Raw genomic sequence first — 56,519 nt, 5'->3', positions numbered from 1 at the left:
TTCTCCGCACTCCGCTTCTGCGGCGTACGTCTGCAAAAGCAGCCGGCCGCCCGCATCAAGCAGCGCTTGCAAGCGACCGCCGAGACCCTCGATCTCGTGCCTTATCTCGACCGCTATCCGCGTCAACTTTCCGGCGGCCAGCGCCAGCGCGTCGCCATGGGCCGGCAATCGTCCGCTCGCCGCAGGACTTCCTGTTCGATAAGCCGCTGTCCAACCTCCACGCCAAGCTGCGTGTACAAATGCGTAAAGAAATCAGGGAGCTGCATCAGCGACTCAATACGACGACCATCTATGTAACCCACGACCAGGTGGAAGCCATGACCATGGCCGACAAGATCGCGGTTATGCAGGGCGGCCATATCGAGCAGATCGGCATAGGTCCAAAAGCACATATTTATTCTATTAAACCTTGCTCCTGGGGATAATAAAACATCTTGAATAAGAAAAACTCCCGTTTCGATTGGCTTAAAACCGCGCGCATCCGAAAGTTGTATTAATTCTTTTGTGATTAACTATATGTATTTCAAATAACGTAATGACCAATATGCCATGAATTGCGCCATTATGCTGTGAGCTGCACAATGGAAATACTAAATATCAAACAAAGCCTGCTGGACTTCATGTCCGTTCGATCGGATAATCCAGACCTGCTGAAGGCTCAGTACCACGCCTTCACCCGGCAGATGCCGATGATGTATTTCATCCTGATCTCGAGCACTTGGGCGCTTTCCATTACCCATATGCAGTCAGCACCGATTTGGCTCACTTTTGGCATTCCCGCACTTTTCACGCTCGGCTGTACGCTGAGGATCGGATTCTGGTGGAGAACGCGGAATGCTGAGCCCGGGCCAGACGTGGCTTACGCCGCGCTCGCACGCACCAACCGTCTGGCAGTCGGCATTCCCATTGCATTTACTGTTTGGTCGTTTTTGCTGGTGCCTTACGGCGATGCATATGCGCAATCTCACGTTGCCTTCTATATGGCGATCACCGTTATCTCCTGCATTTTCTGTCTGATGTATGTGCGTTCGGCAGCATTCATAGTGACTGTGATTGTCAATGGAGCGTTCATTGTATTTTTCATCGCATCCAGGCAGCCGACCTTTATTGCCATAGCGGTCAATGTGGCGCTGGTCTGCGCTGGCATGATGTCGATTCTCCTGACCAATTACCGCAATTTCGAGCGTATGGTTATCGCGCAACAACGCACGGAAGCGCTTGGCAATGAAAACCTTTTGCTTGCGAATATCGACAGTCTGACGGACCTACCCAACCGCCGCGCGTTTTTTGCGCATCTGGAAACTGAATTCCAAAAGGCCAAAGCCGAGAACACCAGACTGGCCTTGGGAGTCATTGATCTTGACGGCTTCAAGCCGGTCAACGACCTTTACGGACATTCGGCGGGAGATAAACTGCTAATTGACGTCAGCAGCCGCCTGACGGCCAGTTTGAAAGCTAGTCGAGCATTTCGATTGGGCGGTGACGAGTTTGCAATTGTCGCGCCGCTCGCGCCTGACGATACTCTGCTTGTAACAAACGCCAATGCCATTTCCGAAGGGCTAAGGGCACCCTATCATCTGCCGGAAGGAACGATGCACATATCCGCGTCGATGGGAATAGCTGTCTTTCCAAACCTCGCTTCTACGCTGGAGGAGCTGTTCGACAGGGCGGATTACGCGCTTTACCATGCCAAGAGAACACGCCGCGGGGGCGCCGTCCTATTTGACGTCGAGCATGAAAAGCAAATTAATATTGAAGCACGCATTGAGCACCTACTCAAGCAAGCCAGGTTGGAAGACGAACTTTCCGTCGTGTTTCAGCCGATCGTGAATATAGATCACGGGCAAACGGTTGGCTTTGAAGCCTTGGCGCGCTGGCACAGCCCAGTCCTCGGACACGTGGCGCCCACGCAATTCTTCTCTATTGCCGAGCGGGCCGGCATCGTCGGTTCGCTGACACGTCCTCTACTTAAAAAGGCACTTGCTTTCGCATCGAAGTGGGAAAAATCCTTGCGCCTGTCATTCAATCTATCGGCCCACGATCTCAACTCCTGCGAAGGAGTGCTTTCATTGATCGCAATTATCGAGGGCAGCAGCTTTGACCCACGGCGCCTTGATCTTGAAATTACGGAAACGGCGTTTGCACATGATTTCGAGCAAATCAAATTGTCGGTGGAAATGCTACGACGCCTCGGTTGCGGCATTTCACTGGACGACTTCGGCACCGGCTACTCTAGCCTGACACGGTTGCATGCTCTTCCTCTCACTAAGATCAAGATCGATCGCAGCTTCGTTACAGACTTACACAAGAGACCCGCCAGCTATAAAATAGTGAAGTCTCTGCTCACTCTCAGCCGAGACATGGGTCTCGAATGCGTGGTTGAAGGTGTAGAAACACCGGAAGAGCTTGCCGCGCTTAAAGGATTGGGAGGTACGCTGGTTCAGGGCTACCTCTATTCACGACCACTCAGCGATAAAGATGCTGCCGAATGGTGTTTCAGCGCGCCACGGCAAGGCGGAACCTTAGCTGGGGTCGGGACCTATTAATCCGTTGCGTTGACTTCAAGGAGATGATTCAAGGCTGCAGGAGGATGCTGCCTTGTCTCATTTGTTGACGCTGGAACAGTTGTGCCGGATTGAGCCTTATTTTCCCTTGTCGCACGGGGTGCCGCGAGTAGACGATCGACGGGTTTTGAGCGGCATGCTGTTCGTAATCCGCAATGGCCTTCGATCGCGAGATGCCCCTGCAGACCGTGGTCCGCACAAAACCATCTACAACCGCCTAAGGCGGGGAACCAGCCTACAGTTCTGCAGCCTTCCGGCAAGCGCTTGTCGAGCGCGGCATCATGCCCTGTATTCCGCCTTCCGCGAAGCACAGCATCCAGCACAGCTATGACCGTAACCTTTATAGGCACCGGCACAGGATCGAGAACATGTTTGCACGCCTCAAGGACTGGCGTGGCATCTATACCCGCTACGACCGATGTGCCCACACCTTCTTATCCGCCATTGCCTTCGCTGCAGCATTCATATTCTGGATCAATGAGTCTTGACCCTAGCTGAGCCGCGGGCATTCTCGACACGTTTTCAAAGCCAAATGCGGGTTGACTTACAAAGAAGTGTAAGTTTTCCGTTCCGCCATCGCAAAGATCCCTCCGTACTTGGATCAGTAGAGCGCCCTCATTCACAAAGATTGATACCGGCGCGACACGGTGGCATGGTCGGAGGGTAGGCAAGCTCGTCCGCGACGCGGAATGGAGCAAGACACCAGGGAGAGCAAAAGCAATGGACGTCGATAAGGTTATTGCATTGGTTTCTGCAGCCGGGATCGAACTGACGGACAGACGCCGAACCAATTCAGATGATGGCTGGTCTCTCAACTTTGCCAATGGCGCCGAACTCACCGTCGGTGACGACGGCAAGATCAACGCCTCGGGCAAAGGTTCAGACGCGATCCTTAATCTACTCGACCTGAAGGCAAGCGGCACCTAGGGATCAAGGTCCCAGCGGCCACGGACTGCGCGTCCCCTCACTTTGGCGGATCGTAGCCGTCGGTGAGCGTACGCAGGAACGCGACCACATCATCGATCTCGGCTGGAGAGAGCGCTGGGGCCTCTCCCTGCTTACGATCGAAGGGCGGATCCATATTGATGTTTGCCTTGGCTGCCAGCGGCAAATCGTCATACTTGTCCACGCTCCCATCGGGCGCCCGAGGATACCACCGCTCCGGATGCGTCTCTCGCTCGACATAAAAGCGTACGGCATCCTGTAAGGAATGAATGCTGCCATTATGGAAGAAGGTCTTACGCAGAGCAACATTGCGCAGCGTCGGCGTGCGGAAGAGCCCGCAATAGTCCTCGCGCCCGATGAAGTCGGTCCGCAAAGGACCGCATAGACCGAGATCGTAAAATGTCGGATCCTTGTTGGCGGGAATGTCTGGGTTGCGAGGCACACCAATGGCGATCAGACCATAGTCCGTGAATTGCGGCGGCGTGCCGTCGTTCCCACGCTGGCTTACATGGCAGGACGCACAATTGCCTTTATCCGACGCATTGAACAATTCGAGTCCCCTTGCCTCCTGAAGCGTGAGTACGGCCTTGCCGGCCAACACGGCATCATACTTGCTCGAATAGGGATAGAAGGTCCGATAGTCCTGCTGGAAAACTTCCAAAGCCTTTAGCACGGTGCGAAAGACATTAGCTGGATCTCGAGCGGCATTTGGTCCGACGATATCTGCGATCGCCTTACCGTGGCCCGCCTCAAGCACATGTCGTCCAATGTCGGCCTCTGATTTGTTGCCCATCTCGAACTCGGAAAACAGCGGGATTCTAGCTTGCTCGCCGCCGCGGTCGACCCGACCGTCCCAGGTCAGGCCACCGGTCGGACCGTTGTCGACGCTTTCATCGGCCTCATCCTCGGATTCGAAGAAATGCTCGGTGAAGGGTGGGACGACCTGTAGATATTTGAGCGAGGGGACCGCCCGCAAGCCTGGATGATTCAGGTCACCGCCACCGAGTTGGACCGATCGATCATTGACGGGCCCAAAGCCGTGCTCGGGATCATGGCAGGAGGAACAGGCCATCTTGCCGGAGGCCGACAGCGATGGATCGAAGAAGAGGGCTTTACCAAGTGCCGCCAGAGCTGATGTCTGTTGTCGCACCTCCGCGCGCGACATTGCTTCGCCCACGGCAGTCGACGTGATCATCAACAGCATTGCGACGAAAGCGCTAATCCCGAGCCATTGTCCTGTAGGCGGCTTCAAATGCATCGCCATGGCGCTGCCCCTTACTACAATGGCACATGTCATACGGCTATTTCATACGGTCATTATCGTTAGCGGGGTTTGGGAGCAGTTTCAATTAGCGCTTGCCTTGGATACCCGCCAGCATATGTTGCCTTATCGAAGTCGAGGCGCATCCACTAACCCCCGGGAGGACGATCCAAAATGAAGTCGATCACTGCTACCGCCATCTGCGCGTTAAGCCTTTCCGTGGCTGCGGTTGGCTCGGCCGTCGCCGGAAGTTCCGAAGCAAATGCCGGGTCGAGCGCGAAGATCGCCGTTGACCTCAAACTCATCGACACGGTCGTGGTGATCTATGCGGAAAACCGCAGTTTCGACAATCTCTATGGCAATTTCCCGGGCGCAAACGGAGTCTCGAAGGCGCCGACGGCCGCCCTCATCCAGCGCGACCGCGACGGCAAGCCATTGAAAGAATTGCCGCCGATCTGGGATGGTCTGACCGCCAAGGGCGTAACGCCGCCCGTAACGCAGGCTGAGACCGAGCATCTTCCCAATCGGCCATTCCATGTCGATGACCCCAAGGGCTTCAAGCTCGGGCTTGATACGATTACGCACGATCTCTGGCACCGCTACTATCAAAATCAAATGCAGATCGACGGTGGCCGCAACGACATGTTTGTCGCTTATGCGGATTCAGGTGCGCTGCCAATGGGTCTATGGGATGGCTCAAAAACGCCGATGTGGAAGGTGGCTCAGAAATACGTGCTGGTCGACAACTTCTTCATGGGCGCGTTCGGTGGCTCGTTCTTCAACCATCAATGGCTGATCTGCGCCTGTGCACCGTATTATCCGAACGCCGACACCAGTGCCGCCAAACCTTCCATCGCAGTCGTCGAGGCAGATGGCGTGACACTGAAGTCCGCACCCAACTCGCCGAAGTCTGCAATCGACGGCATTCCGAAATTTGTCAGCGATGGCAATCTCACGCCCGATTTCTATGCCGTCAACACAATGCAACCACCTTACCAGCCCAGTGGTAATGGTCCCGCGGCTGATGGCGACAAAGCCTTTGCTGATCCAAACAAGCCAACGACGTTGCCGCCGCAGACCGAGCCCACCATCGGCGACTTGCTTAGCCTTAAGCACGTGACCTGGGCTTGGTACGGAGGCGCATGGCAGGATGTTCTCGATAACGGAAATAAGCAGCCGACACCGAATTTCCAGTACCATCATCAACCGTTCAACTATTATGCGAGCTTCGCCCCCGGCACGGCCGCCAGGACCGAACACCTGAGAGATGGCGGCCTGGCGGGTGCCGAGTTCATCAAGGCGATCGACGCCGGCACGCTGCCTCAGGTCTCTTTCTACAAACCGCAGGGCAACCTCAATGAGCATTCCGGCTATGCCAACATTGAAGCCGGCGACGCCCATATTGCCGATGTAATCGCGCACCTGGAGAAGAGCCCGCAATGGCCCCATATGCTCGTCGTTGTCACCTATGACGAAAACGGCGGCCTTTGGGATCATGTCGCACCGCCCAAGGGTGATCGTTGGGGCCCCGGTTCCCGCATTCCCGCAATCATAGTCTCGCCCTATGCGCGCCATGGCTATGTCGATCACACACCGATGGACACGACCTCGATCCTGCGTTTCATTACGCGCCGCTTCGAGCTGCCGACGCTGCACGGCATTACCGTTCGAGACACAGCGGTCGCTGCTCATAGACAAAAGGCGCTCGGCGATCTGACCAGCGCACTCGTGCTTAAGGACAAGTGAGGCCGGATACCGGCATGAGCGCATCGCTGTGAAGGGGCCTGGGCGGTCGAACAATCGCTCCGCCTGGTCTTGGCGAACGGCCTGCATTTGCTTGAGAGAGCCACAGCTGCACGGCGGGGATGAAAGATGAAAGCGATAGCACTCGGCATCAGATTTGCACTCGAACTTTGCATACTCGCTTCGCTCGTCGCCTTGGCTGCACATCTTGCCGTGCCCATCCCGGCCCAAGTGCTTTTGGGAGTTGCGTTTTGTGCAGCAACTGCCGCCGTTTGGGGTACATTCCTTTCCCCGAAACGGAGATACGAAATTGGCGCAGCTGGAAGGGTCGTTCTCGAAGCCGGCATTTTCGTTGGAGCGGCCCTAATTTTGAATTACCTCGACTGGTCAGCGCTGGCGATCGCGCTGATCGTCGTCGCCGCAGCCGATCGGATTGCCCTTACGCTCATTCCATGAGCGGCGCTGAACAGGGACTGTCCGACCTGAGAGATAGGTGACGTTTCGTACCGGAGACATTGGTAACACTTTTCGCCTTTTGGCGGGAGGTGTTGACGGACCGGTCTCGACGGCCGGTGCGTTACGCCAACCAGTTGCCCGAGCCGGTGGAGGCAATGATCGTGCAACTCAGACAAGAGAAGCCGCATTGGGGTGCCAGGAAGATCAGAGAGCTGCTGGTGAGGCGTCTGGCCGGCGGTGTGTGCGGTGCATACGGTGCTCCCCTCGATGGCCAGTTTTGCCGCAGGTAGCAGTCGGACTTTGTTCACGAACATGTGGGGTGACTCCCGGAACGACAAGGCACCGATCTGTCGTACGTATCTGGCTCAGGCGCTCGGCGAACATGATCGTGTCGTCTCTAAGAGGATCGCATTCCGCCACGCAAAGCCATGTCGGGGGCAAAGTGCCAACATCTCCAAGTGCCGGGGAGATGCTGGGCTGGCTTCTTTCCACATTCGCCGGGACATACTGGTTGAAAAGCGTGATCATCCGTTCTCGCGACAGACCAAATCTGCCATCTCCCAGGCCTCGGTAACTCTCCGCACCGGCGTGCTCTGTATGGAGTTCGCCGAAGCCGCATAGTCTCTAATCCGGTTTCCCGTTGAATTGGGACAGGGCGAGAAAATCATCATACGGGCAGCCCACCGTGATCGCCCCTGCGCAACCCGAACTCTTCTATTGGGCGAAAGCGTCCAGCAAGCGAACCCAGCTGCGAATGCCTTTGTGAAAGCTCGTCAGGTCGTACTTCTCGTTGGGCGAGTGAATACGGTCGTCATTTCGGGCGAAACCGATAAAGAGGCTGTCCATGCACAGAATGCGTTTGAACTCACTTCCAACGGGAATAGAGCCGCCATCTCCGATGATGGCGGCAGCCTTGCCCCACTCGCGTGTGAGCGCAGCGAGAGCCTTGTTGAGGTACGGGCCTTCAGAAGGAACGGACAGCGCCGGGCTGCCGCCATAATCAGTGAAGGTCACCGAGCAATCAGCAGGGATGCGCGCACGCACATGAGCTCTGAAGGATTCTCTGATCTTTCGAGGGTCCATGTTGGAAACCAGGCGGAAAGAAATCTTTGCACTGGCCCTGGCGGGTATCACTGTTTTGAACCCTTCGCCGATGTATCCACCGGAGATGCCATTGATCTCGCAGGTGGGACGGCTCCAAAGCTTCTCTAGTACCGACCGGTCTCGTTCGCCGAATGGCAGGGAGAGGCCAACATCTGAAAGAAACGCATTTTCATCGAAGCCGAGGCCGTGCCATTGCTCTTGGATCGTAGTCGGTAGTTCGGCAACGTCATCGTAGAAGCCTTCGATCGCGACGCGACCATTTGCATCGTGCAGCGATGCAATGATCGCCGCCAAAAGTTGGTTGGGATTGCGCACGGCACCGCCATACGTACCCGAATGCAAATCCCTGTTGGCGCAGAAGATGGTCATCTCCTCGCCCACGAACCCGCGCAGCATTGTGGTGACACAAGGTGTCTGGCGGTCCCACATGTCGGTATCGCACACGAGTGCGATGTCTGCCCTCAGCTCTTGCGCATTCGCTTCGATGAAAGCGGGCAAGCTCTTGCCGCCGCTCTCTTCCTCGCCTTCGAGGAGAATGGAAACCTTGATCGGCAGCTTGCCAATGATATGACGCCAGGCACGGCATGCTTCGATGAAAGTCATGAGCTGCCCTTTATCATCGGAAGCGCCTCGGCCAGTGATGACCTTGGTGCCATCGGCGACTGTCTTGACTTGCGGCACAAACGGGTCGGTGCTCCAAAGCTCCAGGGGAGCAACGGGTTGGACGTCGTAATGGCCGTAAAACAACACGTGTGGATCCGGCCCATCGCGATCGTGGGCAAGGACGATTGGGTGGCCGGGCGTCGGATATGTGGCAACTTCGAAGCCACACGCGATGAGATCGTCGGCAAGCCACCGTGCGGCTGCCTTGCAGTCCTCAGCAAAGGCAGGATCAGTCGAGATTGATTTAATGCGCAGCAATTCCTGTAAACGTTTCACGCTTTGGTCAAGTCCGGCATCAACATGGGCGAGAACAGTATCGACGGTGGCAGTATTGGGCATAGTCCAGCTATCTCTTTTCCTAATTCTCGCCTAATTCGGCTTATGTATCGCGACACCAAGCATGACGAGAGCAACACCCGCGAGATCGATAAGTTCGGGTATTTGACGCAAGACGACCATGCCGATGATTGTCGCTATTGCCGGCAGGAGCGCCAAGAGCAGCGCAAAGCTGGAGCGAGGCAGGCGCGACATTGCAAATTGATCACAGACGTAAGGGATCACCGAGGAGCATATCCCGACCCCGATCCCCGCAAGAACCAAAAGCGGCGCACCGAAGGCATTGAGCGCATCCAGAAATCCGATTGGGGTCACGAACATAAAGGCTGCCGCCATCGCCGCGCCAAGACGCTCTACGCCCTTTGATGCTCCCCCCTGTGAAATCCTGTGTCCAAGCACGATATAGAGAACGAAGAGAGCGCCGTTCACAAATGCCCAGACGAGGCCAAGCGGATCGGAAGACCATTCTCTGCCTGCGCCCATGCCAATGAGCCGCGGCACGTCAATCAACAGAGCGACGCCGAAGACGGTCAGTGCGAAGGCGAGCCAGTTTCTGCCGGTTCGCAGCCCCCAAAGCGCAATTCCAATCGTCCCGACGAATTCTATTGCCGCAACAAGCGCAATCGGCAGGCGGTCAAGTGCCAGATAGAATGCGGAGTTCATGACCGCCAGACACGCACCCAATGATAGAAGGAGCAGCCTCTCCCTTGCTGAGGCAAGCGCAAAGGTCCGCCAAGGCTTGGTGAACGGCGTAAAAATCAGTGCGGCCGACGCAATCCGGAACCAGGCAACGCCGAGGACGCCGACAGCGGGAAACAGCAACACAGCAAATGATGGGCCAAGATAGTGAAAGACGGCCGAGACGCCAAACCACGCGTGCGGCGGAACCCGCTCGGCGATGTGGGTTGACCCTTGTGATGTGTCGGCGGGCGAGACTTGATTGTTCATGTCAGCATGATACTAAAGCAATTCAGCCTTCGGAATAACGACCGAACGTCGAGATGAGTGATAATGCCTCATGATCAAAGGTGAAAAAGACAATGCGCTTTCAAAATAGAAAGGAAGCGTTGGAGGCCGGATTTGATGAGATAGACGCGCGCCTGCTGACCGCTCTGTATAAAAATGCTCGCCTGTCGAACGCGGAACTGGCACGCCAGGTCGGGCTTTCGGCGCCCAGCGTTTCAGAGCGGGTCAGGCGGTTAGAAGATCGGGGAGTGATCACCGGCTATGGCGCTCGTGTGGATCATAGCAAGCTGGGGCTCGCGCTTACCATCATGATCCGAGCGCGGCCCCTGCCAGGCGAGATGAAGAACATGATTGAAGCAATCCGCGACACGCCTGAAATCGTGAGGTGTGACCGCATATCGGGGGACGACTGTTTTGTTGCCATCGCACATGTTCGGGATGTGCAGCAGATGGAAGCTGTGATCGACCGAATAGTTCCATACGGATCAACCAACTCGGCAATCGTCCAGTCCGCGCCCTTCGAAGCCAGATTGGGGGCGTTCGCGGAAGCGGGCAAAATCGCGCGCTAAACTGTATTTTCAAACCTGCCGAACGATGGAAACGGTCGTGCACACAACGATGCGCGGAGCCGGCAGCCCAGACACGCCATCAATGCTGGCCGGGGGATAGATCGAGCCTTTTATTCAAACCCGCATCTAATCTCCTGCAAACCCGGAAGCAAACCTCGCGGAAATTTCGATCGCGTGCTGCATCCTGCGTCTGGTAAAGAACGATCTTTCTGAAAATGCCTCTAGATCCCGTTCCGCGAGCCAGGCTCAGCATCGATCGACGTAGCGATTCCCATAGCGATCGCGGTAATAGCAGCGGCCAGGTTGCCCCGCGACATTCCCGATCAAGGCGCCGGATACGCCTCCCACGGCAGCACCAACAGCGGCGCCGCGAACATTGCCCGTTGCAACGCCTCCGACAACTGCACCCGTAGCGGCGCCAATGCCGGCTCCCCGTTCCGTCGGCGTGCAAGCTGTCTAGCACAATCCTGCACAGGCGATCATGATAAACTTGTTCATGCGAGTCTCCTTTCCAACGGCAGGTCCGGTCGATGATGACGACGGCTGCGTTTTCTTGATCCAGGGCCGCCGTTGCGTCGATAGAATGGCTGTTGCGGCGGCTCTTGTTCCGGTTATGAGCGTACGCCTTGTCGGCCCATGGGCCGCGGGTTGTACAGCCGACACCCTTTTGCAGTGGCGATTCAGTAAGAAGCTGGCGATCCCAAAAGCTGCCAATGGAGTTGCTAACTCGGAATTCGTGGCGGAGTTCCCACCGTCAGCGAAATCTTATTGCTTCTCTTCACTGATCGCTGCTTACAGAGCCGAACCACTCCAACAGCAGGGCTTAGTGCAGCCTGCGAATTGAAAGCCTGCCATTGGTTGTGGCAAGGGCTGGTCCGTTTACGTCAGCGACCGTTGCCTATTCGGCCAATGAAGCGCCGCTCCCAACCACACGGACATGATCGGCGATTTCATTTTGCCTCTCCAGAGGCTGACAGACAATCCAGTGAAACCGCTTAATCGAATGGGTTGTCAATATATACCCGATCGACAAGCTTCAAGCTGCGGTCCGGTTGCAGGATATAGGTCTCGCGTACCCGTTCGCCCCACTGATCCGTGAAGGTGTGGGGAACGATGCTGCCGACAGGTGACTTTTGTAAGCGTTGGTTCGGCTGTCCGCCGTAAGTGATGCTTCCGGGAATGGGCTTCAGCCCCTCTTGGCTTGTCTGGCAGGCCGCAAGCATGCCCGCCAAAATTCCCGCTACGACTATTCTTTTCACCGCCTGCTCCAATCCTGCTTCGATACATCAACCCAAATGTCGGTATGAAGGTTCCGCCAAGTGGATCATAGATCAGCGACGAACATCAAGCTTGAATGTTCGCCCTGTCACCGGAGGCTCCTCCGATGACAGGGCAGGACCGCCGACAGGTGATATTATTGTCGGCGACCGGGGGCGGTCGTCCACTATCCGAATAGACCTGCGTTGAACACGGACTTTAGTCTGATTATCAGAGGCACTTTTATCCAAGATGGGCCGGAATTCGATCGGTATCCGACCGTCGCAACGGTCGGATACCGATCAACGGTCCAGCCTCTGACCACCTTCGCCCGTTTCAGGAGACAAAACCCCACAGCCATTATTCTTCCAGCCGCGCAGATAGGATCGCATGGGTGATTTACTTGCCCTGCGGCTTAAAGTTGACCAGCAGTGATTTAAGCTCGATTTCGCGCACGCGGCGCGCCGCTTCGTCGGGACTGACCCAATCAATCCGGCGCTGTCCTTTCTCCTTGAACTGCGCCCCCGTTTCCTTCACCTCAATTTGGAACATGTCGACGACGCATGGCGCGACTTTTCCGTCAGGAAGCTCTTTGAGATAGGTGTACCGGCCCACCGGCACCTTCCTCACCTTGCCGCGAACACCCGCCTCCTCCCACGCCTCGGTCGCTGCCGCCTTATGAGGCTCCTTACCTTTCATTGGCCAGCCTTTTGGTACAATCCAACGGCCACTCTCGCGTGACGTAATCACCAATATCTCGATTTCGCCTTCATTACCCGTGTAGCGGAAACAAAGTGCGCCATACTGGTTGCGGAACGCGTTTGAAAACAGCTTCTCTGGCGTTCGCGCGAGCTGTTGCAGCAAGTGCTTGGCTTTGGGTAACGCAGGCTTTCCGCCTTGCTTTTTCGACTTCATGCCGTTCAGCTTGTCAGATTTCCACACCTGCCTCAATTGCATGGCGACATTTTTGAACGCGGATGAGCCGGCAGGCGACGCAATTGCCTCCTGGCTGATATTTTGATAATAATTGCATTCTGCAACTAAATGGTCGCCATTGCGCTCTGTGCCTTGCGCAGCTCTGCTGAATTCACCGACTGTTTGGATGATCGTCTAGCGACAAAGGATGTGAGATGACCGCAGCCCTGTTTCTTGCCACCGTGTTTTTTTGGGGCTCGGGCGCCATTGTGACATCCCTTCAGGCAAGCGCTTCCGCACCCGAGCTATCGGTCGCCATTCGCATGCTTCTTGTTGGATCAGGTATGCTCGCATTTTCGATCGCAACCGGCAAACCCATCACAATTGCGCGCGGCGACCGTTCGTGGGTAGTGATGCAGGGCATATTGTTTTTCGGGCTTGCTTTCATTGCCTTCTACAAGGCGACGCAGGGTATACCGAGCGGGATCGCGGCTCTGGTGCTGTCGAGTTCCTCGCTTTTCGCAGCAATTGCCAGCCGGTTTATGCTGGATCTACGGATAAGCCGCCGTGCCGCAATCGGCATAATTTTTGGCCTTATGGGACTTGGCATCGTGGCCGCCCCACAAATCTTTGCCTTGCGTCTCAACCCGCAAACCATGACGGGTTTCATCTGGGCCGCCATCGCCGCGATAGCGACCGGTGCCGGGACGGCGATCGCTGCGCGCAACCAACGACGCGGCGTGCCTATCCCGGTCCTCATGGGTTGGGGTGCATTGTGCGGATGCGGCTTTGGGTTCGCCTGGGCCGTGGTTGTCGGAACCTCCCTGACAATACCTGTAACGATCGGTTATCTGACACAGCTTGCCTATCTTGCGATTGTCGCCTCCTGCGTCACCTTTCTCATGTATTTCACGCTCATTGAGAAGGTCGGCCCTGCACGTGCCGCTTACGCGCTAACTGTCGTTCCCATCGTTGCTATGACAATTTCCGTCATATTCGAAGGCATGCAGGTCGATTCCCGTCTTGCCCTCGGTGGCGCAACGATCATTCTTGGCAATATCCTGATCCTTAATGCCTGAAATCACACAGGAATTGGCTTAGATGAAACTGCCTCAGATCAGACCGATCGCACAAATTTTGCTCATGTCTAAATTACTTGCAAATAGCAATTGATTTCCTAGCAAATCTATGTTGTAGTTCTAATGATAAGAGGAAAATCGCATCGCGATTGCCCGTAAAACTAGAATCTAGGGAGATTTCCGAACCGCAACAAATCTGGAAGGCATATGTTCATGTATATGTCCTCGACACCGATTGAATCTGAGGTCGTCTTTTCAGGCCGCCGCTCGGCGACCTACCGCGATGCACTCCATCTCTTTCCCGATGCCTGGGTTGACGATATTGCCGCCATGCGCCGCTTCCTGCAGCCGGTTGACGGCCGACGCGTCCTGGAGATCGGCGCCGGCAACGGTCATTTCAGCCGGGCGATCGCCGAAGATGTAGGCCCTGGCGGTCTATTGGTTGCGACCGATCCGTCCACCGAACAGCTTGAGGATCTTGAGGTAGAAAGTGGCGGTCGGATCAGAGTTTTCGGTCAGGCAGCGCACATGCTCGACCTGCCGATCCGAGACTTTGACATGGCCTGGTCGCGCGGCGCCGTGCACCATATTTCCGACAAGACTGCGGCCTGGAAGGCTATTGCGGGCCATGTGCGCCCCGGCGGCAAGCTGGTGATCGCCGATATCTTCGCCGGAACGCGCCTAGCTGCCTACTTCGACGATTTCATCGCACTAAGCTGCTGCACCGGTCACGAGGTCTCCTTCCTATCGCGGGAGTTTGCAACGAGCCTGTGCGCCCTGACCGGATGGGACAGGCCTCAATTTACCGATGTCACCACCCGTTGGCGCTTCGACACCAAGGCAGATCTCGGACATTTCCTGCGATTGCTGTTCTCGGCAACCGAGATCTTTACCGACGACGACTGCCTTGTTGCAGCAGAACGTCATCTTGACATCGTTTCCGACGGCAACGGCATCGCCCTGCTTTGGCCAATGACAGTGATGGAAACGACAAGGCTGCCGACCGCAAATTAATCATGGATGAGCGATCACAGGCGCTAGACGCGGGACCGGACAAATCCGCCCGCAACGTGACCTGATGTGCACAATTCCTTCGGAGATCGTCTATGACATCGACCGCCGCAAACCGCGGAGCCACGGCCCCTCCCGCCGGAGCCCCTTTAGATACCAGTTCATTGGTTCCGGGCGCCAGGAAACTCAGCTCGGAGACCACAGTCCATAAGGTCGGCTATAATGGTAGGCCCGGCGCATTTGCGGATGTTGCCTGCAGGATGGCATTCCCATCCGCCGTCCGCATCGCCTTGTCGAGCCTGGAAACCACGATCGCCAGCACCGTCCGCGGTGAAGTCGACCGGATCCTCCTGCCATGTGAAAACAGCCTGGTTGGGCGCGTGCCGGATGTGCACAGAATCGTGCCCGACAGTGGTTTGCATATCGTCGGTGAGCATTTTCAACGCGTCGAACATTGCCTCATGGCACCGCCCGGCGCATCGCTTGCAAGCATCTGGCGCGTGCGTTCGCACCCCGTCGCATTGAGCCAGGTCAGCCGGCTTATTGCCGCGCTCGACCTGGAGGCCATCGCTGCGCCGACGACATCGCACGCCGCCGAACTGGTGGCCTCTTGCGGCGATCCGAGCGAAGCCGCGATTGCTTCGGATCTGGCAGCGGACATCTACGGGCTGGATATCCTCAAACGCAATGTCGAAGACGATCCGCATAACACGACGCGGTTCTATGTGCTGTCTGCCGAACCTCAGATGGTCGAGCAAAAAACACAGCTTCTGACGACGATCGTTTTCCGCACCCAGAACCGGCCAGGCTGCCTCTACCATGCCATTGCCGGATTTGCCGAAAACGGCATCAACATGACCAAGATCGAAAGCTACCTTGTCGGAGGACAGTTCGTACCATCTCGCTTCCTCTGCGAGTTCGAGGGCGATCCAGCCACACCGGAGGTGGCCGATGCGCTCGATATTCTCGCCCGCCACGCTCGCGAGCTGGTCGTGCTCGGTACGTTCCCGATGACGAGCCGCCATCTGCGCAACCGCAGTGAAGAAAATCACTCGTCATGGGAGATCAAGCCTCCAGCCGCCTTTCGACGGTCCGAAGGCCAACAGGGGGCTGTGCGATGACGACCGCGGCAAACCGTGCCGGACACCATGGCGATCTCCACGATGCGGCAATCGCGAAACTGAAGCTACAGTTTGCAATCGCGCTACAAGGGACATCGACACCTGAGCAAGGGATAGGCCGCGGAAAGATGGCCACGCTCGTCGCAGCACATGGTCCGGCCATTCGCGTGATGGCCGCGATCAAGCATGCTGTCGACCCTCACAACATCATGAAGCCGGGCAAGATTTTCAATCTCGCCGAGATGCCGCCGTTCAATTGAGCAAGATCCATAAACCAGGGAGGGAATAGAATATTTATGTCCAATCAGCATGGCCCGGCATCGATCGCCGATTTCAGAATCGCCGCGCAACGCGCATTGCCTAAAATGGTCTTTGATTTTTTCGACGGCGGCGCCGGCTCGGAACTCACACTGCGCGAAAACAGGGCGGCTCTGGATCGGATCCGTCTCGTCGGTTCTGCACCGGTCGATGTCGGTCACCGCTCGGCCGCCATCTCGCTCTTCGGCAAGCCGCTCGCAATGCCGATCATTATCGGACCGACCGGGCTGGCGGGCGCGGCATGGCCCGCGGGCGACCAGGCATTGGCCCGGGCTGCGGCACGAGCTGGAATTCCCTTCGTCATGAGTTCTGCGGGCAGCGCGACCATGGAAGCCGTGGCGGCGGCCGGCGAAGGCAGAAAGTGGTTTCAGCTCTACCTGTTCCGGGACCGCGAGGTGAGCCTCAGACTATTGCAGCACGCCCAGGCCTTGGGCTTTGAAGCAATCGAGATCACCGTCGACAACGCCATGCCCGGCAGGCGGTTGCGCGATGCCCGCAATGGCTTTTCACTGCCATTCCGCTGGACGCCAAGAAAGCTCCTGAGCCTCGCCACCCATCCCGGATGGGCATGGCGGATGGCGCGTGCCGGTGCGCCTCGGCTAGAGGTCATGGCGGCCGAGTTCGATCTCCGGTCTGCCGCTACCATCGCCGAAGTGATGGAACAGCAGCTCGATCCTACCGTCTCGTGGGACGATATCGCCTTCATACGCGACCGCTGGAAAGGCCCCTTGATCCTTAAGGGGCTACTCGATCCAGCGCAGGGGGGCAGGGCAGCCGAACTTGGGCTGGACGGTATCGTCGTCAGCAATCATGGCGGCCGGCAGCTCGATGGAGCCATCGCAAGTATCGATATACTGCCGGAATTCGTGGCCGCCGTGGCCGGTCGGCTGGCCATTCTCGTCGATAGCGGATTTCGCAGCGGTACCGACGTCATGAAGGCGCTTGCTCTCGGCGCGACGGCTGTGCAACTCGGCCGCGCAACGCTCTATGCGCTGGCGAGCGGCGGCGAGGAGGCGGTCTTCCGGGCTTTGAGCATCATCGCTGCAGAACTCGATGTCGCCCAGGCGATGACGGGTTCCCCGACCATCGCCGATATCAGCCCCGCAAAGCTCCGGCTGCCGCCGCCCCTGATCCCGGCAGAGAGGGTGACGAAATCCGGTGAGCCCACCTTACCTCGTCCACAAACCTTCGCAGCCGCTTGAACGAATTTTCCGAAAACCCTTCCGAGGAGATCATTCCCATGCGCCGTAGAACTGCTTTGTTTCACGCCCTCGCCCTTTCAGCATTGCTGATGCCATTACCCACAGCGACCGCATTTGCGGCCGACAAGACGGTTGCACTGACCTATATCGTCGAACACCCGGCCATCGATGCAGCCCGCAAAGGGATCATCGATGCGCTGGCGGATGCCGGCTTCGTTGACGGCAAAACCATCACGCTCGATGTCGCCAGCGCTCAAGGGAGCATGCCGACGCAGACGCAAATCGCCAAGACATTCGCCGGCAAATCGCCCGACCTGATCGTCGCCATCTCCACCCCATCCGCCCAGGCCTGCCAGGCCGCGGCCAAAGGAGCGATCCCGATCGTGTTTTCTGCGGTAACAGATCCCGTTGCGGCAAAATTGGTCAAAAGCTTCACGCAGCCCGACGGCACGCTGACCGGAACCAGCGACAAGCAGCCTTTGAACCTCACCTTTGAACTGATCCACAATCTGACGCCAACGGCAACGAAGGTCGGCGTCCTCTACAATGCCGGCGAAGCCAACTCCGTCGCGCAGGTGGCGGACATGAAGGCGGCAGCGGCAAAATTCGGCATCAGTATCGTCGAGGCGACGGCCGCGCAGTCGGCCGCAGTCCCGGATGCTGCCCGCAGCCTGGTCGGCAAGGCCGACGTCATCCTCCTGCCGACCGACAGTACAGTGGTTTCAGCCGTGGAAAGCGTGGTCAAAGTCGGCGTCGATGCAAAGATCCCGGTCTATGCCAGCGACACCAACTCCGTCGAGCGCGGCGCAATGGCCGCACTTGGCTTCAATTACTATAAGCTCGGGCGGCTGACGGGCGAGATCGCCGCCAAGGTTCTGAACGGCGCGAAGCCCGCCGACATCCCGGTCGGAACTCTTGATAGCGAGGATCTCTACCTCAATCTCGTTTCGGCCAAGAAGATGGGCGTCACTCTGTCCGAGGCCACGACACAGAGCGCAGCAAAGGTGATCGCACAATGAGCCTGATTGCCCTTTCCGGCGCCTGCGAGGCAGGCTTGCTGTTTGCCCTCGTTGCCCTTGGCGTCTACCTGTCGTTTCGGGTGCTCGATTTTCCGGATCTGACCGTCGACGGCAGCTTTCCGCTCGGTGCCGCGGTCGCAGCATCCGCGATTATGGCCGGCGTGCCGCCTATCGTCGCAACACTCCTCGGATTTGCGGCGGGTGCGGTCGCCGGTTTCGTAACGGCATTTCTGTCGGTTCGATTGAAGATCATGAACCTGCTGGCCGGCATCCTCACCATGGTTGCGCTGTTTTCGATCAACCTGCGCGTCATGGGCAAACCGAATATATCGCTCTACGGCACTGACACCATATTCTCCTGGATTGGCGGGATCGCCGCACTCGGTGTCTGGGGCAATACAATATTGCTTCTCTGTATCGTGCTGGCCGCAAAGGTTCTGGTTGACTGGTTCCTCGCGACACACATGGGGCTTGCCCTGCGTGCGGCCGGCGCCAATTCGAAGATGGCCGAGGCGCAGGCTGTCGACAATGGCCGCATGGTCATGCTGGGCATGGCTCTCGCCAACGGACTCGTTGGCCTTGCCGGAGCGCTGTATGCCGAAAGCCAGGGCGTTGCCGATGTCTCCATGGGTATCGGCACCATCGTTACCGGTCTTGCCGCCGTCATTATCGGCGAGACAATCGTCGGCACGGGATCGGTTGCGCGCGCCACTCTCGGCTGCATCCTGGGCGCATTGATCTACAGGCTGGTCATCGCCCTGGCGCTCGATGGGGGCGTGATCGGGATCCAGGCGCAGGATCTCAATCTGGTAACCGCACTCGTGGTCGCCGTCGCCGTGATGATTTCAAAAACGCGGCTGAAGAAGCTGCCCTCCGTCAGGCGTTCCCGGTTGTCGGAGCCGTCGAAAGCAGAAGGAGCAGCCTCATGATGCTGAAACTCGATACGATCTCGGTCACGTTCAATCCTGGCACTGCTCTCGAGGTCGCGGCATTGCGTGGTGCATCGCTGGCCATTCCGCATGGCCAGTTCGTGACTGTCATCGGCAGCAATGGCGCCGGAAAATCCACGCTGCTTTCGGCCATTGCCGGCGCCATTTCACCCGACAAAGGCCGGATCGTGATTGATGGCGTGGATGTCACGCGACTGTCTGCCCAGGCACGGGCGCGATTCATCGGCCGCGTATTTCAGGACCCACGGATCGGAACCTGTGAGGCCCTGACCGTCGAGGAAAATCTTGCCCTCGCATCAGCGCGCGCCGGGCGGCGCGGATTGTCGCTTGCACTAGGCGAGCGACGTGGCCGCTCGCGATTTGAGGAACAGCTTGCCGGCCTTGGGCTCGGACTTGAAACGAAGCTTAGAGCACGAATTGGCACACTTTCCGGTGGGCAGCGGCAGGCGGTAAGTCTGCTGATGGCAACATTGCTGCCCATGAAGATACTTCTTCTCGACGAGCACACCGCCGCGCTCGATCCCAAGGCGGCATCTCGTATCCTGGCACTTTCGGCAGAGATCAGCAAGCGCCAGCATCTCACCACGCTGATGGTCACACACAGCATGCGCCATGCTCTCGATTATGGCCAACGCACCATCATGATGAGTGGCGGGCGCATCGTGCTCGATGTTGCAGGCAACGAACGGGCAGGTTACGACGTCCCCGACCTCATCGCCCTGTTCGGAGCAGTAAGTGGCGGTGAGATTGCCGAGGACAGGCTGCTGCTCGCTTGATTGCCGGCCGGAGTGGCCGCTTGTTTTCACAATTGCGCTGGAATATATCTGCAATATGCAATTAAAAAACGATCAACCTGATGACGGGCTGGCGGGGGAACGCGAGGATGGGACGGCAGGTAAGCCGGCCTTCCGGCTCGACCGCTGGATACCCTATCGAATGTTTCTGGTGGCAAGCAGCACCGCTGAGCTGCTCGCATCCTATTACGGGCCAAGATATGGCCTGTCGCAAGCCTCATGGCGAATTCTCGCCATTGCCGGCGGCCGCCCCGGGCTTTCGAGCAAGGAAATCTGCCACGCAGGCGCGCTCGACCAATTTGCCGTCAGCCGCGGTATCGCGCAACTCGTTTCGCTAGGCTTTGCTCGCCGCAACGCGGGCGCGGGCGACCGACGCTTTTCGGCCATCGAACTGACATCTGAGGGCTACAAGGTGCTCGAGGAGATCGTGTCGATCGGTCAGGCGATGGAGGCACGCATTCTCGAAAGCCTGTCCGAACATGAGCGCGAGATGCTGCATGCCATGCTGGATCGCATCGAGGATGCTTGCGCGGGCGCTGTGGCTCGCGGCTGGCAGGCCGTCGTTGGCGACGTCAGATCTGGGGGCTGATCCAATTCGGCATGCAAGCGGCCCGGCACATGGCTGAAACCAGCCGCTGTTCTTTCCCGAAGTTTGCGGGGCGTGCCGATGGCGAGTACAGCCTCAGTTTGATACCTGAGCAGCGCCTTTTTCCGCATCCTCCACGGCCAGCTTGGCGAGAGCAAGTATCGCTTCTCGCGTTTTGGCAGCAGCAATAAAGCGGCCATTGTGGCAGAAGCTGGCTCCTTCGACACCGGTCGCAACTTCCAAATCGCGCCCGCTCAACCCCGCCCAGGCCGCCGGAAGGTCGGCGCGCAGCTCGAACCCCTCCTCCGCGCGACGAATTCCCGTCAGGCACCAATCTGTCTCGCGCGGATGGATCACGAATAGGAGATGATCGGCACCAGCCTTCATGATGGCCGGACGAAATGGCATGCCCATGGGCAGCTCGAGAACGCGGCTCTTTCCCGCTGACGCAATCGCCTCCAGGACCAGGGTTTCAGCACGCAGCTTCGCATGGATCCCGGCAATCTTTGCTTCAACAAAACTGCGGGCGATCGCAACCGCGCCGTGGAATGCGCGATCGGTTGCCTCTGGATCCGGATCGTCGAAGACGGGCTTCAATGTTTCGAGCAGGGACGGCAGGGTCAATCCCGCCAGCAGGCCGGCACTATCCGGACTGAGTGCGCCATTGTCGAGCAGGTCGATTGGCAAGACGAACCCTGCATCGAAGGCGGCATGCACCGTTTCGACGAAGGCGCTCGGCACAGAGAGCGCGGTCAGAAAGTCACGACCGAAATGTTTCCAGATCAAGCCGAACGAGCTGAAAGGCTGACCATCGTTGCGCTGCGGTGCGCCGCGCTGGTGATGATCAAAAATCCCGGCAGCAGCATCATAAGCGCCGCCGACATCATAGACGATCCGATCGTTGCCGGGGGTGATCCATTCCGGGGCCCTGCTGCGAACAAGCCGCGCTTCAGGAAAAAGCCGCGTGAGAATGACGCTGGACAATACTTCGTCGGCATGAAAGCCACCGGAATGCGTGACGAGGAAATTTGGAGCCATACGGCCATAGCCTTACTGTTCGCGAATTGGATAGCCCGGCAGATAACCAGTTCCGGCCATTATCTCAACTGCTTATCGCTGGTGCGAGAGGATATAGCTAGCGCATGTCGCGCAAAAGTGTGCAGCGGTTTTGCGACAACGACATGCTCAAAATCAAAGACCTAAAGCGTGACAGGCGAATCTGAAAGATCGCGACACGCTTTAGGTCGTGGAACGCAAGCCCTGCCTAGGCGCACGCTGTTGGCGACCGATCTCGCTGCTGCGACTTTTGGGCAGCAGAACGATGTGCAGGCGTGGGTTCATATTTCAGGCAGCTCGAACTCGGTCACGGCCGCTAAGCTTAGCAGCGTAGAGAGCCTGATCGGCGCGCCGGTACAAATCCGGCGCACTATCGGTTTCAAGGCAGGCAGCAATACCGGCCGAGCAGGTGTAACCGAAATCTGGCGAGGCTGTAAGCGGACGGGAAAACCGGATCGTCGTCAACATCCGCTCTATAAGTTCGATGGCATCTTGCTGCGCCGTTCCCGGCATGACGAGTACGAACTCCTCGCCGCCGACGCGCCCGAAACAATCGGTACGCCGCACATATTGATGGAGCCGATGCGCAAAATCCCGCAGAACGAGATCTCCGGCGTCATGACCGTGCTTGTCGTTGATCAGTTTGAAATTGTCGATATCGAATACGGCAAGACATCCGATATCGCCGCCCCTGGCGCCGGCCAGCATATCGTCTATTCGCGCCATGACGAAACGGCGGTTGGCGATCCCTGTGAGTTCGTCGGTTTGAGAAGCCTTGATGGCCTGATCGCGATCTTGCCGGACACTGCGGCCTTCTGCGCGCAACGTCGTTATGTCGCTCGCAATACACAGCATCCAACCATTCTTCTGCATAGTTTCAGTCATCCAAAGCCAGCGCCCGTCCACCAGGTCCGTCTCGAAAGCTCGATAGCCGATCTTTCCGCGACGCGACTGTGTCGACCGTAACCACCCGTCGAAGTCGGCTGTGCGAATGACCGTGCCGCGCCCAAATGTGAAGTTGCGCCGCATCAGGTCCGGCCATAGCGGTGTCTCATCGGGATCGATAAAATAGGCAGACCGAAAAGCAGGGTTCGCATATCGCAACCGGTCCTCGGCATCATAAACTGCCATGAGCGTCGAACTGGTCGCACAAAGGTGCAGAAGCTGCTCGATCATTTCGTCCATATCGGCTCCTGCTAATTCAGCCGCACCATATTTACCGCAGAATCGCTGCGAGAAAAGGGGCGAGGCAGCTGGACGGAATTGGCTTGCTTCTTTCCATTTGCTTTGGCGCCTCAGATGGATTGATCGGGCGGCGCGATGCTTTTCGACCTAACGTATCCTCTGAGAAATTCGCAGGTACTTCAAGAGCCGGCGCCGGCACGCGTTTTCTTCAACAGACGGCCTCGCCTCCGATAAAACCGAAGATTTCATAGCTTCAAACGGACACCACGAAATTCCTCGAAAAGTTGAATCGCATAGGATATCCATGCAATTGCAGAGTAGTGACCGCCCCTGATCAAGAAAGCTGCAACATCAAAGCCGGGTAGAATTGAATGCTCGAAATCGCCGAATTGTTGGAAGTACTTATCCGATTTCCGCGCCAAGCATCTTTAAACCTATAGGCGCAATCCCTACGTGGTCTACCGTTATGTCTATCAAGGCAACACCGATGTGAGATTACTCACGACCACGCCGTTCCCCAGTGGGGACTGGAGACGCGCGGTCATTTTCCAGACAATGAGCAGACCGAACCTTCGACACACTCTTGGTGCGTCGAGTGCCTAGGCGCGCAATCTCCCCGTCTTATCAATCAACACCAACCGGGCGGCTGTCGGGTGGATGAACCCGTGCGCCCATAGGAGAGAAGAGATGGAAGCCCTCACCAGTCTCAGTCCGATGGAATGGCTGGCGATCGAAATCGCCGGTTTCGCAATCGTGCTTGCAATAGTTTTCCGATGGAGCGGCGTGATCCGCTATATTCCCAACGATAGGCTCGGCATCTTGGAAAAGCTGTGGAGTTTTCGCGGTTCCGTGAAGAATGGCTTCATTGCACTGAACGGCGAGGCCGGTTTCCAGCCTGATGTCGTGCGCGGCGGCCTGCATTTCTTCATGCCGTTTCAGTATTCGCTGCATCGCGCCAATCTCGTGACCATTCCACAGGGTCAGATCGGTTATGTCTTTGCCCGCGACGGCAAGCCGCTGCCGCCGACACAGACGCTTGCCTCCAACATAGAAGCCGATGACTTCCAGGACGTGCGCGACTTTCTCCTCAAAGGCGGACAGAAAGGCCCGCAGCGCAAGATCCTGCGCGAGGGCACCTATGCCATCAATCTCGCGCAGTTCATTGTCCTGACTGCGCAATCGATCTATGCCGTCAATCTCAGTTCATCGGAACAGAAACTGTTTGCCGACATGTCGACGCTGATTACTGAGCGGCAGGGCTTCGAGCCCGTCGTTATCCATGACGCGGAAGATATGATCGGCATCGTGACCATCCATGACGGTCCGGCTCTGCCCGACGGCGAGATCATCGCACCCACGGTTGCCAACGATCCGATGGACGCGAATTTCCATAACAATTTCCAGGATCCTGAGAAATTTCTCAACGCCGGCGGCTATCGCGGCCGTCAGTTGCAGGTGCTTGCAGACGGCAGTTACTTCCTCAATCGCATTTTCGCGACCGTCGAACTGGTCGACAAGACGATCATTGATGTGGGCACGGTCGGTGTCGTCGTCTCCTACACCGGCCGTCGCGGCGCAGACATTTCCGGCCAGTCCTATCGTCATGGCGAACTGGTGGAAACCGGCGCGCGCGGCGTCTGGTCTGCGCCGCTTCTGCCGGGCAAGTATGCGTTCAACACTTACGCCGGCAGTATCGTCGTCGTGCCGACCACCAACTTCGTACTCAAATGGACGAAGGAACAGTTCGGCGAGCACAGGCTGGATGAGAACTTGTCCGAAGTGTCTCTGATCACCAAGGACGCGTTCGAACCGGTGCTGCCGCTCTCGGTCGTCGTGCATATCGACTATATGAAGGCACCGCTCGTCGTGCAGCGCTTCGGGGATATCAAGCGCCTGGTCGAGCAGACGCTCGATCCGATGGTCTCAGCCTATTTCAAGAATATCGCCCAGACAAAGACCCTGATCGAACTGCTGCAGGAGCGCAGCGAAATACAGCGCAAATCCGGTGAGGAAATGCGCGAGAAGTTCGCCTCGTACAGCCTTGAGCTACAGGAAGTTCTGATCGGTACCCCGCGCGCCAGCAACGGCCAGAACAGCATAGAGCAGATCCTGATCCAGCTGCGCGAACGTCAGATCGCCGTTGAAAAGGTCGAGACCTATAAACTGCAAGAAGTTGCGGCCGTCCAGGAGCGCACATTGCGCGAGAAGGAAGCCCTTGCCGAACAACAGGCCAAGATCACTACCTCCGCACTGACCATCGAGATCAGCGAAAACGAAGGCAAGGCGCAGCTGGCCCGCACCCGCCAGCAGGCGGAGACCATTCAGGTCACTGCCAAGGCCGAGGCCGAGAAGGTACGCCTTGCGGGTCTCGGCGAGGCCGACCGTATCAAGGCGATCGCTCTTGCCGATGCGGAACGCATCAAGGCCACAGGTCTCGCCGATGCTGAAAAGGTACGCGCTGTCGGTCTGGCGGAAGCTGAAGCCACCGAGAAGAAGGTCGCAGCCTTCGGTGGGCCGGATTATCAGCTGAATTCGCAGGTTCTTATGCGCTTTGCCGAAGCGATCGAGAATGGCAGGCTGCCTCTCGTACCCCAGATCCAGGTCGGCGGTGGCGCCGGGGAAAAGGGTGCTGCCAATGGTCTTGTCGAAATGATGTTGTCGATGCTGGTCGCCGACCGGCTTGGGCGGCAGGAAGCGCCGGCGGATGGCCCCACAGCGATCGCACATGATTGATTGCGGATGGGCCGGCTATGCCGGCCCATCTCGTCCTTTGACTCGCTTCCAGCCGCAACTCACTGCGGCTCGACTTCGCGTTAGCCGATTTCCCGGAAGGTAATCGAATAGCGAAGCTGGCCAACGGGCGGGATGGAATGCTCCCATTCGCTCCGCGCAGGACCGGACAGCACGTAGGCGGAACCCGGTTCGCAGATTACCGTGGCGCGCTGCCATTTATCCCCCGCGCGGCGCCTCAGCCTGAACGTACAAGCCGATAGCAAGGAAATGCCGACAACCCGCCCGAACACCTTTTTGTCCTTATGCCAGCCAATCGGCGCACCCGGCGCATATTCGGTGACGAGGGCTTGCTGCAGATCGTCAGGCGCGATTTTCGCAAATTCGGCCGCGATGGTGCGCACAGGCAGCAGGAACGACGGAATTTCGCCGGTGCGCATCGCACGCTGTGCCTCATAATCATATTTCCAGCCATAGGAGACCACGCGCCGCTTACCTTCGAAGCCGTGAAAGTCGAATGGCTTCAGCGGCAATTGCCGTATCTCGCGAAGCAGATCCAACTGCATGGACTCCGGAACGATATCGGCTTGGTAGCGGAAACCCTCGGGCAACGGCGGCTCTACTGCTGCAAACAGGTCTCCTTGCGCTGGGATGCCCATGGCCCCTCCTCCTGCCCTAATGGACACTCGGGACTTTCGCGACCGCGGCGAAATCCTCCGCCACCAGTTCGCTGATCGCGATCAGGACCTCTTCGGTCGAGAAACCGGAGGCAATCGTGCTGCGGATCAAGTCCTGCAGATCGAACTCGATGGCATCACGGCAGTCTTCCAACCGCTGCTCCGAAACTGTAATGCTGTTCAATTCTTCCATCATGTAATCCTTTCGTAGATGCCGATGATTTACCGAGCCGCCGCCCGGCGCCTCGTGGAGGGAAGAAGCCCTTCGCGCTGCATCTTCTTTCGGGTGGCCTTGCGCTGGCGGGCAATCGCTTGCGCCCTTTCCCGCACGCGCCGCTCGGAGGGCTTTTCGTAGGCCCGATGCTCTTTCATCTCGCGGAACAGACCTTCACGCTGCATCTTCTTTTTCAGTACCCGAATAGCCTGTTCGACATTGTTGTCTCTGACGATGACTTGCATTCTCGTTCTCCTTGTTTTCGTTGATGTTTCCGCTCAACCGAGCTGCTCGGCTATGATCGCCTTCAATTCGGCGCGTGTGAGCAGGCAGGGATATGGCTTCTGGTTTTTGTCCGGTCGTTCGATGCGTTCACCGCGGTCGCGCGGCTCCATCGCCGCCGGGGCGACGGGGATGTTTGTTTTGTTCAATTGAAAATCCTTACGGGCCATTCGACGAAATGACGGTCCGGCGCTATTGAGCACGGGATCGCCGACGACTTCAGCCGTCCGCTGTGGCCAATTATGTGAGTGATGTTTGAAATATAGGGAGTGGCGTCCACATTACAAGCCGATAGCCAGGCTCTGAAAGAGCTGGATCCAACACATCGGAGCCGTACGCACTCGTGCGCCGGGTTTAAGGGTGGATCGATCAGCTATAGACGCGCTTGATCGAGCCCGGCGTGGGAAGCGAGAATTTCGCCGATCAGCAATTAGGACGCAAACGCGGCTTGGTAGTCGAAAAAGCAAGAAGGCTTAACGAGGTTCTAAGGACGGACCTTCTATCGCTCACCAAGTGAAGCGAGGACCAAAAGAGCCGTAGTAACCCGGCGTCGAGCCGCCTGGAGCCAGCTCATTATCTCGCTGGACTCTATCGGCCCATCGCCGCCGCTCAGCCGCCTTTTTGGCAGTGGCGGTATCCGTCGATTTGATTGCAGCTATGGGACCCAGCTGACCGCCAGTTCTAGTACCCGTCGAGCAGGATGCACAGAAAACAGCGGGAAAAATAATCAGAATGTATAGGGCTGCTGCCCTTTTTTGCCCATGGTAGATTGGCTGCATAGACATCCCCAATGCTCTCTGACCATCCGTAATAAGAAGAGACGCTATTCGATCTCACGTCAATTAACTACGCCAGCCAGGTTTGATCGCGGCCGGGTGGTCCTTGGCAGCCGTTTCCCGTCACAGTTCATAGCTGCGGGAAACGGCATGGGATCACCGGCGAGAGAGGTCTCAGCCCTTGAGCACTTCTATTTCTCGGATCGCTGTAGAAGAATTCGCATCTCCTCAAAATGTCGCTTGCGATCTGCGTCCCCGTCATTGGGCACATAGCATGTGGTGGAGACACAAAACCTGACGAGGTTATGAGGCTTGTCCACCTTGTCAAACTCACACTCGAAAGTATCGCTCATCTCGGCCGCCGCAGTGCCGGGCCGTGTGGAATAGGTCATACGCACACCAGGCGGCTTGAGTTCCGGAAAGGACTGCACGGTGCCGATCGCAAGCCCATCCGATAAGAAGAAATTCTTGGCGACGGTCTTGCATGTTGTTTCCAAATCAGGGGACTGGGCAAGAACGGCGGTTGGAAAGAGTATAATGCTGAATAAAACAGGAAATTTAAACACGATAGCCTCCTGTAAAGACCTCCCAGATCGAAGAGATCGCGATCAGCAAACGTCGGTGGAAACATAGAGTTCCATGAAGCTATGCCAAGCAGTTCCCGCTACTGGCATCAAGGCTGCCAAGCTCGGGAAAGCCTTCGCTGCAACAGCCCGGACCATCGCGAACGCGCTGTTTTCCGTCGCTATATATCTACTCTGCGAACCTGATCTTCTGCCCATCAAGGTAGCCATGCTCGTAAGCTTTCGCCTGTTCGCTGTCCTCGGAATAGGGGTTCTTTCTATTTTCAGCATCGCATTTTCCATCCTTCACCCCCTTCTCGTAAGCCTGCTTTTCGCTTTCCGACGCCGGAAGGCGAGGTGATGGCTCGGGAAAATATTGGATGGGGTTTGCTAATCCAAGCGCAGGTGCAACGACTGAGGCTTTAATCGGCGTTTGCGGGCACATAGTAAATTCCTCCTCTCATTAAACGCCCCTTGCGATCGACGGTTCCCTCAAGTCTTGAACTCTCACCGCTTCTTCTGTGGAGCATACCCTGCGACCAGTGCATGCATCTTCATGATCCGAAGGTGAAACTTTTTGAATTTTGGGCCGTTGTCGTGCTTATGACCGACGCAAAATCCAGTCCGAAATCGGTCGATGATGCCAAGCCGGCTGATGCCGAAAGGTTGCATCAGGGGAAGAGTTCGACTGTCGAGGCCGAGCAGCCACCGGAGTTACTAGAACCCGACCCGAATTTGGCTCCAGAGCAAATCGAGCAGGCCCGCAAACGATATTTGCTCACCCGTTTCTGGATCAGCGCCCGAGGTTATTGGGGGCGTCGCGGAGACCGCCTTGCCTGGCCATGCTCGGTCGGCCTTCTTGCCCTGATCGGCCTGAATGTCTGTTTCCAGTATGGGATCAATATCTGGAACCGAGCGATTTTTGACGCGATCGAGCAACGCAACGCTCATGCCGTCTATGTCCTGACCGCGGTATTTCCTCCACTCGTGCTCGGCAGCGTCGCGCTCGTCACCGTACAAGTCTACGTTCGCATGATGATCCAAAGACGCTGGCGCTTCTGGCTCACGACCGCCCTGATCGGCCGGTGGCTTGCCAACGGCCGCTACTATCAACTGAATCTGATCGGTGGCGACGACCACAAGAACCCTGAGGCGCGTCTCTCGGAGGATTTGCGGATCGCCACGGAATCCCCGGTCGATTTCATCGCCGGCGTCATTTCGGCATTCGTCTCGGCCTCGACCTTCATCATAGTGCTCTGGACGATCGGTGGTGCCCTGACTTTTCAGATCGCTGGTTCGATTATCACAATTCCCGGTTTCCTCGTCGTCACCGCAGTCCTTTACGCCGTGGTCACATCCACCTCGATGGCGATCATCGGTCGCCATTTTGTGAGGGTTTCCGAGATCAAAAACCAGGTGGAAGCGGAATTTCGCTACACTCTGACGCATGTCCGTGAAAACGGTGAGAGCATCGCATTGCTCGGCGGTGAAGAGGAAGAGCGCAACGACCTCGAGCGAACGTTCGGAAACGTGTTGAAACAGTGGGCGTTGCTTGCCCATCAATACATGCGCACGACCCTTGTGTCGCAGGTCTCCATGTTGATTGCGCCCGTCGTACCGGTCCTGCTTTGTGCGCCGAAATTTCTGGAAGGTAGCATGACGCTTGGTCAAGTCATGCAGGCTGCCTCTGCCTTCGCCATCGTTCAGACCGCATTCGGTTGGCTTGTCGACAACTATCCGCGCCTTGCCGACTGGAACGCCTCCGCGCACCGCGTCGCCTCGCTTATGACCTCGCTTGATGGGCTCGAGAGAGCCGAAAAGAGCGATAAGCTCGGACGGATCAAGCATGGCGAAACCGAAGACGAGACGATGTTGTCGCTTAACGATCTCTCCGTGACACTCGATGACGGCACATCCGTGGTCAAGGAAACGGAAGTGGAAATCGAGCCCGGGGAACGTGTCCTGGTCGCCGGAGAATCCGGTTCGGGCAAAAGCACGCTGATACGGGCAATTTCCGGCCTTTGGCCTTGGGGTCATGGCAGCGTCAACGTCCACCCTGAGAGCCGATTGTTCATGTTGCCACAGCGACCCTACATACCGTCGGGTACGCTTCGCCGTGCCGTCGCCTATCCCCGCGCGGCCGATGACTGGACGCTCGACCAGATCAAGGCTGCCCTTCAGAAGGTCGGCCTCGACTATCTCAACGATAAGATCGAGGAAGACGCACCATGGGACCAGACGTTATCGGGCGGTGAGAAGCAGCGGCTCGCCTTTGCGCGTCTTCTCCTGCACGATCCCGATATCATCGTGCTGGATGAGGCGACGTCAGCCCTCGATGAGAAGAGCCAGGACAAAATGATGGAGATGATCATTCGCGAATTGCCGAAGGTCACCATTATCAGCGTCGCGCATCGGGCCGAGCTGGAGGCCTTCCACAGTCGCAAAATCACCCTGGAGCGCCGCCAAGGCGGCGCAAGGCTCGTCAGCGATATCGAGCTCACTCACCGTCACAGAAAAGGGAACCTGATTTTGCGCCTCTTGGACGATCGAAGACCCATCTTCAAAGATAATTCGACCTCGGATCAGGGCGCGCGATCCTCGCGCCGATAGCGGCTAGTGCGATTGCCGTGCACACTTCTAACGTGCGCAAAGTGAAGCAAAAGCAAATGCACCACGTCTGCGCCGTTCGACATTGAGATGTATTCCCTTATGCTGGAAGGTGACATACTCAACGATCAGATGCAGTGGGAGCATGGTCGATGCAACGAGAGGCGATCTGGTCGCTGGTCTTGCTTGTTCTTCTTATCCTAAGCGCTTTCGTCGGCTCGATATTGCGCGCCAGACTGCCTGCGCCGCATCGCGGTGACGAGACAATCGATTTTCTTCGGGTGGTAACTGCACTGCTCGTGACCTTTGCCGCTCTCGTCATGAGTTTGTTGCTGGCATCGGAACTCAATGCCTTCACGGCCGCCTCCCACGATCGCAATCGTTATGCCGCGAGTCTGGCAGAGATCGACGGCTGTCTACAAAATTACGGCTCGCCCCTCGACGATGAAAGACAGCTTTTGCGCAGCTACACCGCTGCTGTCATTGCCAGCACTTGGCCCGATGAGCCACCTCCGCAGGGCGAGAAGTATCCCGATATCTCGGCCCTACCTTTGACCGGTGAGGCGCCGGCTCTTGGATCGATGTTGAATAATATCGGGCTGGGAGTCGACCGCCTGCAGCCCACCGATCCCTTGCATCAAACGCTTGCAACCCGCTGCCGCCAGCTTTTCGGCAATCTCATGGCCGCCCGATGGACCGTCATCGAGGATGCGCATGGTTCGCTTTCCGCACCATTTCTAGGCGTTCTCATCTTCTGGCTGATGCTGGTATTTTTGAGTTTCGGGCTTCAGGCTCCCAAAAACCCGCTCGCCGGCGCGATTGTCCTTGTGGCTATCATCTCGATCGCAAGCGTCATGTTCGTAATCCTGGATCTCGACCTTCCTTATGGCGGCTTTTTCGGCATTTCCAGCACATCGATGCGACACGCGCTGACCGACATGCAGCGAAACTGAAAATCGCAGTCTTGCATATGTAGGGAGCTTGGTACCCCTACGATGAGCTCCCTACAGCGACACTCACAGTCGCTTCACCTTATGCTCAATTGCTGACATGATGGAGGAAGCTGTTTGCTGTCGTGGGCTTATCATGAACGGATCAACACCGGAAGAAAGCAGGATGCGCGCGCCGGCAGGCTCGGTTACCGGGCTTTGCTCGGCATCGGCAACCATGTTCGCAGTTGGGATGGCGTTCCTTGGCTATTGGGGCGTTTATGAGCAAGGACGCTGGCATGTTTCGGATTATTTTGTGGTGGCCCTGGCACTCATCGGCTTTGCAGCGCTGGGTTCCGTTCCCTGGATTGTAACGACGCCGGTGGCGCGCGAAGATGAAGAAAAGGTGGTCGGCGCGCGGCGCGCGCTAGCGCTTGGAATTGCCTTGCTCTGGCTGTCGGTTTGCATCGCGGTATTTGCATGAAAGGCCCACATGCCCTTGTGGCGGTCACAGTTGAATGCCCGAGCGCGCGCTCTGGCGGTCTACACATTGCACCCCTGACGATTTTCATTGGAGAAGCATCATGAATCTCGAACTCGACGGTAAATTAGCTCTGGTCACCGGCAGCACCGCTGGCATCGGTCACGCAATCGCAGCAGCTCTCCTGCGCGAAGGCGCCCACGTTATTGTCAATGGGCGAACCGAAGAAGCGGTCGATCGTGCGGTTGCCGAACTTGCTGCTATTGGAAGCGGCCGTGTAGAGGGATTTGCCGGCGATCTTGCAACCGAGCAGGCCGCTGATGAAATCGTAAGGCGATTTCCGAATGTCGAGATCCTCGTCAACAACCTTGGGATATTCGAACCCAAGCCGTTCGAAGAGATCCCGGATGCTGACTGGCGTCGGTTCTTCGACGTCAACGTGATTTCTGGCGTTCGTCTCGCCCGCCTTTATCTGCCCTCGATGCGCCAGCGTAACTGGGGCCGCATCATCTTCATTTCGAGCGAAAGTGGCGTGCATATTCCGGCCGAGATGGTGCATTACGGCGTGACCAAGACGGCCCAGATTGCAGTGGCGCGCGGTATTGCGGAATCCGTTGCCGGCACCGGGATCACGGTCAACAGCGTGTTGCCAGGTCCAACGAAGTCGCGCGGCGTCGTCGATTTCGTAGCCGCGTTGCCCGGATCGGAAGGAAAGACCTTCGCGCAATTCGAGGCCGAATTCTTCGAGAAAATCCGGCCGACATCCCTGATCAAGCGCTTCGCGCAGCCCGAGGAAATCGCGACCATGGTCGCCTATATCGCAAGCCCACTGTCTTCCGCCACCAATGGCGCGGCGATTCGGGTCGATGGCGGAGTGGTGAAGAGCGCGTTCTGACCGTCGCGACCAAACGAACTCCGGCGGCAAGATGCGCCAAGCGCAACCTAAAAATGCCGCCGGATGCCATTTGATTGCTCTTTTCCCGCAGCGATGAGATAGGCCAGGATAAAATCATCGCCGACTCGCGGATTGAGCTCATGAACACAGACGCATTCTTCACCAAAATCCGGACCTATGCCCCTCTGTCAGAAAAAGCCGAGCTCGCCTGGTCATCACTCCTGCGGCCGAGACAATATCGTAAGGAGGAGCCCTTCATTCGGGCGGGCGACGTACCGACGACCTATGCCTTCGTTGTCAAAGGCCTGCTGTGCCAGCGCTATGTCGGGCGCGACGGCGACATGATCATTAAATGCTTCTTTCCCGAGAACCGCATCGCTTCTTCCGTCAGCGCGACCCTGCTCGGCGAACCCAGCCCCTTCTCTATTACGGCGATCGAGAACACCACTGTTCTCGAATATGACTTTGCGGCTTTCAAGTCGCTCGTTAGCGACTTCCCCGACATTGCCGCGTTTTATATCAAGTACATGGAGCGCCATTGGATTATCGACAAAGAACCGGGCGAGATTGCATTCAGGCATGACGACGCGATGCAGCGCTATATCGATTTCATCCGCAAGGAGCCGGAACTGCATAAGCGTTTGAAGCAGCATCACATCGCCGCCTGGTTAGGCATCACGCCGGAAAGCCTCAGCCGGCTGCGAAAGACAATCGCTATCACAAGACCCGACAGACGCTGACGCGATTTCTTACCAAATATCAATTCCTTCACGACCGGATTGCTGCATGTCTGCCGGGCAAGCAACCACCGTGGCGGTCACGGCGGGGCAACAACGGTGGATATCGACGTCTAATCAGGCCATATCCTGCCGCGACCAAAGGAATCTGCGATGACCAAGATGATTTTCGTGAACCTGCCGGTGGCCGATTTGGCCCGGGCCAAGGCCTTCTACGAGGCCCTGGGATTTGCCAATAACGCGCAGTTCAGCGACGATAATTCTGCCTGCATGGTGGTGAGCAAGACGATCAATGTCATGCTCCTCACTCACGAAAAGTGGCGCGGTTTTACCAACCGTCCGATTCCGCCGGCAACGTCGAGCGAAGTGATGCTGGCTATCTCCTGCGAGAGCCGCGAGGCCGTTGACCAGATGAATGATGCCGCAGCCGCCCATGGCGGACAAGCCGACATCAATCCGAGGCAGGACCTCGGCTTCCTCTATAATCGCAATCTCGCCGATCCGGACGGCCATGTCTGGGAAGCGGTATGGATGGATCCGAGCGCAATGTCCGCCGGTGACTGAAGCTTGAAAGTCAGCGTCATGCTGCGAGCTGCTTCGAACGCACCATTTGAATGACGGTGCTAAATTTGGGGCGTAAAGCTGCCCTTCAGCGACTGCGTCCCAAATATCCGAAAAGCTGGGCGAAACCTGGAAGGGCTGATAAGGAGACTCGCTTTTCCTAAATTACTACGCTATGCGTAGTATATGATAGATGATGCCGATCAGGAAGCCCTCTCTCTTCTGCGCGCCGTCCTGGCGCTTGGACGGCGGCTGCGCGGCGAGCGCCCGCAAGGCGCCGTCACGCTGCCTGCGATCAGTCTTCTGGGAACGCTTGGCCGCCTTGGACCAATGTCCGCTGTGCGACTGGCTACCGAGGAACGCCTTCAGCCTCAATCTCTTACGCGGATCGTTGCCGCTCTCGAAGGCGATGGACTGATCGAACGCCGGAGAGATCCGGCCGACCAGCGAGCGTTGATCATTGCTCTGACGGACAAGGGCAACGCGGTGCTCGCAAATGATCTGCGCGCACGTCAGGCCTGGTTGAGCGAGGCGATGTTGCGCGTGCTTTCAGAAGGCGAGCGCGCGGCTTTGATCGCGGCCACTGACATTATGCTCAAGCTCGCCTTCGATGATCAAGGCAGATCGGAGATCGATGCTCATGACGCATTGGATCGATAGTGCCATCTTCTGGCATATTTATCCCCTCGGTTTCGTCGGCGCCGAACAACAGGCCCATGCGGGTATTCATCACCGCCTGGGCCATATTGGGGATTGGCTCGACTATGCCGTAGCACTGGGGGCATCGGGTCTCCTGTTGGGACCGATCTTTGCCTCCTCGGCACACGGCTATGACACGATCGACCATTTTCGCATCGATCCCCGCCTCGGTGACGACGGCGATTTCGACCAGCTCATCACGGAGGCACGGCGACGTGGATTGAAGGTCATCCTTGATGGCGTCTTTAACCATGTCGGAAGGGATTTTCCGCATTTCCGCGCCGCCCTTGAGAACGGAACGGCCTCTCAGGAAGCGGGCTGGTTCCGCTGGCTTGGCGGCAAGGACGCCACAGGCGGTCCCGCCTACGCGACTTTCGAGGGACATCATGCCCTGGTGGCGTTGAACCACGATTCTTCGGATGTTGCCGCCTATGTCACGAACGTCATGAACCATTGGCTGGACCGCGGCGCTTCGGGGTGGCGGCTTGATGCAGCCTACGCAGTCCCTCGCCCATTCTGGAAAACGGTGTTGGCGGATGTCCGCCGGCGCCATCCCGCCGCCTACATATTCGGCGAGGTCATCCACGGCGACTACAATGGCTTCGTAACGGCGACCGGCGTCGACGCAGTGACGCAGTACGAATTGTGGAAAGCGATCTGGGGCGCGATCAATGACTGCAACCTGTTCGAATTGCAGTGGGCGCTGGAGCGCCACAATGGGTTCCTGGAGCGTTTCGTACCACACACCTTTGTCGGTAATCATGATGTCACGCGGCTGGCGAGCCGGTTAAGTGACGAACGCCACATCGCTCATGCGCTTGCGATCCTCATGACAGTTGGCGGCACGCCGGCCATCTATGCCGGTGATGAGCAGGCTTTCCGAGGTGTCAAGGAAAACCGGGCCGGCGGCGATGATGCAATCCGCCCCGTCTTTCCCGCAGGGCCCGAGGAGCTCGCTCCGTTCGGCTGGCCGATTTACCGACTTCATCAGCAGCTCATCGGGGTTCGCCGCCGCCATCCGTGGCTTGTCAGCGCTAAAAGCCGAAAAATTCACCTCACCGCCCGGCAGGCCGTCTGGGCCATGGAAGCAGACGACAAGACTATCCTCGTTGCCCTTAATCTCCGTGATGGCAACGCTATTCTCCCTGCGCCGGGCGCGAAAAACGTGCTTGCTGGAACCGCTACCATAATACCGACGGAGCTGGATCGATCTACCGCGATCAGGTTGCCCGGATACGGCTGGGCCGTGCTTTCGGCGGAGAAACAATAATCATATCGTGAAGGAGCAGGTTCCGACTTTTTCGCCGAACTGGGAGAAGTCGCTTTTGTATTCCTCCACCGGCTGATCATTGCCTTGACATTGATCAAGCCATTGCTCGGGCACTCTTTCAAGTAACATCTCGCGGAGCGCTGGAGCTCTCTTCCAGCCTTTAGGTATCATTTCAGAACTCGCACAACGACGCGCTGTCCGATCGCCAAAGGGGCATCGCGTGGAACGGTGATGATGCAGTTTGCCGTGCGTATATCACTGCGTTCTCCGGGGTTTTCCGTCGATTTCGCGTGTGTCAATACTTTGGAAACTCGGCCGACGCGGCCTGAAACGGTTTGTGTGGAACGCCCTTCGGGAATGATTTCGACAGTCATGCCGGGACCGACAAGGTTGAGATACTCTTCCGGGATGTCCGCGCGCACGATTTTCGGACCATCCGGCAACAGGACGAACATCTCGCTCATCGCCTGCGACGAAACGGCTTCGCCGGCCTTCACCGCCTGCCGTATGACGATACCATCGGCCGGCGCCTTGATCTCGCGCAGGCTCACCTCGCGTTTGGCCATTTCGAGACGTTCCCGCGCGATATTCAGGGCCGTCGCAGCGGAGTTGGTTTCGATAGCCTGCGTCTCATAGGCGTTGCGCGCATCTTCGAGTGCCTGATCGGAAACAGCTTTGCCGGCAGCGGCGCGGCGCATTCTTTCATAGCTCTTCGAAAGGTTCCTTTCCTTGATTTCGAGGAGTTTATGATGATCCTCGGCTTGGGAAACCTCCTGTTCGGCGATGCGAACCGCAGCTTCCTCCTGCCTTCTGTCGAGAAGGGCAAGAACATCACCCTTGCGCACATAAGCCCCTTCCCTTGCCGGCACGTCGGCGACGATCCCGTCACGCACGGCAGTTATTCGATAAAGACCTCCTTCGACATCGACCGTTCCGCGCGCAGCGGCGGTGATTGCCGGCACAACGCGTTCGGCAGCATCCGAGCGTTCATCCGCCTTCGGGACTCCAACCGCTGTCCAGAAAAGACCGAATATCAGGAACGAACCCAATAGGCCGGCCGCCCAAAGACGGCGTGAGCGTTTAATTTGATTCATGCCAGTACTCTCGTGTATCGGTGTTTCGCCCTGAGGCTGGTCGATGCTCAGGCAGCAATCGCCCGTCTTCCATCCTGAGGAGACGATCCGCTTTCGAAAACAGACGGCTATCGTGCGAGACGCACAGAATTGCCGTTCCCAACTGCCTGGCCGTGTCACGCAGGATCTCGACGATCCTCAACCCATTGCTGCTGTCGAGCGCGCTCGTCGGTTCATCTGCAAACAGGATGGTAGGCTCTTTGACGATGGCTCTCGCAATGGCAACGCGCTGCTTCTCGCCGCCGGACAGATGCGAGGGCCGCAGGTGCTGGCGGTGCAGCAGGCCGACACGCTCCAGCGCCGCAAGCGCTCGGGCTCGCGCTTCGGCTTCCGGCACCTTCAGGTAATCCAGTGGGACCTGAACCTGCTCAAGAGCGGAAAGTGCAGGAAATAGATTGAAGCCCTGAAAGATAAAGCCGCAGTTTCTCAGGCGAAATGCATCTCTCTGTGCGTCCGTCGAGGATGAGAGATCGGTTTCACCGGCGCGAAGCTGCCCGCTGTCGGGTTTGGTCATACCGCCGAGAGTCGCCAGAAGCGTGCTCTTGCCGCAGCCGGAAGGGCCGCTCAGGACTGCGAATTCACCGCGATACATCTCGACGGAGATATCGACGAGCGCATTTGTACGAACTCCCTGGACGCTGAAGGACTTATGGAGATTGAGAGCCGTGATAGCAGATCGCATCATATCATCTCAACAAGGAAGCGGGGTCTGCCTGACGCAGGCGATGAATCGAAAGAAGACAGGCAAGTACCGCCACGACGAGAACAACGAGCGAGGCGAGAAGGATGACGATGCCGTCAAGCACGAAAGGCACCTTATAGACTTGCGCAATGAGAGCGATGAGAAGGCTTAATACGCCGCTGATGATCAGGCCGGAAACACCCACCCAGGCCGCCTGCTCGGCAACAATGGTTCTCAACTCGCCAAAGGGCACGCCGAGAGCGCGAAGCGTGGCATATTGCGGAAGCGCGCCCGCGACAGCCGCCATGAGGGTCTGGCTGGTTATGAGCGCTCCAATGGTTGCCGCAATCAGCGTCGCAAAGATGAAGGCAATGCCGGCACCGGAATCGAAGAGCATATAGCTGGTCGACATGCTCGCAAGCCGGCCGGAAGGCCAGATCTCGAAGCGTTCGACGGAAGCGCGTTGATTGAGACGCCCGATCACTGCCGAGGGATCACCGGCAGCCTTGATATCGAACAGGAAATAGGTGGCGGCGCCATCGGTAGGCAGCGCCTGGTCGAGCACGCGTGCCGTATCCAGGGAACCGACGACATTCACGCCGCCTAGACCGCGAAGCCCGTCAATGAGACCGACCACGCGTACGGCATGACCGTTTACCTCCGCCACATCTCCGGGTTTGGTGGAGAGCTTGTCGCCATCGGATGCGTCAACGACCACAGCGCCGGGCTCGCGCAGCTGACTGCGCAATCCCGCTGGAACGACCTTGGCCAGCCCGGCACTCCCGATCTCGGTATCGATACCTATGATCGTGACGCTGACGCCACCATTGCCTCCGGTGGCGCGCCAGTCGCCGGATCCAAGCAGCAGCGGCTCGATATGAGACACAAGAGGCTCGGAATAGAGGCTCGTCAATACGCGAGCTTTCACCGTCCGCCCAAGTTCGACGCTTTGCGTGCCGGGATAACCGGCCCAGTAATCGGCAGTCGATTGTGATACATAAAGTGAATTCGCACTCACGATCCCAAGCAGAAGCGCTCCCTGGGCCGTCATGAGAAGCCCGGAAAAGGCAACGGCGGCAACCGCCGGCAGAAAGCGCCGCCATTCGTAGATAAGGGTTTTGCGCGCGATCGGAACCGGCATGACTACATCCGCCTTTCCGGCACAGGAGGTGGGGAAGCCTCTTGCGCGGTACCCGTTGCCTTGTAGAAAGCGATGAGGGCGCGAGCTTCATCTTCGATGCTGTCTGTCAGTGAGGCCCGCAGTTCCAATATGTCGAGCGCGCCTCTGATGGACTTCGATTTGTCTTCCAGGCCTTCTTGAACGAGCTTGTCGGCGCTGTTGCGCACCATCGTCGCTCGCTTCAATCTCGATCTCAGTAGCGCCGTCTTTTGCCGGGCGGCATTGACCTCACGCAACGCTCTTGAGGCTTCCTCATAGGCAACGAGAACGGCCTGCCGGTATGCCAAGCCCGCTTCCTGAAATTTGGCTTCGCTCGCCGCTACGATGTCTTTGCGCCGGCCCAGATCGAACAGCGGAATTTGGAGCGATGGGCCGCCGGAAACGCCAAACAACGAGCGTCCAATCGGGGCGCCAACCCCTATCGTGCCCGAGAGGCGCAGTTTCGGATAAAGATCGCTTTTCGCAATTCCGACCTGCGCGCCGGCCTGGGCGACCGCGAATTCGGCTCGCCGCACGTCGGGTCGTAAACGCAGCAGATCGGCGGGGCGGCCTTTCAGCAGGCTCGTTTGGGCGATTGGCTGCGGCTGAGGTTTAAGAAGGTCTGCGGCCGGTGTGGACGTTCCTTCCAGGGTTGCGATTTGCTGGATTGAAGTGGCGATCTCATTTTCCAACTCAACGAGTCTCGATCTGGCAGTGTCGATGACCGACTTCTGCAGTTGCGTGTCGGACGCCGTGGCTAGACCGACTTGTTCCCTGACGTTTGCCAGACTGGAATTCTTCTCCAACAGGCCGATCATCTCGGCAGCGTCGGCGCGACGTCTTTGAAGGGCGCGAAGATGAACGTAATTGGCGGCGATTTCCGCTGTCACTGCCAGTTTTGCCGCCGCCAGATCCTCGTAAGCAATCTGCGCGGTCAGATCGGCCGCTTTCTGGACCTGCCTGTCCTGTTCAAAAAGAGCGACCTCCCAGCTCGTCTCGAGATTCAATTGCAGTGGACGCCGCGTGAAATCATTGTTCACCCGGGGTCCGGTTGCAGCATTTGCAATTCCGGTTGCTCCCAGCTCCGGCCAATAACCGGAAAGCGCCGAATGCGCCATCGCTCTTGCCGCCGCTAGGTTCTGCTGGGCCTGCGCAACGGTAAGGTTGCTTTTTGCGGCCCGGGAAACGAGTGATGACAACATCTGGTCGTGAAATCCTTCCCACCATGGCGAAGCCTTTGTACCTCCCGGAGAGCTGCCGGGCGACGCCCCTGCATACGCAGAAGGCAGTGGTGGCGGCGCCATAGGTGGAGAAAGATCCATCGTTTGACAGGCTGGAAGAGCCAATGCCAACATCATCATCGACAGGATGATTTGCGGGCACCTGTGTCCGCGCTTCGGTATATCGGAACTGTCATTTTGACACATGCCGGGCGGTCGGCACACATTATAAGACCTGCCGATCATGATCTCGTCACTAAGCATGCTATCACTAAGCGATCCATTTCGTACCCATTGCCGCCGCGCTTTGTGCGCTGATCGCATAACGAAAAACTCAGCAACACCGCCCACTGAAATAGCCCGGCTCTGTGCAGGTTTCGTGGAGATTGCATACAGATTGAGTGAACGGCGGCGAACAACAGGCAATGCGTCGTCGCGGGCACTCCTGCCTTCAAATCAAAAGTTGCGCATGGCTCTAGCTTTTCACGGCAGTGCTGCGGCTACCGGCACAATGCGTCGAGCGAAGCAATATGGCTAGAGCGTAAAGACACTTTCGAAGCGTGAAGCATCAATTATTGCTGCCATCAAGCGCAAAACAATATGAGTATACTGCTTATCTCTTGAATATAAACAGAGATCGATTTTAATCTCTTTTATTGAATCTGGAAAATATTACTTCATTTCTTCGGATGCCCGAGTATGATATGAGAGGTACTTGGGGGATATTGCAGCCTAATTGGTCAATTAGGGGAAGAAGATTTGGACATTTCTTTTGGAGGAAACCTCAGGGTGTTGGATCCTTTGATACCGACGATATTTCACGAGCACTGGTGGCTCGATGCGGCGACGAAGGGACGGGCCGAGATATCCGAGGTGACTGAAGGTGGTCGGACGGTGGGCCGACTGCCCTATCTCAAGGAAACGAGACTTGGTCTGCATAGCATCAATATGCCGACCCTTACCCACTTTCTCGGCCCAGGCATCAACGACGGCTCCGGCAGCGAGCCGAACCGTTTCGTGAAGCGCCAGGCGATCACACGCGAGCTCATCCACAAGCTGCCGCAGTTCTCTTCATTCCGTCAGAAGCTCCACCATAATGTCAGGGATGTGCTCGCTTTCCAGGCCGAGGATTTCGAGGTGACCACTCAGTTCACCTTCGAAGTCGGTCCGGCCCCTCGGGACGTTATGTGGAAAGCCATGCGTGACAAGACCCGAAACGTCATTCGTCGCGCAGAGGAGCGTTACGGCGTCTTGAACATGATGGACCCGCAGGCATTCTTCCGCTTTTCCAGCGCCAATCTTCGAGCCAAAGGTGAGGAGCCCAATATCGACTTTGTCACCTGTATGGACATCATTACCAAGGCACTTGACCGCGGACGTGGTCATTTCCATGTCGCAGTGGATGACAAAGGTGATATTAGGGCGGCTATTTTCTGCGTATGGGACGCCCGGTCTTATTACTACATCTTATCGACCCGCTCGGCCGACAGCGGCAATGGCGCGATCCCCCTGTTGATCTGGAATGCCATGAAAAATGCCGCGTCGATGGGGTTGGTCTTCGACTTCGATGGTGTGGCCAGCACCGGTTCCATCCTGCTCTATTCCGGCTTCGGCGGCACCGTTTCTCCGCGCTATATTGTGATGAAGTCGAATGCGCTCTACCAGACTTTGCGCAAGATCCGCCGCATCAACCCGAAGATTTCAAATCATTTTCTTTAAGGGCAAACGCTGGGAGCAAGTCGAGCGATATGTTGTGAAAGCCTCGCAAAAAGCGCTCCCGCAGCTTGCTTAGCGCAAGCGTCGTTTGTTGAGGCCTTGCAGGACATTCAGAGAATTATTTTGTCGCTCCGGCCGTGAGACCTGTGATGAGTTTGCGCTGGAATAACATGTAAGCGAGAATGAGCGGGCCGATAACGATGACAGCGCCCGCCGTCAGCACCGGTGTATTGACGGTGTAGCGTCCCTGGAAAAGCAGCATGCCGATCGGCAGAGTGCGATAGTTATCGTCATTGACCAGCACAAGCGGGATAAGAAACTCGTTCCATGTCCAGATGAACAGGAACAAAGCCAGCGTCGACATCGATGGCAGCATCAGAGGTACGATAACTTTCGAAAGAATATATCGCCGGGATGCACCATCAAGAACGGCCGCTTCTATGATCTCCGATGGCAACTGCTGCATTGCGCTTGCCATAAACATCGTCGCGAAGGGCATTGACATGGCGATTTGCGGAAGGATCAACGCGGCATAGGTGTTGATAAAACCAACGTAGCGCATCTCGTAGTAGAGCGGAATGATGAAAGCTTCGGTCGGCACCATCATGCCGACAGTCAAGAAAACGAACATGGTACGTCTGAAGGGAAAACTCAGGAATGCGAAACCAAATCCAGTCAATGTACCAAGTATGATGCTGGCGATGACCACAGGGAAAACGATCAGAACCGAATTCAGGAAATAGACGTTAAAATGGCCTTCGATCCAAGCATTCGCATAATTCTCGAAATGAGGATATGTGGGCAGTACGAATGCGCCCTGGATAAGATCGGCACGGCTCTTCAGGGATGTCAGTATCAGAAGTGCAAAAGGAATGACCGTCAAAACCGCAAAGAGCCAAAGAATGATACGCGACGGCAAGACGGCACCTACTCTATGAAAATTTCGACTCACGATGCACTCCCTCCATTCACTGGCCGCACTAGCCGATGAACGGCATAATTGATTGTAAAGACCAGAATTGCACCGATGATGGCGACGGCCGAAGCATAGCCATACCGATTCAATTGGAAACCAAGCTCGTACATGTAAATATTGGGAACAAGAGTCGCGTTGGCGGGACCACCCCGGGTCATCGTAAAGATCAGGTCAAAGCTCTTGATGGAAGAAATTATCGTAAGAAGGAGTGCAATGCGTATTTCCGGCAGCAGGAGCGGCAGTGTTATGAAGAAGAAAATCCTGCTTCCTGAAGCACCGTCGACCCTCGCCGCTTCAAACAGCGAAGGGTCGATCCGTTGAATACCGGAAAGAAACAGGACCATGCAGAAACCGAAGAAATACCAGCTGGCGACGATGCCCACGGCCGGTAGGACAAAGGTGAAATCGCCAAGCCAGGGCAGAGCGATCGAACCCAAGCCAGCCAGCTTTAACGCCTGATTGATAGGACCAAAGGCTGGGTTGTAGAGCCAGTGCCAAATGATGCCAAGGACGGCGGTCGGCATGATATAAGGCAGAAACAGCAATGTGCGCAGCGCGAACTGCTCCCGCTGTCTGAGCGACCAGACTAATGTAGCAAGCAATAGGCCGACGACGATCGGGATGACGCAATAAAACACCATGAAAAGCGCATTGTTTTTCAATGCGACATAGAAAGTCTTATCCGAAAGCAATTTCGCATAATTGCCGAAGCCAATCCAATCGGGAGGGCTGATCCCATTCCACTCAGTGAAGCTGATGGCGATTGCTGCGATAATGGGACCGAGGACAAGAGCAAAATAAACCAGAAAACCTGGCAGAATATAAAGGAGATTTCTGCTGGCACTGGCATCAAGTGGTGACCGTTTCATGCACCGTCTCATAGATATGTCAGAGGTCGACTAGCGCCGCTCTGGCCGTGATGAAGATTGAGGTAGCGAAGTTTCCCGCCGCTGCTTCTTATTGAATGGAGCAGCAGCGGGAATGGCTGTGCCTGGCAATCACTTACTCTTCATGTAGGCGGCATAATCCGCATCGAGCTTGGCGATCAGCTCTTCAGGCGTTTGTTTGTTCGCAAGCAGCAGAGGCGTGTTTTCATCAAACGTCTTGAGCATGGTAGGGCTCGCCCAATCGGGATAGTGCCCCAGTGCATTGTCATCGTTCAACGATTTCCAGATCGCGATGCCCTCCTTTAGAAGCGGGGAAGCGTTAACCCCGGCATCTGCCGGAACAGGAGTGGCAGGCAGGTAGCCGGCGCGGGCCCAGGTCACGGATGCGTCCTTTGAGACCATGTAATTGATGTATTCGCCGGCAAGATCCTTCATTTTGTCGCTCTTGGCCAGGCTGGTGATCGCCCAGGCAAGATCGACACCGCCAACCGAAAGCGGATGCTTGATGCCGGCGGGCGCCGGGATCGGCATGAAATGAATATCCGGATTGTTCTGCATATCGCCGAAATACCAGGTTCCAGAAATCAGAAAGGCCCCTTGGCCGGCGACAAAAAGCTGAACGGCATCATCACCCGAGATGCCCTGGTAACCATCGGAGAAATAGCCGTTTGTTGCCCATTTCTGAGCAAGTCTCACCGATTCCAGATTACCGGGCGTATTCCAGGTTCCGCCGCGGCCGTAGATCAGATCATCGAGCGCCTTTCGATCGGATGCATCGATATGCGCCTGGCTGATCCCGGCCAGCATATGGAGCGCCAGGTGGCCCTTCGCAGTGCCAATCGTCAACGGTGGGGCACCTGCCGCCTTGACCTTATCGAGGGCTGCAAGGAAATCGTCGAAATTCTTGATCGGCAGCTCGACGCCGGCGGCTTTCAAGACCTTTTCGTTGTAATAGAGACCGACGATTTCGGCGAGCGACGAGATACCATAGGTTTCACCGACACCGAACTCGCCCTTACCCGACCATCGGTCACGCGCAAGCAGACTATCGGACTGGTTTTTATCCCAGCCATATTTCTTGAGATAAGTATCGACGGGAATGAGAAGATTTTCCTTCACCATCGCGCCCATGTCGCCGGCGCCCTGGTTGACCTTGGTCACCACCGGACCATCGCCGGATGAAACCGCAAGCTTGAGCGTAAGATTGAGATCCTGAAAGTCGCGTACGGTGTGGTCAAGCTTAACTTCGGGATGCGCCTTCTGGAAATTGGCATTGAGCTCGGTCATCACGGCAGCCCGCGACTCCGAGTCATGGTCGTCCCAGACGGTAAGCGTCTCGGCCAAGACAGCCGTCGACATGCCAAGCCCGACGAACGTGACGCCCGCCAAAATTCCTGCCTTCTTCAGAATGGATGCCGTGTTGATGGAGATGAAATCGCTAAACATTGATTGGTTCCCTCTAGCTGCGTTTTGGCAGTTCCTATCGTTTCCAACCGGCCGCCCTTGCTCGGACGAGCCGAATGTCTTGCATCGTCAGGTCTTTACTGGCCTGACGAATTTCCCTATCCTTTTCAAAAGATCAGCGGGCTTTCATCCCGCAAATGCAGTTCCTCAACCTTCCCAATTTTACCGCTGCCTGATATCAGTTCTCGCCTTGCAGCGGCCAGCAAATCGATGGTGCGATGCCTCCTAAGATCGACGATTATTTTATCCGCCCGGCCACCGAAGATGACGTTGACGCCCTCTTTCACATTTGCTTGGTGACGGCTGACGCGGGAGCCGACGCAAGCGCGCTTTACAGCAATCCGCGCCTTCCCGGTTACGTATGGGCGGTGCCCTATCTCAAATTCGCTCCGGAGTTTGCATTCGTTCTTGCCAGCCACGACCGGGTCGTCGGCTATGTTGTCGGTACGCCGGATACCGCCAGCTTCGACAAGGCGCTCGGCAGGGATTGGTGGCCGCTTGTCCGCCGCGAGATTGCCGGTCTGATACCCTGCACCGAAAAAGACGCCGATGTTCTGGAGCGAATAGCCAATCCTCGCAGCGGCACGCCGGGTCTTGAAGATACCTACCCCGCGCATCTTCACATCAACATTCTGCCGGATGCCCAATCGGGCGGATGGGGGCGGCTGATGATCAAGACCATGCTCAACGCGCTTTCGAGCCATGGCGCGCCTGGCGTCCATCTTGGCGTCAGTCCCGCAAACGAACGCGCCAAGGGATTTTACAGGCATCTCGGCTTCGAAGAACTCAGCCATAACGATCACCTTACCTTCGTTATGAAACTGAATAGGCCGGCAGCCTGAACCGAGATCTTGCCGGCATCCCTCATTATCTATTCTCCGCGTTGGCCGCTTCCAGACCATATTTGAGGACGACCGCCGCCGGCATCGCGCTCCAGCCCTGCAGCAGGGAGCCGCGCCCATAGGGCGGCGAGAAATATTCAACAGCTCCGGCCCATCCATTCGCCAGGCAGGTTTCCCACCAGCGTATGAGGGCATAGCGTGCGCCCCCCAGTCCGTGGCGTATTCTCTCTTCCGCGTAGACGCCGTCCCAATAGGGCCAATCCGATCCATTGTGATAGCGAAAGGGAAAGGCGGTCTTCGATCTTACATCACTTGCTCGCTTGAAAGGCGGATAGGCGCACAGGACGCCCCAGTCGCCATAGGGCTGCTTGGTATTGTTTCGAGCCTCCAGGACCTCTTCCATCGCCTCGAGTAAGCCAGCGGCGCGTGTCTGCGAAATCGCCCCATAACGGCAGAGCGTCAGGCTATCGAGCACGAGATGATCCTCGACAAATCCATCGGGGGTGATGAAGTCTGCGTAACCGTTCCGGCTTGGGACAAAAAGCCTGTCCTCGATTTCGGCGCGAGCTGAAGCCGCTATCTCGCGTGCCTTCTGCGCCAATGCGGGATCATGTCCGGCCCCCAGCTTGGCCACGCCATCCAATGCACCGACGAAAAGGCCGAGATTGTAGGAGACGAGGCCCTCCCGATAGACATTGTCCGCCCAATCCCTGTCGTTTCGCGGCTTCAGTGGCAAGACGCTGCCGGGACCAGCAAGAGCGAGGTATCGTTCAACGATGGCGGTCACAAGCGGCCAGTGCCGTACCGCTTCCGCCACATCCCCTGTGGCGTCCACATAGTCGACGATAAAGAGGATGAAGAAAAGCGGGCTGTCAAAATGATCGCTCCACCAATCGCCCGGGCGATTGTGATGTTCCGGAGCAGCTTTGCCACGATATTTCTCGGGATTTCGTTTGGCATCGAGAACGAAGTTCTGCCAGGCGCGCGATTGCGCCGGTCCCGTCAGTATCACGCCGCTCGGCGCCTCTCCGTCGGGCTGGATTCCGTTGGCCAAAAGTCGGATTTCATCACGCACCGCTTCCGGGGCAAGCTTCAGCAGCATTTGCATCGTCCAGTAGCCATCGCGATAATAGGTGCGCGCAGGCGCGCTGTAAGCCTGCCCCGCGGCCAGACCGCCAAACCTGCCTTTCTCATCCCGGCGGATGCTGGAAAGCGCAGCATGCGCTCCCTGCATCACCATGCTGCGCATCACGGAATCGGCATTTGGCGCGATGTCGCAGCGGGCTACATAACTCGCAGCTTCTGCGACGATAGCGTCATTTGCAAGAGCGAATGCGGCTTCTGCCTCGTCCTCGGAGGTCCCGGCAGCGATACGGATATTACCATTACCGAGCTCGACGATCATCGTCCCCCAGCCGGTCACGACGATACGGCGATTGTCGCGTTTGATGATCTTGGGCTTCGGACTATCCTTGTCAATCTCATGCCACCAAGCACAGCGACGCGCCGGATAAACACCTTCCAAATGGGCATTGCGGATCAGAAGGATGGGCCTGGATTGGGCGACAAAGATGCCACCCGCTTCGGCGATAAGTCTGTTTGGACCGTAAATGTAAGGTCCGGCAAGCCTGGAAAAACGTATGCGCCCCAGACGACCGCTTCCCCAAAGTGCGAGATCAAGATAGCCGTCGGGATGCGCATCCGCCTGCAGCCGAGGCGCCATGATCGGCAGAATGACCGGGTGGCTTGTTGTGATTTCGCCGTGGGACGTGGGAGTCATCATGGCAAATCAAGCACCTTTCACCGCGCGGTGTCGGACATGAGATGACGTATAAAAATCAGGCGGCAATACCAAGCAATCTTACCGAAATGAAGCGCTATAAAGTCCGCGGCATAGGCGAAACGAGCTCTCTCATGCGTGGACCTCGCTTTCATGACCCCTCCGCAATTTGCTTCGTCACTTGGGAAGTCTACAAATCAGCCAACGAATTTGTCAATGACATGGACAAATTAAATGATTTCGCCCAGCCAACCGACTGAGATTTACTTGCTTTTTGTGGATTTTCACTGGAAGCTGATTATTGCCGCAGCATGACATGGATGAATTAAGAAAAGGTCCCGAACTAATTAGAGGTAGAATGCGAGACCGCCATCATGCCTAATGCGACACAGACACCGATAGCGCGAAAAATCTCGACGAACTCCGTTATTCGGACCATCCTTGCCAAGGGCCCCATTTCCCGCGCGGATATTGCCAAGCAAACCGGCTTATCCAAGCAAACCATTTCCGACGTCGTTCGCAGTTTGGAGAGCAACGGCTGGCTGAAGCCGACCGGATATACCGATGGGCGTGTGGGGCGAACGGCAATAACCTATGAGCTCGACGCGAGCGCGGGCTTTGCCGCCTCTATCGATCTTGGCGGAACCAAGATCGCCGCCATCATTTGCGATCTCGTCGGAAATGTCGCCGCCGAAACCAAGGTGCCGACGAACGCACGCGGCGGGCGGCATCTGGTCGATCAATTCCAGGCCATTATTGAGGATCTTGCCCGCAGCGCCAGTATCGATCTCTCCAAATTGCGCATGATCGTGCTGGCGACGCCCGGCGTGCTCGACCCCGTCACCGGACATATCAACGTTGCACCGAACATCCCGGGTGTGGAAACGATCGACTTGCGCCGCCTCCTCAGTGACAGGATGGCAATCCCGGTCATCATTGAAAATGACGTCAATCTTGCTGCGCAAGGAGAACGATGGCGGGGGCACGGTTCGACTTCGGACAATTTTGCCTTCGTGGCACTCGGGACCGGTATCGGCATGGGTATCATTGCCAATGGTCGCCTCATGCGCGGCGCGCGGGGCGGCGCCGGCGAGATTGCCTATCTGCCTCTCGGCGGCGAGCCATTTGATCCAGGCGGTTTCACACTTGGCACGCTAGAAAGCGCCGTGGGCAGTGCGGCAATAGTGCGGCGCTATTGCGGATATGGTGGGCAAGGCAAGGCGACGGTAGCGGATCTTTTTTCGGCATTGGTGGCGGGTGAAGCCGCCGCTGTTGCCGTCATAGAGGAAACGTCACGATTGATTGCGCTCGCCATTGCCGCCATCGGTGCAACGCTCGACCCTGAACTGGTGATCATGGGCGGCAGTATCGGCGCGCGGCCCGAACTTGTCGAAGCCATTCGCAGATATCTACCACGTTGCACACCCTACCCGCCGCGCATCGAAATCAGTCAGTTTGGCAACCGGGCAGCACTCATCGGCGGCATCAGCATTGCCGTCGAACACATGCATCACGAGTTGTTCGGCGTCGATTTGCAAGATCCCTGAGATGGGCATCTTATCGCACGGATGACGCGGAAAGGCTGCCGATAACAACGATGTCTACGGATCGCTGACGACCCCTCTGGCCCCGGCAGACGTGACACCCCGGAGATGATCGGCGGTTTGCCGCTTCGCGACCTCGATTTCTCTACACGGTCGGGCTATCTTCCAGAGCCAAAAAACCTCCCGATTGCCGCCGCCACAGCCTTGCATAAAGGCCATTTTTGGCGATCAGCTCCTCATGCCTCCCTTCCTCGACGATCCGGCCTTCGTCGAGTACGATGAGGCGGTCGAGTTCGGCAATCGTTGAGAGACGATGCGCGATGGCAAGCACTGTCTTGTCGCGCATCAGATGATGAAGTTGGCCCTGGATCACCGCCTCCACCTCCGAATCGAGGGCGGAAGTCGCTTCGTCGAGTACGAGAATGGGAGCATCCTTGAGCAACACGCGGGCAATGGTGATACGCTGGCGCTGGCCGCCGGAGAGCTTGACCCCGCGCTCGCCTACGCGCGAATCATAGCCGGCACGACCCTCCTGGTCGGAAAGTCCTATGATGAAATCATGGGCGGCCGCTTGCTGGGCCGCAGTCTCGATTTCTTCGCGTCCGACTCCCGTACGGCCGTAGGCGATGTTTTCATGGATTGAGCGATGAAGCAGGGAATTATCCTGCGTTACCACGCCGATATGCCGCCGCAGGCTATCCTGGGTGACGCGCGCAATGTCCTGACCGTCGATGAGGATGCGGCCGGATTGGATCGGATAGAGACGCAGCAACAGATTGACCAATGTCGATTTGCCCGCACCGGAGGGACCGACAATGCCGATCTTTTCGCCCGGGCGGATGACGAGCGACAGATCGGTAAAGACGGGCCTGGTGCCGCCATAGCGGAAATGGACGTGATCGAAGACGATTTCGCCTCTCGGAACCGTCAGTGTGCCGGCGTCGGGCGCATCGAGCAGATCATGCGGCTTTGCAATGGTGAGCATGCTCTCCTGCACGGTCCCGATATTGTCGAAAACATCACGGATCAGGTACATCAGCCAGCCCGACATCTGGACAAGCCGCAACACCAGGGCGATGGCCGCCGCCCCGGCGCCAGCAGTCATCGTTCCATGGCTCCACAGATAAAGCGTCAAGCCGGCAGTGATGACGATCAGAATGCTGTTGAGGATCTGGAGTACCAGGCTGGCGCCGAGGATCAGCCGCATCAGGTCGAGGAAGCTGTCGTTCCAGCGCTTCAGCGAGTCGCGAACGGCGGTACGCTCGAGATCGCCGCGGGCAAAGAGCTTCACGGTCAGAATATTCGTGTAGGAATCGACGATACGGCCGGTGGTCGAGGAGCGGCCGAGGGAATTGGCCTCCGAACGCTTCAGAGCCCGCGGCACGAAATATCTGAGCAGCACAGCATAGGCTATCAGCCAGACGACAACCGGCAGCATCAACCAGATATCGACGGAACCGAAGAAACCGATCGTGACCGACGCGAAGATCAGAGCGTACCAGAGATCCCCGATTACGGCGATCACGGCCGAGCGGATGGATTGTCCCGCCTGGATGACGCGCGCCGAGAGCCTGCCGGCGAAATCATTCTGGAAATAGCTCAGCGAATGACCGAGCGTATAGATGTGATTGCGCCAGCGGATCTGATTGGTGAGCGGCGGCACCACGATCTGGTTGGTAACCACCTGCGTCACGAAAAACAGGATCGGCCGCAGCACCAGAATGATGAAGGCAGCGCCCGCAAGCGGCCAGCCATAATCCTGAAACACCGTCTGTGGAGACTGCCTGTTGAGCAGATCGACAAACCAGCCGACCATCAAATAAATAGCCGCTTCGATCCCGCTGAAGGCGAGCTCGATCAGCATAATGGCGACAAGCCATCCTTTGACCACCTTGAGATGATGCCACATGAAGCGCCACACGCCGGTTGGCGGCGTCTCGTCCTCGTTGAACGGGGCAAAAATATCGATGCGGCTTTCCAGGAAGTGAAACAGGCGAGCAAACATCAAAATAAGACCTTGGCTGAACACATCATCGGCTGAAAGCCGGCGAATTTGGGAAGAAGGCCTGGCGCGAGGCGGTTTATGGCACGCCAATCGACAGGAATAACACGTTCGTTGTCGACGTTAAGGGGTGTCAGCAATAGGCATCGATCATCTCATTCGGTGACGTTATCTTAAGTCGACGACAAGACGCCGCTGCCCATAGCATTCGCAGGGGGGCAACTCTGCCAACAGGCGCAAACTGCCGTCAGAACGCTCTGCGATATTTGATAATTCAGGCGAAACGGCAACCAAGCGAAAGACGGTAACAGGCTATGCACACGCTGATTGCCGTGCCGCGATTCGCGTTTTACTTGTGGTAAAGACCTAGCCGTATGGTCGGTCAGAAGCAAGTTACAAATCCCGGCACTGAAGCAGCAGCTGCCGAAGCCGCGTGTCCTCGGGCTTACGTTGCGCACGCAGAGATGACGTACTGCGGCTGGCAGCGAATAGGTCGGACCTCGAAATGGCGCTAATTCAGCGCGAAGACATCGACAAACAATCGGACGGGTGCGGAGCGTCAATCAGCTTACGGCTTTGCGTTCGAGCAGACGCGCTCCCATTACCCATTCGCTTCCAGCCTAGTTAGCCACTGCGGTGACGACGCGGCAGAGATTATCGCTCATGTTAGGGGCGACCTGCCCCTGCGGCACCATGAAAACCGCATCGACGCGACTGCCCTTTCCGCTTTTGCGGACGACGACACGCAACGTCTGCGGACGGCCCGAGCCGGACGTCTCCTGCTGTGCCGTCAGCGTACCGAGTTTTTTCTCGACATTCACACCCACAAAGCCTTCCGCCAGAACGGCTCTCGAGACCTTGTCGAAGGCCGCGGCGGGGCTGACGGAGGGAAACTCCATCCAGGTTTTGTAGGTCACACCGGTGACGAGAGGAACGCCGCTGCTTTGATAGTGCTGCGAACACACACTGGCGGCTGCGGGCGTGAATGAAAAGGCGACGAAGGCAGAAGCGCAGATGACCTTACGCAAGGGGAATTTCCTCTTTTGACGAATATATTGATAGATAGATTTCATGATTGCTCATGCCGCGGCCATAGCTGAGCTCTGCGGTTGCGCAACGACCTGTCAAGCGATTCCGGATAGTGTTGAAAGAGGCTTGAACCTTTGACGTTCGTTATCGGATGCCGTGCCGCGTCATAATCGCCGCGGTTTGGATGAATGGGGACAATCTCCATGGCATGCTGGCCATTCATACATCGCGACAGATGGCGACCGCCATTGCAGCTTGTGAGTTGATTACGGCTCCCGGCTGATTTCCATTTCGGCCCAGGAACATAGCAGCAAAACCCCATCGAGCAACAGGACGACCGGATCATCTTGTGCAAGGTCGTCCATAACAAGTGCACATGGGTTTGGAATTGCAGGAATCGCTTAGCGTCGGTCATTAATATCGGCTAGTGAACTGGCGCTAAACACTGCGCGACCAATACGGGCGAAAAGTCCCTTCCTTGGAACGGCAAATCTCTGCCAGACGGCTTCCGCCGCCTCGCTACCGAATTCGGCTGCCGCAGCGAGGCGGACGAATTTTGGGATCGTTGCACAGCGATAAGAATTTTGGACTAACTCTGAGGAATATATGCGCCGGCTGATACTATCTCTCGCATTTCTCGGTATGACAGGCATCGCCCATGCTGAGGATACCTACATCTACGACCTCCTGAAGAACCCGGTCCATGCCCGGTCGTGGAAGACGCTGACCTCCGCGAAAAAGACACCCGCCTGGGTGCGCGACGAGAATAGATACATTGCCGGATCTTTGAAGACCATATCCATCGATTCAGCCGATTACCAGATCAGCGTCATAGCCAAACAACATGCGACGAATGACGGGCAGGCAGCCGTCCTTTTCAACATGGACGGGACACAGGCATGGGCCGAGGTGCAGGACGACGGAAAACCGGCTCTCTATCTGGGCGAACCGTCCGTGGCCCAAAAGGCCGCACTCGATAAGGCGCTGGCGGAGTAGTTACCTCCCGCTCGAAACTCTCTTCATACAGGGCGGCAAGCGATCATATTGCGCGCATGAACGCTCGTTCGGTGCAGAAGCGTCTATAAACTGCAACCCGATCTCAAGAACCCATACGCCGGATAGCTCTGAGGAGCTATTTGCAGCCTGAAAGAACACCGAGGAGCAGACCGCATGCCCAGCCATCAACTCAAGAAGCAAATTCGGCTCGTGACGATCTGCCTGATGACGACCCTCGGCGCGAGTATGCCGGCCTGGGCGATCGACTGCACAAAGGCCAGCGACGCCATCGACAAGAGAATCTGTGGCGATGCGGGCCTGAAAGCGGCCGACACAGCCATGGGGCAGGCCTATAGCGCACTCCTCAAGACTGCGCCGGACGCCGAGGTCCGTTCAATGCTTATAAACAGCCAACGCCGCTGGGTTGCAGCCCGCAATGAATGGTTCAGCAGCAATCCTGGCGATCGCCCATTGCCGGTCAGCCAACTTCGCAAGGCCATCACAGATCGAACAGCCGGGCTTGCCGACCGATCAGACAAGGGCTTAGTTGCCCAGGCAGAGGCCCAGCGCCGATTTCTCACAAAATATACTGGCGGGGCGTTTTCCGGCTTTGACGCGAGCTGCGAATTCACTTCAGACAGCAATAAGGAAACGAGCTTTTCCTATCAGTGCACCGGCGCCGTTCACGTGCAGAACAAGGATCGAGTTTGCAGCCTGAGTGCGGAGTTCGCATCCTGGGCGCTCTACCAATATTACGGTGTCAGCACCATTGCCGCCGAGCAGGCAAAACCCGCGGCATTTTGCGGTGATCAATCGGGAGATATCTGTGAAAGTGGCAAGAACGGTAGTTGGGACCTCGACCCCGATCCCAACCACTTTCCCGTCCCTAAAAGAGACCTTCCGAAACTTGACGCCGAGGTCGACTGGCCACTGGCAGAATCCGACGCCACTTGGTTCGACCTGTGCCTGACCAGCCCGACCTATCCGCCGGCACACTAGACGATACCATTCCTGAAGGACCGCACGAATGAACATTGCAACCGCGTTCAAAACGGGTGTCGGCCGCACAATTACGGTCGGGCCAGGCTTATGCGCTCTGCTTGTCGCCGGATTGCTTTCGATGTCGACAACCGCAGTGAGTGCCGGCTTCGACTGCAAGTTTGCCAAAAGCAAGGTCGAAAAGTTGATCTGCGCCGATGCCGGCCTTTCCAGTCTGGACGAACAGATGAATGCGCTATTTGACAAGATCAGAGGAGAGACAGCCGGACGCGATGGCGAGACCGGTGATATGATCGATCCGGTCGATAAGGAGCAAACGCTCTGGCGCAAGACGGTCCGCGACAAATGCATGGACATCGGCTGCCTTAGGAAGGCCTACACGGCTCGTCTGTCTGATATGCGGAAGAACTGGGCCGAAGCACTGGAGCCGTCCGACCAATAAGCGCCTAATCTATCTCACGGACCAATCCATTGCGACCAATTACCCCTGAGTCGCTGTTCTCTCGCATATCTCGGCTGGGCGTTCACAAGCACGTTCAAAAAGAATCTGGCGCTTCCCGGCTCCGAAGCGATCCGCCGGTAGGGCGGATCATGCCGAAGGATGGTCCGCCTCCTCGCGTGCCATTACAAAAATGGACGCAAGTATACCTCTGCTGGACGCCAAGATATCTATGCAGCGGCAGCGCTCTGATAAAGCCTGCAGGCTTTGCTTGCACATCCTCGGCAACGTCGAGAGTTGAGGGCGATCAGGAATAGCCCCATTTTGAAAGATAAGTCATGCGTTTTATCCCATTTGCCCTTGGCGCCTTGATGCTCCTCCGCACACATGCCTTCGCTGACGACAGCTCGGCGACATTGGGGACCGGTGGTCTCGTTCTTCAGAAAACGGACAAGATCGCGCTCGTTTCCGAGGAGCTCTATTTATCGCCCACAGGCATTCGCATCTCCTATCGCTTCCGCAATCTGACGAATGCGGACTACGCCACGACCATTGCCTTTCCGATGCCGGCCTTTCCGGGCGGTGGGTCCAATTCCACGACCGTCGTTCCCGACCCCGCGAACGACAATTTCATGAAATTCAAGACAGTTGTCGATGGACAGCCCGTACCTTCGCAGCTGGAACAACGCGCCTTCCTCGTCGCGGATGGTCAACCGGACAAGGAAATTACGGATAAACTGAAGGCTCTCCATATATCCCTGGTGCCGACGGTAGAGGCCAGCGAAGCGACCATCAGCCACTTGTCGAACACGCAGCGCAAGGAACTGGTGGATGCCGGTTTCTTCGATGCCGGCGAAGGCGACTATACCGGACAGCCGACCACTCTTTATCCGCTTTGGACGCTGCGTTCCAAATATTGGCGGCAGCAGACCTTTCCCAAGGGAAAAGACGTCATCGTGGAACAAAGCTATATCCCGGTCCTCGGCAGCCAATCCACCCTGTCGCTGGGTTCCCCGGACATGGACAGCGACCAACTCAAACACTACCGCGACACCTTCTGCACCGATGAAGCCTTTCTGGAGGCAGCCCGCTCGCTTTACAAAAAGCTCGGCGACCCGAACCCGACCTTC

Annotated in this window: 55 protein-coding genes and 4 pseudogenes (1 of these 59 only partly in view); 34 read left to right on the top strand and 25 right to left on the bottom strand. The window is 57.1% G+C overall.

The genetic code is table 11. The annotated features are described in order from the left end of the window. Positions 1-78: 78 nt before the first annotated feature. From ACYJRZ_RS25580 to ACYJRZ_RS25565, 4 genes and pseudogenes are all read left to right on the top strand, one after another. A pseudogene (locus ACYJRZ_RS25580) lies at positions 79-374 on the top strand (sugar ABC transporter ATP-binding protein); the annotation flags it as partial. A 207-nt stretch (positions 375-581) separates the two neighbouring features. Further along, positions 582-2,546, top strand: a complete 1,965-nt coding sequence (locus ACYJRZ_RS25575; RefSeq protein WP_459463646.1) for a putative bifunctional diguanylate cyclase/phosphodiesterase — start codon at positions 582-584, stop codon at positions 2,544-2,546. A gap of 52 nt (positions 2,547-2,598) precedes the next feature. After that, a pseudogene (locus ACYJRZ_RS25570) lies at positions 2,599-3,052 on the top strand (transposase). Positions 3,053-3,284: 232 nt separating this feature from the next. Next, the gene (locus tag ACYJRZ_RS25565) at positions 3,285-3,491 is read left to right on the top strand and encodes a hypothetical protein (RefSeq protein WP_459463645.1); all 207 of its coding nucleotides are present in this window, start codon (positions 3,285-3,287) and stop codon (positions 3,489-3,491) included. A gap of 37 nt (positions 3,492-3,528) precedes the next feature. Here the strand turns inward: ACYJRZ_RS25565 and ACYJRZ_RS25560 are convergent, their stop codons facing one another. Next, complete coding sequence (locus ACYJRZ_RS25560; protein ID WP_459463644.1) at positions 3,529-4,773, bottom strand: cytochrome-c peroxidase; 1,245 nt, start codon at positions 4,771-4,773, stop codon at positions 3,529-3,531. A gap of 171 nt (positions 4,774-4,944) precedes the next feature. On the opposite strand from ACYJRZ_RS25560, the gene ACYJRZ_RS25555 reads away from it, so the two are divergent. The 3 genes and pseudogenes from ACYJRZ_RS25555 to ACYJRZ_RS25545 form a co-directional block, all read left to right on the top strand. Next, a complete protein-coding gene (locus ACYJRZ_RS25555; RefSeq protein WP_459463643.1) occupies positions 4,945-6,516 on the top strand; it encodes an acid phosphatase in 1,572 nt (523 codons plus the stop codon). A gap of 126 nt (positions 6,517-6,642) precedes the next feature. Further along, on the top strand, positions 6,643-6,969 hold the full coding sequence (locus ACYJRZ_RS25550; RefSeq protein ID WP_459463642.1) for a YrdB family protein: 327 nt from the start codon (positions 6,643-6,645) through the stop codon (positions 6,967-6,969). An 86-nt stretch (positions 6,970-7,055) separates the two neighbouring features. After that, positions 7,056-7,211 (top strand): annotated as a pseudogene (locus ACYJRZ_RS25545) (helix-turn-helix domain-containing protein); the annotation flags it as partial. Here ACYJRZ_RS25545 and ACYJRZ_RS25540 read toward each other — a convergent pair. The 3 genes from ACYJRZ_RS25540 to ACYJRZ_RS25530 all read right to left on the bottom strand — a co-directional run bounded on the left by ACYJRZ_RS25540 (position 7,174) and on the right by ACYJRZ_RS25530 (position 10,020). Continuing rightward, positions 7,174-7,533: an alpha/beta hydrolase fold domain-containing protein gene (locus ACYJRZ_RS25540; RefSeq protein WP_459463711.1), complete on the bottom strand. Its 360-nt coding sequence runs from the start codon at positions 7,531-7,533 to the stop codon at positions 7,174-7,176. The pseudogene ACYJRZ_RS25545 and the gene ACYJRZ_RS25540 overlap by 38 nt on opposite strands. Positions 7,534-7,683: 150 nt before the next feature. After that, positions 7,684-9,075 carry a M20/M25/M40 family metallo-hydrolase gene (locus tag ACYJRZ_RS25535; protein WP_459463641.1) on the bottom strand — a complete coding sequence of 464 codons (1,392 nt, stop codon included), beginning with the start codon at positions 9,073-9,075 and terminating at the stop codon, positions 7,684-7,686. A 30-nt stretch (positions 9,076-9,105) separates the two neighbouring features. Then, entirely contained in the window at positions 9,106-10,020 is a 915-nt protein-coding gene (locus ACYJRZ_RS25530; RefSeq protein ID WP_459463640.1) for an EamA family transporter, read from the bottom strand. 92 nt (positions 10,021-10,112) lie between these two features. On the opposite strand from ACYJRZ_RS25530, the gene ACYJRZ_RS25525 reads away from it, so the two are divergent. Further along, on the top strand, positions 10,113-10,607 hold the full coding sequence (locus tag ACYJRZ_RS25525; protein ID WP_459463639.1) for an Lrp/AsnC family transcriptional regulator: 495 nt from the start codon (positions 10,113-10,115) through the stop codon (positions 10,605-10,607). Positions 10,608-10,853: 246 nt separating this feature from the next. Here the strand turns inward: ACYJRZ_RS25525 and ACYJRZ_RS25520 are convergent. The 3 genes and pseudogenes from ACYJRZ_RS25520 to ACYJRZ_RS25510 all read right to left on the bottom strand — a co-directional run. Next, positions 10,854-11,066 (bottom strand): annotated as a pseudogene (locus tag ACYJRZ_RS25520) (YMGG-like glycine zipper-containing protein); the annotation flags it as partial. Between the two features lie 536 nt (positions 11,067-11,602). After that, entirely contained in the window at positions 11,603-11,830 is a 228-nt protein-coding gene (locus tag ACYJRZ_RS25515) for a hypothetical protein (RefSeq protein WP_459463710.1), read from the bottom strand. A gap of 433 nt (positions 11,831-12,263) precedes the next feature. After that, positions 12,264-12,779 (bottom strand): NUDIX hydrolase, encoded by a 516-nt coding sequence (locus tag ACYJRZ_RS25510; RefSeq protein WP_459463709.1) that lies wholly within the window; start codon positions 12,777-12,779, stop codon positions 12,264-12,266. A 215-nt stretch (positions 12,780-12,994) separates the two neighbouring features. Here ACYJRZ_RS25510 and ACYJRZ_RS25505 point away from each other — a divergent pair, with 215 nt between their 5' ends. From ACYJRZ_RS25505 to ACYJRZ_RS25465, 9 genes are all read left to right on the top strand, one after another. Continuing rightward, positions 12,995-13,858 (top strand): DMT family transporter, encoded by an 864-nt coding sequence (locus tag ACYJRZ_RS25505; protein WP_459463638.1) that lies wholly within the window; start codon positions 12,995-12,997, stop codon positions 13,856-13,858. A 213-nt stretch (positions 13,859-14,071) separates the two neighbouring features. Continuing rightward, positions 14,072-14,872 carry a class I SAM-dependent methyltransferase gene (locus ACYJRZ_RS25500; protein WP_459463637.1) on the top strand — a complete coding sequence of 267 codons (801 nt, stop codon included), beginning with the start codon at positions 14,072-14,074 and terminating at the stop codon, positions 14,870-14,872. A 92-nt stretch (positions 14,873-14,964) separates the two neighbouring features. After that, positions 14,965-15,990, top strand: a complete 1,026-nt coding sequence (locus tag ACYJRZ_RS25495; protein WP_459463636.1) for a prephenate dehydratase domain-containing protein — start codon at positions 14,965-14,967, stop codon at positions 15,988-15,990. Further along, entirely contained in the window at positions 15,987-16,250 is a 264-nt protein-coding gene (locus ACYJRZ_RS25490) for an FAD-linked oxidase C-terminal domain-containing protein (protein ID WP_459463635.1), read from the top strand. The genes ACYJRZ_RS25495 and ACYJRZ_RS25490 overlap by 4 nt, the downstream gene beginning before the upstream one ends. 36 nt (positions 16,251-16,286) lie before the next feature. Further along, positions 16,287-17,510 carry an alpha-hydroxy acid oxidase gene (locus ACYJRZ_RS25485; RefSeq protein WP_459463634.1) on the top strand — a complete coding sequence of 408 codons (1,224 nt, stop codon included), beginning with the start codon at positions 16,287-16,289 and terminating at the stop codon, positions 17,508-17,510. A 38-nt stretch (positions 17,511-17,548) separates the two neighbouring features. Continuing rightward, a complete protein-coding gene (locus ACYJRZ_RS25480; protein ID WP_459463633.1) occupies positions 17,549-18,529 on the top strand; it encodes an ABC transporter substrate-binding protein in 981 nt (326 codons plus the stop codon). Then, the gene (locus ACYJRZ_RS25475) at positions 18,526-19,458 is read left to right on the top strand and encodes an ABC transporter permease (protein WP_459463632.1); all 933 of its coding nucleotides are present in this window, start codon (positions 18,526-18,528) and stop codon (positions 19,456-19,458) included. Before ACYJRZ_RS25480 ends, ACYJRZ_RS25475 begins: the two co-directional genes overlap by 4 nt. Further along, a complete protein-coding gene (locus ACYJRZ_RS25470; protein ID WP_459463708.1) occupies positions 19,458-20,255 on the top strand; it encodes an ABC transporter ATP-binding protein in 798 nt (265 codons plus the stop codon). The genes ACYJRZ_RS25475 and ACYJRZ_RS25470 overlap by 1 nt, the downstream gene beginning before the upstream one ends. Before the next feature lie 55 nt (positions 20,256-20,310). Continuing rightward, the gene (locus ACYJRZ_RS25465) at positions 20,311-20,862 is read left to right on the top strand and encodes a MarR family winged helix-turn-helix transcriptional regulator (protein WP_459463631.1); all 552 of its coding nucleotides are present in this window, start codon (positions 20,311-20,313) and stop codon (positions 20,860-20,862) included. A 93-nt stretch (positions 20,863-20,955) separates the two neighbouring features. Here ACYJRZ_RS25465 and ACYJRZ_RS25460 read toward each other — a convergent pair whose 3' ends face one another. Together ACYJRZ_RS25460 and ACYJRZ_RS25455 are read right to left on the bottom strand one after the other, a co-directional pair. Further along, the gene (locus ACYJRZ_RS25460; RefSeq protein WP_459463630.1) at positions 20,956-21,897 is read right to left on the bottom strand and encodes an MYG1 family protein; all 942 of its coding nucleotides are present in this window, start codon (positions 21,895-21,897) and stop codon (positions 20,956-20,958) included. Between the two features lie 306 nt (positions 21,898-22,203). Next, entirely contained in the window at positions 22,204-23,100 is an 897-nt protein-coding gene (locus ACYJRZ_RS25455; RefSeq protein ID WP_459463629.1) for a GGDEF domain-containing protein, read from the bottom strand. Between the two features lie 687 nt (positions 23,101-23,787). Between ACYJRZ_RS25455 and ACYJRZ_RS25450 the strand changes: the two genes are divergently transcribed. Continuing rightward, positions 23,788-25,833, top strand: coding sequence for an SPFH domain-containing protein (locus ACYJRZ_RS25450; RefSeq protein ID WP_459463628.1), 2,046 nt, complete (start codon positions 23,788-23,790; stop codon positions 25,831-25,833). Between the two features lie 80 nt (positions 25,834-25,913). Here ACYJRZ_RS25450 and ACYJRZ_RS25445 read toward each other — a convergent pair whose 3' ends face one another. The 6 genes from ACYJRZ_RS25445 to ACYJRZ_RS25420 form a co-directional block, all read right to left on the bottom strand. Continuing rightward, positions 25,914-26,489 (bottom strand): alpha-ketoglutarate-dependent dioxygenase AlkB, encoded by a 576-nt coding sequence (locus ACYJRZ_RS25445; RefSeq protein ID WP_459463627.1) that lies wholly within the window; start codon positions 26,487-26,489, stop codon positions 25,914-25,916. Between the two features lie 16 nt (positions 26,490-26,505). Then, positions 26,506-26,700, bottom strand: coding sequence for a hypothetical protein (locus ACYJRZ_RS25440; protein ID WP_459463707.1), 195 nt, complete (start codon positions 26,698-26,700; stop codon positions 26,506-26,508). 29 nt (positions 26,701-26,729) lie between these two features. Further along, positions 26,730-26,966: a 30S ribosomal protein S21 gene (gene rpsU / locus ACYJRZ_RS25435; RefSeq protein WP_459463626.1), complete on the bottom strand. Its 237-nt coding sequence runs from the start codon at positions 26,964-26,966 to the stop codon at positions 26,730-26,732. A 33-nt stretch (positions 26,967-26,999) separates the two neighbouring features. Beyond that, positions 27,000-27,152, bottom strand: coding sequence for a hypothetical protein (locus tag ACYJRZ_RS25430; RefSeq protein ID WP_459463625.1), 153 nt, complete (start codon positions 27,150-27,152; stop codon positions 27,000-27,002). A gap of 818 nt (positions 27,153-27,970) precedes the next feature. Then, positions 27,971-28,345 carry a hypothetical protein gene (locus ACYJRZ_RS25425; RefSeq protein WP_459463624.1) on the bottom strand — a complete coding sequence of 125 codons (375 nt, stop codon included), beginning with the start codon at positions 28,343-28,345 and terminating at the stop codon, positions 27,971-27,973. Positions 28,346-28,532: 187 nt separating this feature from the next. Further along, entirely contained in the window at positions 28,533-28,787 is a 255-nt protein-coding gene (locus ACYJRZ_RS25420; protein WP_459463623.1) for a hypothetical protein, read from the bottom strand. Positions 28,788-28,945: 158 nt separating this feature from the next. Between ACYJRZ_RS25420 and ACYJRZ_RS25415 the strand changes: the two genes are divergently transcribed. The 8 genes from ACYJRZ_RS25415 (at position 28,946) to ACYJRZ_RS25380 (ending at position 36,521) form a co-directional block, all read left to right on the top strand. After that, on the top strand, positions 28,946-30,952 hold the full coding sequence (locus tag ACYJRZ_RS25415; protein ID WP_459463706.1) for an ABC transporter ATP-binding protein/permease: 2,007 nt from the start codon (positions 28,946-28,948) through the stop codon (positions 30,950-30,952). A 149-nt stretch (positions 30,953-31,101) separates the two neighbouring features. After that, on the top strand, positions 31,102-31,902 hold the full coding sequence (locus ACYJRZ_RS25410) for a bestrophin-like domain (RefSeq protein WP_459463622.1): 801 nt from the start codon (positions 31,102-31,104) through the stop codon (positions 31,900-31,902). A gap of 133 nt (positions 31,903-32,035) precedes the next feature. Then, entirely contained in the window at positions 32,036-32,362 is a 327-nt protein-coding gene (locus tag ACYJRZ_RS25405; protein WP_041678219.1) for a hypothetical protein, read from the top strand. Positions 32,363-32,462: 100 nt separating this feature from the next. Continuing rightward, complete coding sequence (locus tag ACYJRZ_RS25400) at positions 32,463-33,254, top strand: SDR family NAD(P)-dependent oxidoreductase (protein WP_459463621.1); 792 nt, start codon at positions 32,463-32,465, stop codon at positions 33,252-33,254. 74 nt (positions 33,255-33,328) lie between these two features. Beyond that, positions 33,329-33,994, top strand: coding sequence for a Crp/Fnr family transcriptional regulator (locus ACYJRZ_RS25395; RefSeq protein ID WP_459463620.1), 666 nt, complete (start codon positions 33,329-33,331; stop codon positions 33,992-33,994). Between the two features lie 150 nt (positions 33,995-34,144). Then, positions 34,145-34,555 carry a VOC family protein gene (locus ACYJRZ_RS25390; RefSeq protein ID WP_459463619.1) on the top strand — a complete coding sequence of 137 codons (411 nt, stop codon included), beginning with the start codon at positions 34,145-34,147 and terminating at the stop codon, positions 34,553-34,555. 183 nt (positions 34,556-34,738) lie between these two features. Beyond that, positions 34,739-35,212 (top strand): MarR family winged helix-turn-helix transcriptional regulator, encoded by a 474-nt coding sequence (locus ACYJRZ_RS25385; RefSeq protein ID WP_459463618.1) that lies wholly within the window; start codon positions 34,739-34,741, stop codon positions 35,210-35,212. Next, positions 35,193-36,521, top strand: a complete 1,329-nt coding sequence (locus tag ACYJRZ_RS25380; protein ID WP_459463617.1) for an alpha-amylase family protein — start codon at positions 35,193-35,195, stop codon at positions 36,519-36,521. Before ACYJRZ_RS25385 ends, ACYJRZ_RS25380 begins: the two co-directional genes overlap by 20 nt. A gap of 167 nt (positions 36,522-36,688) precedes the next feature. Here the strand turns inward: ACYJRZ_RS25380 and ACYJRZ_RS25375 are convergent, their stop codons facing one another. The 4 genes from ACYJRZ_RS25375 to ACYJRZ_RS25360 are packed head-to-tail and all read right to left on the bottom strand — an operon-like array spanning position 36,689 to position 41,141. Continuing rightward, positions 36,689-37,615: an HlyD family secretion protein gene (locus tag ACYJRZ_RS25375; protein WP_459463616.1), complete on the bottom strand. Its 927-nt coding sequence runs from the start codon at positions 37,613-37,615 to the stop codon at positions 36,689-36,691. Further along, complete coding sequence (locus ACYJRZ_RS25370) at positions 37,602-38,339, bottom strand: ABC transporter ATP-binding protein (RefSeq protein WP_459463615.1); 738 nt, start codon at positions 38,337-38,339, stop codon at positions 37,602-37,604. Before ACYJRZ_RS25370 ends, ACYJRZ_RS25375 begins: the two co-directional genes overlap by 14 nt. Before the next feature lies 1 nt (position 38,340). Continuing rightward, entirely contained in the window at positions 38,341-39,477 is a 1,137-nt protein-coding gene (locus ACYJRZ_RS25365) for an FtsX-like permease family protein (RefSeq protein WP_459463614.1), read from the bottom strand. A 2-nt stretch (positions 39,478-39,479) separates the two neighbouring features. Continuing rightward, the gene (locus tag ACYJRZ_RS25360; protein ID WP_459463613.1) at positions 39,480-41,141 is read right to left on the bottom strand and encodes a TolC family protein; all 1,662 of its coding nucleotides are present in this window, start codon (positions 41,139-41,141) and stop codon (positions 39,480-39,482) included. Positions 41,142-41,504: 363 nt separating this feature from the next. Between ACYJRZ_RS25360 and ACYJRZ_RS25355 the strand changes: the two genes are divergently transcribed. Next, entirely contained in the window at positions 41,505-42,434 is a 930-nt protein-coding gene (locus tag ACYJRZ_RS25355; RefSeq protein ID WP_459463612.1) for a GNAT family N-acetyltransferase, read from the top strand. A 115-nt stretch (positions 42,435-42,549) separates the two neighbouring features. Here the strand turns inward: ACYJRZ_RS25355 and ACYJRZ_RS25350 are convergent, their stop codons facing one another. The 3 genes from ACYJRZ_RS25350 to ACYJRZ_RS25340 form a co-directional block, all read right to left on the bottom strand. Then, positions 42,550-43,383, bottom strand: a complete 834-nt coding sequence (locus ACYJRZ_RS25350; RefSeq protein ID WP_459463611.1) for a carbohydrate ABC transporter permease — start codon at positions 43,381-43,383, stop codon at positions 42,550-42,552. Beyond that, a complete protein-coding gene (locus ACYJRZ_RS25345; protein WP_459463610.1) occupies positions 43,380-44,276 on the bottom strand; it encodes a carbohydrate ABC transporter permease in 897 nt (298 codons plus the stop codon). The genes ACYJRZ_RS25350 and ACYJRZ_RS25345 overlap by 4 nt, the downstream gene beginning before the upstream one ends. A gap of 129 nt (positions 44,277-44,405) precedes the next feature. Beyond that, positions 44,406-45,740, bottom strand: a complete 1,335-nt coding sequence (locus tag ACYJRZ_RS25340) for an extracellular solute-binding protein (RefSeq protein WP_459463609.1) — start codon at positions 45,738-45,740, stop codon at positions 44,406-44,408. 236 nt (positions 45,741-45,976) lie between these two features. Here ACYJRZ_RS25340 and ACYJRZ_RS25335 point away from each other — a divergent pair, with 236 nt between their 5' ends. Then, complete coding sequence (locus ACYJRZ_RS25335) at positions 45,977-46,600, top strand: GNAT family N-acetyltransferase (RefSeq protein ID WP_459463608.1); 624 nt, start codon at positions 45,977-45,979, stop codon at positions 46,598-46,600. 25 nt (positions 46,601-46,625) lie between these two features. On the opposite strand, the gene ACYJRZ_RS25330 is transcribed toward ACYJRZ_RS25335, so the two are convergent. After that, complete coding sequence (locus ACYJRZ_RS25330; protein WP_459463705.1) at positions 46,626-48,380, bottom strand: glucosidase family protein; 1,755 nt, start codon at positions 48,378-48,380, stop codon at positions 46,626-46,628. A 44-nt stretch (positions 48,381-48,424) separates the two neighbouring features. Between ACYJRZ_RS25330 and ACYJRZ_RS25325 the strand changes: the two genes are divergently transcribed. Beyond that, entirely contained in the window at positions 48,425-48,640 is a 216-nt protein-coding gene (locus ACYJRZ_RS25325; protein ID WP_459463607.1) for a hypothetical protein, read from the top strand. 114 nt (positions 48,641-48,754) lie between these two features. After that, positions 48,755-49,927, top strand: a complete 1,173-nt coding sequence (locus tag ACYJRZ_RS25320; protein ID WP_459463606.1) for an ROK family transcriptional regulator — start codon at positions 48,755-48,757, stop codon at positions 49,925-49,927. Positions 49,928-50,069: 142 nt separating this feature from the next. Here ACYJRZ_RS25320 and ACYJRZ_RS25315 read toward each other — a convergent pair whose 3' ends face one another. Beyond that, positions 50,070-51,929 carry an ABC transporter ATP-binding protein gene (locus ACYJRZ_RS25315; protein ID WP_459463605.1) on the bottom strand — a complete coding sequence of 620 codons (1,860 nt, stop codon included), beginning with the start codon at positions 51,927-51,929 and terminating at the stop codon, positions 50,070-50,072. A gap of 617 nt (positions 51,930-52,546) precedes the next feature. Continuing rightward, on the bottom strand, positions 52,547-52,954 hold the full coding sequence (locus ACYJRZ_RS25310) for a hypothetical protein (protein ID WP_459463604.1): 408 nt from the start codon (positions 52,952-52,954) through the stop codon (positions 52,547-52,549). Between the two features lie 607 nt (positions 52,955-53,561). Here ACYJRZ_RS25310 and ACYJRZ_RS25305 point away from each other — a divergent pair. From ACYJRZ_RS25305 to ACYJRZ_RS25290, 4 genes are all read left to right on the top strand, one after another. Continuing rightward, a complete protein-coding gene (locus ACYJRZ_RS25305; protein WP_459463603.1) occupies positions 53,562-53,951 on the top strand; it encodes an Ivy family c-type lysozyme inhibitor in 390 nt (129 codons plus the stop codon). 174 nt (positions 53,952-54,125) lie between these two features. Beyond that, the gene (locus ACYJRZ_RS25300) at positions 54,126-54,950 is read left to right on the top strand and encodes a lysozyme inhibitor LprI family protein (protein WP_459463602.1); all 825 of its coding nucleotides are present in this window, start codon (positions 54,126-54,128) and stop codon (positions 54,948-54,950) included. Positions 54,951-54,978: 28 nt separating this feature from the next. Continuing rightward, positions 54,979-55,392 carry a lysozyme inhibitor LprI family protein gene (locus tag ACYJRZ_RS25295; RefSeq protein WP_459463601.1) on the top strand — a complete coding sequence of 138 codons (414 nt, stop codon included), beginning with the start codon at positions 54,979-54,981 and terminating at the stop codon, positions 55,390-55,392. A 335-nt stretch (positions 55,393-55,727) separates the two neighbouring features. After that, positions 55,728-56,519, top strand: partial view of a DUF4424 domain-containing protein gene (locus ACYJRZ_RS25290; RefSeq protein WP_459463600.1) — the 5' portion only. The gene runs 231 nt beyond the window's last position; the window shows 792 of its 1,023 coding nt (coding positions 1-792); the start codon lies at positions 55,728-55,730; the stop codon falls past the right edge of the window.

Source organism: Rhizobium sp. No.120 (assembly GCF_054558365.1).
Note: the sequence above shows the minus strand (reverse complement) of the source record. Positions and strands in the feature narration are given on the sequence as shown.

Bases quoted from the DNA above. Each gene is read 5' to 3' on its own strand.
- ACYJRZ_RS25465 (WP_459463631.1), top strand. From the start codon at position 20,311: ATGCAATTAAAAAACGATCAACCTGATGACGGGCTGGCGGGGGAACGC.
- ACYJRZ_RS25345 (WP_459463610.1), bottom strand. From the start codon at position 44,276: ATGAAACGGTCACCACTTGATGCCAGTGCCAGCAGAAATCTCCTTTAT.
- ACYJRZ_RS25390 (WP_459463619.1), top strand. From the start codon at position 34,145: ATGACCAAGATGATTTTCGTGAACCTGCCGGTGGCCGATTTGGCCCGG.
- ACYJRZ_RS25420 (WP_459463623.1), bottom strand. From the start codon at position 28,787: ATGTGCCCGCAAACGCCGATTAAAGCCTCAGTCGTTGCACCTGCGCTT.
- ACYJRZ_RS25495 (WP_459463636.1), top strand. From the start codon at position 14,965: ATGACATCGACCGCCGCAAACCGCGGAGCCACGGCCCCTCCCGCCGGA.
- ACYJRZ_RS25370 (WP_459463615.1), bottom strand. From the start codon at position 38,339: ATGATGCGATCTGCTATCACGGCTCTCAATCTCCATAAGTCCTTCAGC.
- ACYJRZ_RS25375 (WP_459463616.1), bottom strand. From the start codon at position 37,615: ATGAATCAAATTAAACGCTCACGCCGTCTTTGGGCGGCCGGCCTATTG.
- ACYJRZ_RS25485 (WP_459463634.1), top strand. From the start codon at position 16,287: ATGTCCAATCAGCATGGCCCGGCATCGATCGCCGATTTCAGAATCGCC.
- ACYJRZ_RS25405 (WP_041678219.1), top strand. From the start codon at position 32,036: ATGAACGGATCAACACCGGAAGAAAGCAGGATGCGCGCGCCGGCAGGC.
- ACYJRZ_RS25560 (WP_459463644.1), bottom strand. From the start codon at position 4,773: ATGGCGATGCATTTGAAGCCGCCTACAGGACAATGGCTCGGGATTAGC.
- ACYJRZ_RS25445 (WP_459463627.1), bottom strand. From the start codon at position 26,489: ATGGGCATCCCAGCGCAAGGAGACCTGTTTGCAGCAGTAGAGCCGCCG.
- ACYJRZ_RS25330 (WP_459463705.1), bottom strand. From the start codon at position 48,380: ATGACTCCCACGTCCCACGGCGAAATCACAACAAGCCACCCGGTCATT.
- ACYJRZ_RS25365 (WP_459463614.1), bottom strand. From the start codon at position 39,477: ATGCCGGTTCCGATCGCGCGCAAAACCCTTATCTACGAATGGCGGCGC.
- ACYJRZ_RS25450 (WP_459463628.1), top strand. From the start codon at position 23,788: ATGGAAGCCCTCACCAGTCTCAGTCCGATGGAATGGCTGGCGATCGAA.
- ACYJRZ_RS25380 (WP_459463617.1), top strand. From the start codon at position 35,193: ATGACGCATTGGATCGATAGTGCCATCTTCTGGCATATTTATCCCCTC.
- ACYJRZ_RS25470 (WP_459463708.1), top strand. From the start codon at position 19,458: ATGCTGAAACTCGATACGATCTCGGTCACGTTCAATCCTGGCACTGCT.
- ACYJRZ_RS25475 (WP_459463632.1), top strand. From the start codon at position 18,526: ATGAGCCTGATTGCCCTTTCCGGCGCCTGCGAGGCAGGCTTGCTGTTT.
- rpsU (WP_459463626.1), bottom strand. From the start codon at position 26,966: ATGCAAGTCATCGTCAGAGACAACAATGTCGAACAGGCTATTCGGGTA.
- ACYJRZ_RS25460 (WP_459463630.1), bottom strand. From the start codon at position 21,897: ATGGCTCCAAATTTCCTCGTCACGCATTCCGGTGGCTTTCATGCCGAC.
- ACYJRZ_RS25565 (WP_459463645.1), top strand. From the start codon at position 3,285: ATGGACGTCGATAAGGTTATTGCATTGGTTTCTGCAGCCGGGATCGAA.
- ACYJRZ_RS25335 (WP_459463608.1), top strand. From the start codon at position 45,977: ATGCCTCCTAAGATCGACGATTATTTTATCCGCCCGGCCACCGAAGAT.
- ACYJRZ_RS25305 (WP_459463603.1), top strand. From the start codon at position 53,562: ATGCGCCGGCTGATACTATCTCTCGCATTTCTCGGTATGACAGGCATC.
- ACYJRZ_RS25440 (WP_459463707.1), bottom strand. From the start codon at position 26,700: ATGGAAGAATTGAACAGCATTACAGTTTCGGAGCAGCGGTTGGAAGAC.
- ACYJRZ_RS25515 (WP_459463710.1), bottom strand. From the start codon at position 11,830: ATGCTTGCGGCCTGCCAGACAAGCCAAGAGGGGCTGAAGCCCATTCCC.
- ACYJRZ_RS25340 (WP_459463609.1), bottom strand. From the start codon at position 45,740: ATGTTTAGCGATTTCATCTCCATCAACACGGCATCCATTCTGAAGAAG.
- ACYJRZ_RS25555 (WP_459463643.1), top strand. From the start codon at position 4,945: ATGAAGTCGATCACTGCTACCGCCATCTGCGCGTTAAGCCTTTCCGTG.
- ACYJRZ_RS25525 (WP_459463639.1), top strand. From the start codon at position 10,113: ATGCGCTTTCAAAATAGAAAGGAAGCGTTGGAGGCCGGATTTGATGAG.
- ACYJRZ_RS25505 (WP_459463638.1), top strand. From the start codon at position 12,995: ATGACCGCAGCCCTGTTTCTTGCCACCGTGTTTTTTTGGGGCTCGGGC.
- ACYJRZ_RS25300 (WP_459463602.1), top strand. From the start codon at position 54,126: ATGCCCAGCCATCAACTCAAGAAGCAAATTCGGCTCGTGACGATCTGC.
- ACYJRZ_RS25510 (WP_459463709.1), bottom strand. From the start codon at position 12,779: ATGAAGTCGAAAAAGCAAGGCGGAAAGCCTGCGTTACCCAAAGCCAAG.
- ACYJRZ_RS25415 (WP_459463706.1), top strand. From the start codon at position 28,946: ATGACCGACGCAAAATCCAGTCCGAAATCGGTCGATGATGCCAAGCCG.
- ACYJRZ_RS25325 (WP_459463607.1), top strand. From the start codon at position 48,425: ATGACGTATAAAAATCAGGCGGCAATACCAAGCAATCTTACCGAAATG.
- ACYJRZ_RS25550 (WP_459463642.1), top strand. From the start codon at position 6,643: ATGAAAGCGATAGCACTCGGCATCAGATTTGCACTCGAACTTTGCATA.
- ACYJRZ_RS25575 (WP_459463646.1), top strand. From the start codon at position 582: ATGGAAATACTAAATATCAAACAAAGCCTGCTGGACTTCATGTCCGTT.
- ACYJRZ_RS25315 (WP_459463605.1), bottom strand. From the start codon at position 51,929: ATGTTTGCTCGCCTGTTTCACTTCCTGGAAAGCCGCATCGATATTTTT.
- ACYJRZ_RS25455 (WP_459463629.1), bottom strand. From the start codon at position 23,100: ATGGACGAAATGATCGAGCAGCTTCTGCACCTTTGTGCGACCAGTTCG.
- ACYJRZ_RS25410 (WP_459463622.1), top strand. From the start codon at position 31,102: ATGCAACGAGAGGCGATCTGGTCGCTGGTCTTGCTTGTTCTTCTTATC.
- ACYJRZ_RS25400 (WP_459463621.1), top strand. From the start codon at position 32,463: ATGAATCTCGAACTCGACGGTAAATTAGCTCTGGTCACCGGCAGCACC.
- ACYJRZ_RS25385 (WP_459463618.1), top strand. From the start codon at position 34,739: ATGATAGATGATGCCGATCAGGAAGCCCTCTCTCTTCTGCGCGCCGTC.
- ACYJRZ_RS25500 (WP_459463637.1), top strand. From the start codon at position 14,072: ATGTATATGTCCTCGACACCGATTGAATCTGAGGTCGTCTTTTCAGGC.
- ACYJRZ_RS25490 (WP_459463635.1), top strand. From the start codon at position 15,987: ATGACGACCGCGGCAAACCGTGCCGGACACCATGGCGATCTCCACGAT.
- ACYJRZ_RS25480 (WP_459463633.1), top strand. From the start codon at position 17,549: ATGCGCCGTAGAACTGCTTTGTTTCACGCCCTCGCCCTTTCAGCATTG.
- ACYJRZ_RS25295 (WP_459463601.1), top strand. From the start codon at position 54,979: ATGAACATTGCAACCGCGTTCAAAACGGGTGTCGGCCGCACAATTACG.
- ACYJRZ_RS25535 (WP_459463641.1), bottom strand. From the start codon at position 9,075: ATGCCCAATACTGCCACCGTCGATACTGTTCTCGCCCATGTTGATGCC.
- ACYJRZ_RS25320 (WP_459463606.1), top strand. From the start codon at position 48,755: ATGCCTAATGCGACACAGACACCGATAGCGCGAAAAATCTCGACGAAC.
- ACYJRZ_RS25530 (WP_459463640.1), bottom strand. From the start codon at position 10,020: ATGAACAATCAAGTCTCGCCCGCCGACACATCACAAGGGTCAACCCAC.